This window comes from Psittacicella melopsittaci (assembly GCF_003585925.1).
In the GTDB taxonomy this organism is placed as follows: Bacteria; Pseudomonadota; Gammaproteobacteria; order Enterobacterales; family Psittacicellaceae; genus Psittacicella; species Psittacicella melopsittaci.
The window spans coordinates 1-43,362 of sequence record NZ_NRJH01000032.1; the positions used below are offsets into that span (position 1 = coordinate 1).

Consider the following 43,362-nt stretch of genomic DNA (forward strand, 5'->3'; position numbering starts at 1 on the left):
TTTTACTATCTAGGCTAGTTAAATGCCCACACAGATTGTCTGTTAAATTGTTAAAGAACTTTAAGCCATTCTTATGGCACTTGGGATATTATATATTATTTTTATCCCACTTGTCAAACCTTATTTATTCTTTATCCTGTTTAGCTTTTTGTTGTTTTCTACAACGCGGTCTATTATATGCATTTAAATAATTTAAGTCAACAGTTCTTTGAAAAGAATTTACAGGATTCATCCTAAGCTCTTGAAAAATCATACAAATAATTTTCACCTAAATGATAGATTAAATTTTGATGTGTCGCATGAAGTATATAATTTTTTATTTTTCCCTTTATTTTCTAAGATTCTATAAAAACCTATATTAGGCTAATAATTTTAATAATTACACACATCAACTTAATTTTTTTCTATGTGTGTAATCCTCTTATTTACTCTATTTATTTTTATTTCCCCTCTACCTCTTTCTGATTATATCTATGACCTCTATTATTATGTTTGAATCTTTATAGAAAATTATTTGCTTAAGTACTTTTATTAATTTGGTTATTGGCAAGATTACGAAATAAATAAAACCCCTTCTAATCAGAAGAGGTTTTATTTATGCTAATCATATTATATTATTTATGATCGTGACCACAACCACAGCTTGAGTTACCCCAGTATTTTAATTTAGTTGTTTTACCAACACCTGGGTTGAATGAGTTAGTTGGGTCAATATTTTTATAGTGGTTAACAAGAGGATCTTGAGCGTGATATAGGTGACCTACGTTGTGCTCAGCTGGATATTGAGCTCCTCTTGCTTTTAGAGTTTCAAGAATTTCTTCTTCAACTGCTAAAGGATCAAGTGGTTTTTTGATAATGTAATCTTGGTGGAATACGTGACATAAGAAGTGTCCGTAATATAATTTACCTGCTAATTTAGCTTCAATTTCAGCTGGTAAATGCTCGAACCATTGATCATCATTTCTTCTTAAAGCAACGTCAATCGCACAGATTCCAACTTCTTTAGGGTGACATTCACGGTAACGAATTGCTGCACCAGCAATTGAGAAACGGTGTAATCCAGCAATTTTCGCTTCATGTGGAGTACATTTGAAGTAGTTGCCGTCTTTTTTATCACCTGTTGTGAAGTAGTTAGTTAACCATTTTTCCATATCATCAATCATATCATCACCAACAACTAGTAGTAAGTGGTGTTCATATAATTTGTGATACTCTTCCATGTTTTTAGTAAGAAGATTTGGTAATAGAGCTGATAAACCTTGTAATAAACGATCTGAATTTGGAATACCAGGGATTTTACCAATTGTTCTATCATAGAATGCTTTTAAAGCATATAGTTTTGGAATATATTTAGTACCAAATTTATCGATTACAAATAAAGTATCTTTACCATATTTTTTACCGATATCATATGCTTCACGGTGAATGTACTCACCAGAAATTGGTAATCTACCATCAAATTCAGTTAATGCAGCACGACGAACGTCTGTTAATACATTAATATCATTTGCCCCAATATAGAACATTTGAGTTTTCTTAGGTTTAGCAAATGTATCTAAACGTACCGCAAATACAGCTAAGTGACCTGCAGAACCTGATGCTTCTTTTAAACGCTCAGGGTCGTTGTTATAACGTGCAGGTGTGTCTTCGTCAACTAGAACAACTTTTTCTTTATAGTCAGTAGAAGAAGCACGTTTGCTATTATCAACAATGTTTGAATCAGAGTAGTCACCGTTTTGTAATTTTTCTAGAATTACTTCTGGATCATTTGAACCAAAATCGATACCTAGGTTATTTACAAATTCGAACTCACCTTTTTCATTGATACGAGCATAACATGCATATTCAGTAAATGAAGGACCACGTTGTACTAATGAACCACCAGAGTTATTACATACCCCACCAATTACTGATGCACCAATACATGATGAACCAATTACTGAGTGTGGCTCTCTACCAATTTTAGCTAACTCGTCTTCTAGTTTATATAAAGTAGCACCTGATAAACATACTACTTGAGTTTGGTTATTAATAATTTTGAAATTATCAATTCTTAAAGTATTAATAACAATGTTTGGACGATCATAGTCGTCACCAAATGGAGTTGAACCACCAGTTAAACCAGTATTAGCTGCTTGTGAAATAACAATTACATTATTTTCAGCCGCTAGTTTTACAACTTTGTAGTATTCAACTAATGTTTTAGGACGAACTACAGCTAGGGTATCACCTTCACCGTAACGAATACCTTTACGGAAACGAGCGTTTTCTGCTGCGTCAGTAATACAATGGCTTTTACCTACTACATCTTCGACTTTTCTTAAAAAGTCAGCATAATCTTTTTTATCAAAGTTCATAGTTTTACTTTTCTTAGATAAGTTACTTTTAATAAACTACTGTATCAAGGTAACACTTAAATAACTTAATTAATTATTTTAATGTTTTTGAAGTAATTAAGTTCTCTGAGGAAATAAAAACTAAATTAACTCTTTTAAAATAATTAATCTAGTTATTTACAAATTTCAATACAAACATTCCTTTACATTCTACGCCTTTCTTTAAAAATTGTCAGAAAAATATTTTCTTTAGCTAATCTAACCCTTTGAATTACAATGATTTTATTTTCACCGTTATCTTAAATCACACATTAAATGTGAAAGAATATAACCTTATTTTTAAAAAAAATAAAAAAAGACTAAGTATTCCTACTCAGTCTTTTATTCACAGTCATTTTTTTCTTTATTAAAGGTGTAATATTCAACCCCAATTTTTATCTTATCTTTACCTACTCTTTCACGGTAAGCATTAGTATCTCTGAGGCTATATACACACCCACAATATTCTTGCTTATAGAATTCTTCTCGCTTAGAAATTTGAATCATTCTTGATGATCCACCACCTTTACGCCAGTTAAAATCCCAATAATCCACATCATCGTATGGAGCTGCAGCACGAATACCAGATCCTGTAACCTGTTCAAAGTCTTTCCAACGACTTATACCTAAACAACTTGTAAATAAGTCAAAACCATGATCATGAGCATATTTAGCAGTTACCTCAAAACGCATATCAAAGCATTCGGTACAACGACGCCCTCTTTCTGGATCCCATTCCATGCCTTCGGTACGTTCAAACCAGTCTTTACGGTTGTAATCTCCGTCTACAAAAGGGATGCCTAGTTTTTCAGCATAACGAATATTTTCTTCTTTACGAATAAGATACTCTTTTAAAGGATGAATATTTGGATTATAGAAAAAGATAGTAAAAGGTATTCCTGAAGCCATTAAAGCTTCCATAACTTCACCAGAGCAAGGAGCACAGCACGAATGCAGTAACAGTCTCTTTTTACCTTCAGGAAGAGTTAATTGTTTTCTCCCTGTCATGGTATCTAGTAAAGTTTTTACATTAACTGAATTTGTATTTGAATCTGTCATATTAATTTTATGCATATCTATGAACGCTAAGATCCACTAGAGTCTCTAATGCTTCTTTAGCATCACTTTCAGGAAAATCTGCAATTAGTTCTTTTGCTTTGGCTGCTTCTTGGAATGCACGTTCCATACAATAATTAAAACAGTCATGAGCTTGCATTCTTTCAACAACTAGATCTAGCACTTCTAGACCTTTACGTTGCATAATAATATCTTCAACTAATTGTTTATCTTCACTTGTTCCTACTTCTCTAAGTCTAATTAGAGGTAGAGTTGGTTTACCTTCAGCTAAATCATCACCACGTGATTTACCTGACTCTTCTTTTGAGCTAAGATAATCGATTACATCATCTACTATTTGGAAGCCTGTACCAAGGTAAGAGCCAAATTTAGCTAATTTTTGCTGTAACTCGATGTCTTGAGGATATTTGAGCATAGCTACAGCGTGACAACAAACCTCAAATAATCTTGCGGTTTTACTATAAATTACATCAAAATATTTTTTCTCATTTATAGTAAGGTCACCTAAATTAATTAATTGTCTAACCTCTCCTTCTGCTATCACATTTACAGCATCGGTATACAATGACATTAAAGAAGGATTTTCAAAGTGAGCAATTAACTGAAAGGCACGAGTATAGACAAAATCACCTACTAAAACTGCTGCTGGGTTATTATAACGTTTATTAGCTGTAGGTATACCACGACGCATTGATGAATCATCAACTACATCATCGTGCAGAATTGTCGCTGTATGAATTAACTCGGTTATAGCTGCTATTTTCACTCCTTGCTCTCTATCTATATCTAGAAGTCTAGCAAAAAGTAACGTAAGGATAACGCGAATTCGCTTACCACCAGAATTAATAATATAAGATGACACATCATTAATTAAATCTATGTCACTTCTTGTATATTCTATTAGCTGCTCATTTACTTCGTTTAAGCCTTCTTCAACTATTGATATAATGTTGTTTAAACTCATATTATTTCATTTTGTGATTAGCGTAAAGTTTTAATTAGTCCTTATTTGTTGATAAGGTTTTCCAAGCTTCCATTATATAAGAAATTTTAAGTTTTTTATATATTTAAAATTTTATTGCACTTTTTGCAATCTTGTTATATAATAATTGCGATTTTTTAAAAAACACAATTCTGCATCGCATAAGGATTGTAAATAAGAAGATCTAGAGATCTTCTATTTTTTCTGTTTAAGATAAAACAATATCCTTATATACATTAATTAAATTGAGTGCATAGCTAGACAAAGATCAACTATTAGATACTCAGAAAATGTAGATGCAAATCATTTTGGAGCATTATTTAAATGTACGCTGTAATCAGAACAGGCGGTAAACAATACCGTGTAACTGAAGGACAAGTTCTTTCAGTAGAAAAATTAGATGCTAATGGTCAAGTTACTTTTGACGAAGTTTTATTAGTTGCTAATGGTGACAATGTTACTATCGGTACTCCTGTAGTAGCTGGTGCTAAAGTAACGGCTGAAGTAGTTGAACAATACCGTGGTGAAAAAGTACGTATTGTTAAATTCCGTCGTCGTAAACACTCTTTAAAACAAGCTGGTCATCGTCAATATTTAACTAAAGTAAAAATTACTGGTATCGAAGCTTAATTTTTAATTATATAATCGATACAAACATTGGAGAAAGAAACTTATGGCACACAAAAAAGCCGGTGGTTCTACTAAGAACGGACGCGAGTCACATAGTAAACGTCTAGGTGTTAAACGTTTTGGTGGTGAGCAAGTATTAGCAGGTAACATTTTAGTTCGTCAACGTGGTACAGCATTCCACGCTGGTGCTAACGTTGGTGTTGGTCGTGACCACACGTTATTTGCTTTAGAATCAGGTAAAGTTGTTTTCGAAACACGTGGTAAAAATAACCGTCGTGTAGTAAGCGTTTTACCAGAAGCTTAATATTAACTACAAAAGAACCGCTTCGCTGCGGTTCTTTTTCGTATTTAGAAAGTTTTTTTATGAAATTTATAGATGAAGCTATAATTACAATTGAAGCTGGTGACGGCGGGAATGGTATTGCAAGTTTCAGACGTGAAAAATACGTTCCTGACGGTGGACCAGACGGTGGTGATGGTGGTGACGGTGGAAATGTTTACCTTGTAGCAGACAATAACACTAATACCCTAATTGACTATCGTTATATCCGAGCATATCGCGCCGAAAGAGGTGAAAACGGTCAAAGCTCTAACTGTACAGGTAAAAAAGGTAAAGATCTAATTCTTACTGTACCTATAGGTACAAGAGCTACCGATATTCACACAGGTGAAGTTTTAGGTGAACTTCTTATTCCAGGCAAAAAGCTCCTTGTTGCTAAAGGTGGATACCATGGTCTAGGAAATGCTCGTTTTAAAACTTCAACTAACCGTGCTCCAAGAGAAAGAACTCTAGGTACACCTGGAGAAAAACGTGAGTTAATGTTAGAGTTAATGCTCATGGCTGACGTTGGTCTACTTGGTATGCCAAATGCAGGTAAGTCAACTTTTATTAGTGCTGTTTCTAAAGCTCGTCCAAAAATTGCTGACTATCCATTTACTACCCTAGCTCCAAGCTTAGGAGTATGTAGTGTTAGTCCAATGCAAAGCTTTGTAGTTGCAGATATTCCTGGATTAATTGAAGGGGCTGCCGAAGGTGTTGGTTTAGGTATTCGTTTCTTAAAACATTTAGAGCGTTGCCGTATTCTTCTTCACCTTGTGGATATTAATCCGATTGACGGCTCTGATCCTGTAGAAAATGTAAAAATTATTTACAACGAATTATGTAAATATTCTGAAAAGCTAGCTGCAAAAGAAAGATGGTTAGTATTTAATAAATGTGATACTCTCCTTCCTGAAGAAGCAGAAGAACTCGCAAAACAATATGTTGAAGCTCTAGGCTGGACAGATAAGTATTACTTAATTTCAGCTGCAGCTAAACAAGGTGTAGAAGAGCTTACTCATGACTTAATGTCTTATATCGAAGCTAACCCTCGTAACCTAGAACAAACTGCAATTAATACTGAGTTTAACTGGGATAGTGAACCTGAACCTCAATTAGACAGTTGGGATGACTGGGATGATGAGGATTGGGACGACGAAGATTGGGATGACGATTCTGAAAGTTTTGAAGATGATCAACTTCTAGAAGAAGATGAACAAGACTTTGATGACGAGTATCTCGATGTATCAGATGATTTTGATGACGAGTCAGATGATGACTTTGACGATTCTGACGAAGACTTTGACGATTCTGACGAAGACTTTGACGATTCTGACGAAGACTTTGAAGATTCTGACGAAGACTTTGAAGATTCTGACGAAGACTTTGAAGATTCTGACGAAGACTTTGAAGATTACGATGAGGACTTTGAAGATTTAGATAAAAAAGAGTCTAAATAATCTTTGTTTCTCAGATAAATAATTTAATTAATATTTGCCCAATAATGCAGTTACATTATTGGGCATTCTTGTGAGGACTATATGATCCAAGAATATGAAAAAATATTTAATCACTTAAAAGAGATTACTCAGAGCTCTAGTCCACTTAAAACGGCTTATAACTATAATGCTTACAAAAATAATTCCGATTATCAGCTAGTAAATCAAGCGGTAATTGCCCGTGATAAAAATTTTGTTATAGGTACAGGTGAGACTATCTACTGGAATTTACCTAAAGACATGGAAAACTTTAAAAATGACACCCTTAATAGCATAGTTATTATGGGACGTGTTACTTTTAATTCCTTTCCTAAAGACAAGTCGGGTTGTTATCTTACCTTAAAAGATCGATTAAATATTGTAATTAGTCGTAACGCGCAAGAATATTACAAAGAAAACTTAAATAATACTAAATTTAAGCAGAATTTATTCTTTGTTGAAAGCCTAGAACAAGCTCATTTGCTCTCGCTACTGATTTTTACTCAAGATCAAAGTGTAAAAGCTTTAGAACAAAGCTTTGCACTAAAACCAGGATTAATCTCTACTATAGGTGGAGAAAGAGTCTATTTAGAGTCTTTAGATAAGGAAAATGTCCTAATCCCTTTAACTGACTTAATCCTTACTGAAGTAGATTTAGTTCTTGATACTAATGCCGAATGTAAAAAGTTTATCTTCAATGAAAAGGATTATCAAGAGAATTATAATTTACAACAAACATTTAATGGAGCAGGAGAAAATAGTGCTTACGTTAAATGCATTAAAAGACATCTAAAACTTGTGTAAATTATCAAAAATCAGGGTATAATACACACATACTTTTTTTACTTTAACCCTTAGTAACTATCAATACTACCTATTTTTATAGGGCAACGAATTAAGTGGTGATTTTGGCATACTCCTTAATTCGTTGTAGCCATTGGTAGTTACTATAATATTTAGGTTACAAATAAATGCTAAATACATATGTAAAGCAAGTTAAATATGGTAAACATACTTTAACTTTAGAAACTGGATCTTTCGCACGTCAAGCAACTGGTGCTGTATTAGCTACGATGGATGATACATCGGTTTTAGTAACAGTAGTTGCAAAAGCAAAAGTAAACGAAGGTCAAGATTTCTTCCCTCTTACAGTTAACTATATTGAAAAACAATATGCTGCAGGTAAAATCCCTGGTGGTTTTTTAAAGCGTGAAGGTCGTCCTTCAGAGAATGAAACTCTTGTAGCTCGTCTTATTGACCGTCCTATTCGTCCTTTATTCCCAGAAGGCTTTTTCAATGACGTTCAAGTAGTTGCTCAAGTAGTTTCATCAAATACTGAAGTTCCTGCAGATATAGTTGCAATGATCGGTTCATCAGCGGCTTTAGCTTTAGCTGGTATTCCTTTCAATGGACCAATTGGGGCTGCACGTGTAGGTTACATTAATGGCGAATATGTATTAAACCCTACAACTTCTGAAATCAAACAATCAGATCTTGACTTAGTTGTTGCTGGTACAGAAAGTGCTGTATTAATGGTTGAATCAGAAGCAAAAGTACTTACCGAAGAACAAATGTTAGGTGCTGTTGTTTTTGGTCACGAACAACAACAAGTTGTAATTAACGCAATTAAAGAGTTTGCTGCTGAACATGGTAAAGAAAAATGGGATTGGCAAGCTCCTGCAAAAAACGAAGAATTAATTGCAAAACTAGAACAATTAGCTAAAGCTGATATTGAACAAGCTTATACAATTGTTGAGAAACAAGTTCGTTATAACGAAATTGATCAAATTAAAGAAAGAGTATTAGCTACTTTAAAAGAAGAGTTAGCTGAAGGTGAAGAACTAAACGAAACTGAAGTTCTTAACCTACTCCACGAAATCGAATATCACGTAGTTCGTAAAAATATTCTTGATGGTAAACCTCGTATTGACGGTCGTGACTTTACTACAGTACGTCCACTAGATATTAAAGTTGGCGTTTTAGCAAGAACGCACGGTTCTGCGATCTTTACTCGTGGTGAAACTCAATCTTTAGGCGTTGTTACTTTAGGTACTAAACGTGACGCGCAATTAATCGAAGATCTTACAGGATCTTTTGAAGACCAATTCTTATTCCACTATAACTTCCCTCCATTCTCAGTTGGGGAAACAGGAATGATTGGTTCTCCTAAACGTCGTGAAATCGGTCATGGTCGTTTAGCTAAACGTGGGGTATTAGCAGTTCTTCCTTCACAAGAAGAATTCCCTTACACTATTCGTGTAGTATCAGAAATCACAGAGTCTAACGGTTCTTCTTCAATGGCTTCGGTATGTTCAGCTTCATTATCATTAATGGACGCTGGGGTACCATTAAAAGCTCCTGTGGCAGGTATTGCTATGGGTCTAGTTAAAGAAGGTGATCGTTTCCAAGTACTTTCAGATATCCTAGGTGATGAAGACCATTTAGGTGATATGGACTTCAAAGTAGCAGGTACAGATAATGGTGTTACTGCTCTACAAATGGATATTAAAATTGAAGGTATTACCAAAGAAATTATGGAAATTGCTTTAGCACAAGCGAAACAAGCAAGATTACATATTCTTTCTTCAATGAAAGAAGCTATTACAGCTCCACGTGAAGATATTAGTAAATTTGCGCCAAGACTAACAACCTTTAGCATTAATAAAGATAAGATTAAAGATGTTATTGGTAAATCAGGTGTTACTATTAGATCTATTATCGAACAAACAGGTGCTGAAATCGATATTAATGATGAAGGTTTAATTACTGTTGCTTCACCAGATAAAGATAAATCTGATCTAGCTATCAAACTTATTAAAGGTATTGTAGCTGATGTAGAAGCTAATAAAGTTTATCTTGGTAAAGTTTCTCGTATTATCGACTGCGGTGCAATCGTTTCAATCTTAAATGGTAAAGAAGGTCTACTTCACATTTCAGAAATCTCTAAAGAACGCTTAAAACACCCTTCAGATGTATTAAGTGAAGGTCAAGAAGTTAAAGTTTTAGTTACTGATGTAGATGAGAAATCAGGTAAGTTTAAACTTTCACTGAAAAAAGCAGTTAATTTAGAAGTTAGCGAGTAATTAGCTTATAGAAAGAGACACTAACAATGGTTAGTGTCTCTGATTTTTTTCACAAAAATAAAAAATCTTCTGAACTTTTTTAAAAAAAAGAGTAAAATATAGCAGAGTTGTGAATATCCACAGCTATTTTTTTAGGAGAAAACTCTCCTTAGGGGAACGACTACAGCTTTTTACTGTAAGTCTTAATTATTAATTAGTACCAATAACTTTAGTAATATACTAATTTAATTATTTAATGTTTGGTTGTACTTATATTTAGCTACTCGTTGCGTCTATTTTCTTTGCAGTACAATTATATGGGGAATAGTCCAACCGAACATATATTGGGAATCAATTTTTATAATTGGTAAAAAATGACGGATAAAACACCTTCAAACAATAATAATGAAGTAAGTTTCGAAGAACTAGGTTTACCTACTGCAATCGTTGATGCAGTTCATGATTTAGGTTTCAAATACGCTACTCCAATTCAGTCTCAAGCAATTCCTTACCTCTTACAAGGACGTGATATTTTAGGTTTAGCACAAACAGGATCAGGTAAAACAGCTTCTTTTATGTTACCACTGCTTTCTAATTTAGATCCTAAATTGAGAGCAGTACAAATCCTTGTGTTAACACCTACTCGCGAACTTGCTAATCAAGTTACACAAGCTACCACAGATTTTAGTAAATACTTACCAAAAGTAAACCCTCTTGCTATCTATGGTGGTCAATCATATGGTCAACAAATAAGATCTCTTAAAGCTGGAGCTCAAGTAGTTATCGCTACTCCAGGTCGTCTAGTAGATCATATTACACGTGAAACAATCAACTTAAACCACATCAAAGCAGTAGTTTTAGATGAAGCTGATGAGATGCTAAGCATGGGTTTTGCTGATGCATTAGAAACAATTCTATCGCAAATCCCAGAAACGGCACAAACTGCCCTTTTCAGTGCAACCATGCCTAAAACTATTGAATCTATTACCGCAAAACATTTAAAAGACCCAGCTCAAGTAAAAATTCATAAAGTAAAAGGTAATGAGCCAAAAATCGATCAATACTACTGGCTTCAATACCAATATTCACGTGACCAAGCTTTAATTCGCTTTTTAGAAGTTGAGAGCTATGACGCTGCAATCATTTTCGTAAAAACCAAACAAGGTTGTAATGAAGTTTGCGAATTCTTGTTAAAAAACGGTGTAGCTGCAGCTTGTTTACACGGTGATATGAGTCAAGAAGTTCGTGAATCAACTTTAAATGGTTTAAGAAATGAAAGCATTAATGTGCTTGTAGCTACTGACGTGGCAGCACGTGGTTTAGACATCGACCGTATTGATCTTGTGATTAACTACGAATTACCTAATGAAAAGGAAAACTATGTGCACCGTGTTGGCCGTACAGGTCGTGCAGGTCGTGAAGGACGTTCTATTTCATTTGTTGGTGAGCGTGAAAGAGCAAATTTATATGCGATTGAAAAAGCATGTAATAAAGAATTACGTGAAATTAAAGCTCCAACAAACCACGAGCTAGAATTATTCCGTAGAGCAAAATTCAAAAAAGAATTAGAATCTAAAATTAACGATTCAAATTTAGAAAACTATACTAAATTAATCGATGAGCTAATTCCTACGGACTATGAACCTAATCAAGTTCTAGCTGCTTTATTAAACTTAGCTACTGCAGATCGTAAATTAGTTTTACCATCAGAAAGACCACCACGTAATAAATTTACTTATGATCGTGAATACTATTCACGTGCAAGAATTAATGTACGTAATGGTCGCTATGATAACAACCGCTACAATGGTTCGCCAAATAAAGATCTTTATGTTTTAAATTTAGGTCGTAACGATAATATTAATGTAAAAGATATCATTAAGATTATTAATAAACACTCAGATGGTATTACCATTGGTAATATCCGTATTAACAATACTAATACTTTAATTGAGTTACCTAAAAATGTTAGTCCAGAAGTACTAGCAAATGTGTCTAAAGATAAAGGTATTAATGGTAAACCACTAAATCTTCGTCGTTTTGAGCAAAATAATAGATATCAAAACAACTATCGTCGCAATAACGATGGTGAGTACGGCAATAGAGGTGGTCGCAACCAAACGCAACGTTATTACAACAATGATCGTCGTAATAACAACGAGAGAAATAATTTTAGAAGTGAAAATAGAAGTAACTTCAAGAAAAGATACAACTAAAATTAAAAAGAGGGCTTTCGAGCCTTCTTTTTTTTGTTTTAAGAAAATTCATTTGAAAAAAGTGCCTGAACCTCGCAAAGCAATAGCGAACTAAACGTCTATATATAAATTTTTTGTTAGAATTTACGTCTAAACACTTGACAAAATAATATTAATCGTTTATAATATATCCAGAAAAAAAATTAACATTAGCAACTAAGTTAAAGCTGAGAAAAAGCAAGAATATTTACCTATAAAAATTCATGAAATTCTATAGGTAATTGACTTATATACGTAAATATAAAAAAAATATCATTAAAATTGCATTTTTCTCTTGAAAAATTCTCTGAAAGCGTTATAATTTAGTTGTCAAAAAAATAAAATAAAAATAAAAAATAAGGAAGTAAATAAATGTCAAAAATTATTGGTATTGACTTAGGTACTACTAACTCATGTGTTGCTATCATGGATGGTAACAACCTAAAAGTTATCGAAAATACTGAGGGTCATCGTACAACTCCGTCTATTGTTGCTTACACTAAAAACGGTGAAGTTTTAGTAGGTCAAGCTGCAAAACGTCAAGCTGTAACTAACCCTAAAAACACATTATTCGGTATCAAACGTTTAATCGGTCGTCGTTATGATGATCCAGAAGTACAAAAAGATATCAAAATCATGCCTTTTGATATTATCCGTGCTGATAATGGTGATGCTTGGGTAACTGCATTAGATCAGAAAAAAGCACCTCAACAAATTTCTGCAGAAGTTCTGAAAAAAATGAAAGAAGCTGCAGAAAGCTACTTAGGTGAAAAAGTAACTGAAGCGGTAATTACAGTTCCTGCATACTTTAACGATGCTCAACGTAAAGCTACTAAAGATGCTGGTGAAATTGCAGGCTTAAACGTACAACGTATTATCAACGAACCAACAGCTGCAGCTATGGCATTTGGTCTTGATAAAGTTGACGGTACTTCAAACGTATTAGTATACGACTTAGGTGGTGGTACATTTGACGTTTCAGTGATTGAAATTGATTCTTCAGATGATAACAAAACTATCGAAGTTTTAGCAACTAACGGTAACACTCACTTAGGTGGTGAAGACTTCGATAACCTAATTATCAACCACCTTATCGCTGAATTCAAAAAAGAACACGGCAACATCGATCTATCAAGAGATCCTGTAGCTATGCAACGTGTTAAAGAAGCTGCTGAAAAAGCGAAAATTGAGCTTTCTTCAACAACTTCAACAGAAATCAACCTTCCATTCATTACAATGGATATGTCAACTCAAGCACCTATCCACTTAGTAACAACTCTTACTCGTGCGAAATTAGAAAGCTTAGTTGAAGATTTAGTTAAATCTACATTCGAACCAGTAGAACAAGCTCTTAAAGATTCTGGTTTATCTAAAGGTGATATCAACGACGTTTTACTAGTTGGTGGTCAAACTCGTATGCCATTAGTACAAAAAATGGTAAAAGACTTCTTTGGTGGTAAAGAACCTCGTAAAGATATCAACCCAGATGAAGCTGTTGCATTAGGTGCTGCGGTTCAAGGTGCGGTATTAAGCAAAAATGATAATGTTAAAGGTCTATTACTATTAGACGTAACTCCATTATCATTAGGTATTGCAACTATGAACGATGTGTTCTCAGTTCTAATTGAGAAAAACACATTAATCCCTAATAAAAAATCTCAAGTATACTCAACAGCTGAAGATAACCAACCAGCAGTACAAATCGAAGTATACCAAGGTGAACGTTCACGTGCTTCAGACAACAAACTTCTAGGTAAATTCGTTCTAGAAGGTATCCGTCCAGCTCCACGTGGTGTTCCACAAATCGAAGTTACTTTTGATATTGATGCTAACGGTATCATTAAAGTATCTGCTAAAGATAAAGATACAGGTAAAGAACAAAACATCACAATTAAATCTGACTCAGGTTTAACTCAAGATGAAATCGAGAAAATGAAACGTGATGCTGAGTTAAATAAAGCGAAAGATGAAGAGTTCAAAGAATTAGCAGAAGCTAAAAACTTAGGTGATCAAATCGCTTCACAAACTCGTAAACTTCTAGAAAAAGAAGGTAGCTCATTATCATCTTCTGATAAAGCTGAAGTAGAAAGTGCAATTGAAGCAGTAGAAAAAGCTGTTAAAGGTGACGATAAACAAGCAATTCAAGATGCTGTTCAACGTCTAGAAAAAGGCTTACAACTTTTAAATGAAGCTGCAGCTAAAAACAACAGCAACAACAACGATGACGGTGTAGTTGACGTTGATGTTAATAAAGATAATAAATAATCTTTACCATTTATTGTTCGAAAGCCCATGTCACAAGCGTGGGCTTTTGTTACGTTAAACATGTATTAACCGTCGGAATCTTATGGCACAAACATATTATGAAATTTTAGGCGTAAGCCAAAGCGCTGACGAGAAAGAAATTAAACGCGCTTACCGTAAATTATCATTAAAGTATCACCCTGATAAAAACCCTTCTGAAGAAGCTGCGGAAAAATTCAAAGAAATCAATACCGCATATGAAGTTTTAAGTAGTCCAGAAAAGCGTCAAATGTATGATAGCTTAGGCCATGATACCTATATCCAAACTAATGGACAAGGATTTGGTGCAGGTGGCGGCTTCCATGGATTTGGCGGTGGCTTTGGTGGTGGCTTTGAAGATATCTTCAATATGTTCACCCAAGGTGGTCGTGGCGGAGAAGGACGCGGCAATACCGTTATTCAAGGCTCTGATATTAACCTAGCAATAACTCTTACATTTGAAGATTTATTCTTTGGTAAAACTGTAAACATTAAATACACTCGTCAAAAAGACTGTGATGAATGTAAAGGTAAAGGAACAACAGACGAGTCAGACGTAAAAACCTGTGATCACTGTCATGGTACAGGTACGATACAAAACTTTATTTTTAGTCAAACTTGTCCAACTTGTAAAGGTACAGGTAAAATTGTTCGTAACCCATGTAAAAAATGTCATGGTAATGCAACAGTATCAACTACAGAGAACTTCTCTTACGAATTCAAACACATTCGCCCAGATACGCGCTTAAGATTTAGAGGCATGGGTAATGAAGCTGGAGCAGGAACTCTACCTGGTAACCTAGTTATCCAAATTAACTTAGCTCAACATGATATTTTTGAGTTAACCAATAACTACGATTTACTTGTTACTTACCCAATTGATGCCTTTACTGCTTCTATTGGTGGTACGGTTAAAGTTCCTACTCTTGATGGAGTAGTAGATGTAGAAGTTCAACCTGGTATCCAAAACAATGATCATACTGTTATTGCCGAGAAAGGTATTTATATTGGCGACAGACGTACTAATCTTGTAGTAGTTTTCCAAGTAAGAACTTTAACTAACCTTACTAAAGAACAAAAAGAATTAATCAATAAATTGATAGAAACTATCAATCCTGAAAAACAATACGATGCGGGGAAAGCCAAAAGTAGAGAATTCAGTTTTGGTAAACATCTATCAAAAATTAAAGACTATATTAAAAAAATTCTTAAATAGTTAGAAAAAAATGTAGTAAATGCAGGCAAAAAGCTTGCATTTACTCTTTTAATTCAGTATAATAGCTAGGTATTTTTGAAGAATTAATATTCGCTTTATCTGTTATAGCATGTTAATAATGGAAGCGAACAAATAGACTCGATTAACAATGTATACTCTTCTATTAGTTATTTATGTACTTGTTGCTCTATTTTTAATCGCATTAATCATGCTGCAACAAGGTAAAGGTGCTGATGCAGGTGCGTTAGGTGGTACTGGCGCTTCAAACACTGTATTCGGTTCATCTGGTTCTGCGACCTTCCTAAGTCGCCTTACAGCAATCTTTGCTACAATTTTTATGTTAGGTGCGTTAGTAATTGCTAATATCAATACTCACCGCACTGATACACAAAGTGATGATTTACTAAGACGTATTAGCGAGACTCCAGCTCAAACGGCTCCAGTAACTCCTTCACTTCCAACTTCTGTTCCAACAGAAAATCCAACAGTTCCTACAACTCCGGCTGATAATAATAACAACGGCGGGAACTAATAAAGTTTTAATGCAGGTATGGTGGAATTGGTAGACACGCTATCTTGAGGGGGTAGTGCACATTGTGCGTGTGAGTTCAAATCTCACTATCTGCACCATTTTAAAGACTCTAGCAAAGCTAGAGTCTATTTTTTTGCCCATAAAAAATGGACTCCTAAATGGAGTCCCTTTTTTTACTCGATTATTTCACGTTTAGTGGCTATGTAAGCAACAAATGGTAAGATTATACATCCTAAGATAGTGACGCCTATTCCTGCTGTATATGAGCCTGTTAAATCAAATAGCCAACCAAAACCAAAGAGGTAAATAGCTGCTAGTAAAAAGCCAACAGAGTTTACTAAAGAAGATAATCTCGAAGTAGCTCCTGCAGTTTTAGTTTTATAAGAAAGAAGTAAAAGTAATACTGCAAGAATAAAACCAGCTAAAGCACCAAAAAGAATAAAGTCTACAACTAAAATAATGTAGTTAGTCACAAAGAACATAAGCACAGTTGTAAAAGAAAAGATAATACAACTTAGCACGAGAATACTCGTTAAATGCTTAGTGTAGCGCATTACAATTACTGGCGTTACTAATGAAGCTAATAACGAAGTAACCTGGAATATATTTACCAGAAGCGAAAACTGTCCATTGCTAATTGCCTGCCCTATATAAGGTTTAAACCAACTTAAGGCAAAATAGAAGTTAATACTTTCTATTCCTAAAGTAATAGCAATACACCAAGGAGCTAATTGCTTCCACATGGAAACTCTTACTTTATCACTATCAGCCATGAAGTTTACGGCACGATTTTCTGCCACTATTTCTTGCATTCTTGCTTTGGTAAACTTAAAGGTTGGCAAGTAGATAACAATTATTACGAGCGTAATAATTAACCAAAAAGTACCCACTTGTTGCCATGAATAGCCCATGCCTATCATGGTTAAGGCAGAAAATGTCCCTAATAAACTTGAGACAGAAATATTAGCTCCATTTATAGCATTTAAAATACCTAAATGCTGTGGGAAAAAGCCATTAATAAAAGAAGGGTAAAGAACACTTATTATCGTAACCCCTACTGAGAGGATTAAAGTACCTAAGTATAAATAAGTTATAGCACTATTAGCAAAATAGCTACTTAAATAGTCACGAATAATTATCCCTAAAACTATGGCAAACATCCCATATAAGATTGTAACTACCAGACCTAGCTTTTGATCAACTTTAGCCACTAGAGCTGCAAAGAAAGCCATTACAAAAGTGGGTAAACTTAAAAGTATGCCTTGTTGAGTTTTAGTTAAATTTAAATCATCACCCACGAGATCAACTATAGGAGATAATTCAGTAAAAGGTGCCCGCGACAATAAAGTAACAAGACACAAAGCTATTGCCGTATACCAAAAGGCAAATTTTGTTTTAAAATACATACCTAAAATTCAAATACTATTAAAAAAAGATTACTTGCCTAAGCCAAGTAATCTTTTTTTCTCAATTAACGTTTTGCAAGATAATTTAAAGGATCAACTGGATTACCATTTACACGTACTTGGTAAAAGAGCATGGTTCCATTATTGCCACAAGTATTACCCATTAAAGCAATTACATCACCCTTTTTAACTGTTTGATTTGCTTTAACACGTAAGCTTGAGTTACATGCATAAACTGTTAACATACTGTTGTTATGGTTAATGATCACGGTATTGCCGTATTTATTATAAACACCCGCAAAAATCACGTGTCCATCTTGCGAAGCAAAAATTCTGTCGCCGATAGTACCCGCAATATGGATTGAGTGATCACTACCATCTCTATTTGAATAGGTTTGAATTACACGTCCATTAGCAGGCCAAAGTAAAGCATTTGCCCCTGTCGCACGTCCTTGTGCTGCTACTGTAGGCTTACTATCTGCAGCCGAAGCTGTGCTTGTAGTAGTTGTTTGTGTCGGAGCAGTTGTAGTTTGCGTTGGTGTAGTTGCAGTTTGTGTCGGAGCAGGTGTTGGTGCAGTTGCTGTTGGCGTAGTTGTCGGCGCAGTTGCAGCTTGCGTTGGTGCAGTTGTCGTTGCAGTCGGAGCTGTTACTGTTGCTGTCGCTGTCGGAGCAGGAGTTGTTGTTCCTGCTGCAACTGGAGCTTGGCTTGAAGTTGCACAAGCATTTGGATTTAACACCACTACCGTACCTGGACTTAATACATCATTTACATTCATACGGTTAATACGAGCAACCTCTTCTGCCGAAGTTCCTGATAAGTAACCTAAGAGGTAAAAGGTATCACCTTGTTGCACAACATAGTTTTTCGCTTTATAAGAACCTTTTGTAATACGACTATAAATAGGTTTATTATCAGTTCCACGTGGAATTACAAATGGTTGTGTTGCTTCACATTGTTGCACCTGTTGCGTAACAGGAGCATTGTACGTAGTATCTGAGCTATTATCTTCCGCAGGTCTTACGGTAAAGCTTGGATTAATACTTGAAGTATCTGTCTGCTGTTGTTGAGGAACAGAGTTTTGGTTCGTAGTAGTATTATTCGAAGAACCAGCATAAGTACCACTGTTAGTGATATTGTAAATAGGAGCACTGCTCTGTGGAGCAGAACATGCGGCTAAAATACCAGCCACTAGTGCGGTTAAAGAAAGTTTAAAAACCTTAGGGTTCATTGTCTATTCCTCTAAATTATTTATATAAATAGTAAATAACTAAACCTAAAATAGCAACAATTAGTATAATCCAACTTGACTTAGTAATTATACTTTCAATTTGTTTGCGATATTTTTGTCCAAAGTAAGCAAAAAGATAAGAAACAATTAAAAATCTTACCCAACGCGAAATAAAACTAAAGAAAAAGAAAATCGCAAAGTTATATTCAAAGAAACCAAATGCGATAGAGAAAACTTTAAATGGAAGCGGAGTAAAACCAACTAAGACTACAGATAAAATCCCATGTTGATTTAAAAAGGCTTCTATTTGTTGAAATGTAGGGTTCTCATTTATGTTTTCTGCCGTTGTACTTGAGCCTGAAATTAAAGAAAACACCTGTGCCGCTATATCGTGGAAAAAGTACCCTAGAGTATAGCCCACACAACCACCAAGTAAAGAGTAAAAGGCAGCGTAAAAGGCTAACCTAAAAGCTTGGTGAGGTTTTTGCATGGCAATAGGACCAAGTAAAACATCAATTGGCACGGGTAAAATAATTGCTTCAAGAAAGCTATATACACAAAGAAAAAGATTTGCCTTTTTATGTCCAGCATAATAGGTTACGCGGTCATAAAACCTTTGCATTAATTTCATATCTATTCTTGATCCTTTTTAATTAAAACAACGGCTTCTACAGCAATTCCTTCTTTTCTTCCTGTAAATCCTAGCTTTTCACTAGTAGTTGCTTTTACTGAAACATTGCTTACTTGCGTATTTAAGCAGGCAGCAATACTTTCTCGCATTTGCACAATATAATTAGCAAATTTAGGAGCTTGAGCAATAATTGTCGCATCCAAATTTACTAAGCTATAACCATGCTCTTGAATTAATTGGTAAGTTTTTCTTAGCAAAATCTTACTATCGATTTTATAAAATTCCTGTGCCGTATCAGGAAAGTGCTTGCCTATATCACCTAAAGCTAAAGCACCTAATAACGCGTCACAAATGGCATGTAAAAGTACATCACCATCACTATGCGCTAAAAAATCATGATCATAAGGGATAGAAACACCCCCCATTTTTATAGGACCAGTTGACTCTTGATCAAATGCATGAACATCAAATCCATGTCCAATTCTTAGCATACTTATTTTCCTAAATTAAGATAAAATTGAGCTAAATCTAAATCTTCGGGAACTGTGACTTTTAGGTTATGTCTTCCTAAAAGAACAACTTTAACTAAGTCATTAAAGTAAACAACCACCGAACAATCATCGGTTAAAGAAGCAAAAATTTGTTGTTTAGACTGCTTATTTAAAGCTTTATTATACCTTAACTTTAATTCGGCTAATTTACTATTTTCAAGTTTTTCTAAACTTGGAAATACTTGTAAATATTTAGTATATTCTGCATGATATTTATCCTGCTTAATATCTTGCTCGGCATATAAAAAGAGCTTAGTTACTAAATAGTACAAGTAGAGCAAATTAAACGTTTGCGGGGTCTGAGCCAAGACTAACTTGTCGCGATCTAAGTTGTCTTGGGCATAGCTCCCAGAAATTTGCTTTACCGAATCCACTACACTAGCAGCAGGAAGAATTCCTCCTTGCACAGGTTCACCTTGTTCACTTTTAGCAAGAATTTGTTCAAGCGAATCTAATTGCTCTATATGCTTTACAATTAGATCTATATCCTCGCTTCTAATACAAGGTCTAGCTGCATCATGGATTAATACATAAGTCTGTTCAGGTTGCCAGCTCTTTTGTAAGCACAATTCCATGGCATTAGCAAGCAAAGAATATACCGTATGAATTCTTTGCCCATAGCCTAAACAGGCATATAAGTTATTTGCCTGTAAAGCTTGGAGATGATCATTTGTCTGAGAACTAAAATTTGCAAACTCAGGCAAGGCATTACAGTAAGTGTCATTTTCATTAAGAGCAACAAGAGTAGCATCTATACATTGGTGTTGGCTAAATTTCTTTATTGCTATTTCTAAAATTGACTGCTTTTTCCCTTGATAGTCTAGACTTAAGTATTGCTTAGGTACTTGAGCTTGCATCCTTGAGCCCACGCCCGCAGCACATAAAAGAGCAATATGTTTTGCCATTTATCGTTCCTAATTACGTCTATTAAAGTTTGGATTTAGAACTGGTGCATTTGGTGCAGGAACATATTTGTCAGCATTTTCTTTAGAGTAGTAAGTCGGAATAATCCGATTGTCAATAATTCTAAAGAATACTTCATCACTCTTTATATAATTCATTTGTCGACGCACAAAAGATTCATAGGTAAAGAGATTACCAGTTTTTAAAGCTTCAACTCTTTGTTGCAAATAAGCATTTTCTTGTTGGAGCTTAGTATTTACTAGCAATTGCTCTTCTACTTTTGCTTTCATATCATTTAAATAGATATAGCCATTTCTCCCAGCAATAATGCCGTAAACTAGATAGCATATAACGCAAACTAGTAGTAAATTAAAAACTCTAAGCCCCATATGTTACATCCTAAAGTAATTTAAATGCTTGCTCGGCAAGATCTAAAACATAGTCTAAGTCTTCTTTAGTATGAGCTAAAGACATAAAACTAGCTTCAAATGGTGAAGGAGCAAGGTATACTCCATGCTCGAGCATAAATTGGTGGAATTTTTTAAACTGACTAATATTAGCTTGTGACGCTGAAGCTAAGTCGGTTACTGGACCTTGACTAAAGAAGAAACCAAACATAGCCCCTACTTGGGTAACAAAAAATGGAATATTATATTTTTGTGCCCTTTCTTTTAGACCTTGCACTAAATATTTAGTGCTTTCTTCTAATTTAGCATAATTTTCTTCTTCATTTAATAATTTTAAAGTAGTTAAGCCAGCGGTCATAGATAAAGGGTTGCCCGATAAAGTACCAGCTTGGTAAACTGGACCTAATGGAGCTATTTGTGCCATAATTTCTTTTTTACCCCCAAAAGCACCAACAGGCATGCCCCCACCAATTATTTTGCCAAGAGTAATTAAGTCAGCATCAACTTGATAAACTTTTTGACTTCCTTGGAAAGCTACTCTAAAGCCAGTCATAACTTCATCAAAAATTAAAACTGCGCGGTATTGATCACATAATTTTCTTAGCCCTTCAAGAAAACCAGGTACTGGAGGAACACAGTTCATATTTCCTGCCACAGGTTCAACTATAACACAAGCTATTTGCTCTGGATTAGCTACAAATAGAGCTTCAACCGAAGCTAAATCATTATAGTTTGCCACTAAAGTATCTTGAGCTGCTCCTTTAGTTACCCCTGCCGAACTAGGAGTTCCTTGCGTTAAAGCCCCAGAGCCTGCATTTACAAGTAATGAGTCGCTATGACCATGATAGCAACCTGCAAACTTAATTAATTTATCACGCTGAGTATAACCGCGAGCTAAACGAATTGCACTCATAGTTGCTTCGGTTCCAGAAGAAACCATGCGTACCATTTCTAAGTTAGGAATATTTTGGCAAAGGTAATCCGCCATTTGCTCTTCAATAGCCGTTGGAGCTCCAAAGCTCAAGCCACGGTCAACTGCTTGTTTTACCGCTTGAGCCACTTCTGGATGATTATGCCCTAAAATTGCAGGACCCCATGAGCCAACAAAATCTATATAACGCTTACCATCTACGTCATAGAGATAGGCCTTATCTGCATGATCAATAAATACAGGATCACCATCCACACTTAAAAATGCTCTTACTGGGCTATTTACCCCACCTGGAATATGTTTTTTACTTTCTGCAAAAAGTTCTGTTGACTTATTCATGATTATTTACCAAAGCTTCTTCCTAAACGTCGCCCTAACCAAGCTTGTCCCATATCAATTAAAACATAGAGCCAAGCCCAAATAATGGTTGAAGTTAAAATAGGTAAGAAAAAGTTTTTATCAAATTGGATAAAATTATATGAAAATAACTCTAAGATAAAAATAATAATAGAGTAAAGGAAGATTAAAAAGACCGTACTAAGGGTTTGAAAAACAAAACCTATATTTTGATATAACTTAACTAGACGCTTATTAAGAAAAGTTACAATTATAAAAGCTATACTATGTTCCCCTAGATGGGATCCGCTAATACTATCGGCAAATATCCCTAGCACGAGAGCGGTAATGTATCCCACTTTACTTGGGTCTTTAATTGACCAAATTAACAGTAAAACGAGAATCCAATAAGGTCTTAAGCTCACATATTCACTTGCCCAAGGAATTGTAGTTACAACAAAACCGAGGAAAAAAGTTAAATAAATAAAAATAATGCGAATAAGATTATTCATCATTACCTCCTCGATTTAAATTTGGTCGTGTTGGATTGATCGTGTAACAGTGTTGTCTACCTAGGTTAGTATCAGCTTGATAATTTGTGTCTACTACTTGCGAAACGCCTTTGAGACGCGTTAAATACTGCGCAAAACTTAAACTCTCAGGACTTACGCCACGATATTGATAATATAAAAAGTTCGTAGTACGACTTTTACGATTTTGCTCTAAACGTTGCAAGAGCGAGTTGTGATTATACTCGCGATTATAAACTAGATTAGGTGACTGTTGCGTTGGCATAATATTACAATAAGGCCATACTGCCACCATATATCTTAAACTAGTTAAATGGGCTAAAGGTTGAGCATAAGCTCGAATAACATTATTATTGCTATCGGTAACTACACGTGTTACTTGAGCTACTGGGTAATTAGATAAAAATCTTTGTGCTAAACCTGAAGTATAAAGTCTATCTCCTACCTTTATCTCTGATTTAGGTTTAATAAACTCTACTTCTAACTCTTGAGTGTTGCTTCCTTTAAGAAGATACTGCTCTTGGTTAGACAGATTATAAACTGGCACATAGGAATTAACATCGGTAATCATTAATACACGACTTTGATTATCAGAAACCGAAATAATTTGCCCTATTAAACCATAGGCATCAAAAATATTTTGCCCGTAAAAAAGCCCGTCTTGTGCCCCTTTATCGATAAAAATAATATTATTTTTTACACCTTGCTCGGTATTAATAAGATTTACAGCCTGCATATAGGCTACATCTACGTCATTGATACCAAGAATAGCCTTGAGGCGTTTATTTTCTTCTTCGAGAGCTCTAACTCGAGATAACTCAGATTGCAGTGCTGTTACCTGACGTTGTAATTGTTCGTTAGCAGAAGTTAAAGAGCCAACATCTTTAAAATTCGGGGTAATATGGTTAACTATTTGATTAGTACCATAGTTAAATATAAAAATACGATTTGTAAAATTATCTAAATAAACTCTAAAAGGTTCTATTGTTTTAAAAACAGATAAACAAAATAGAGCTAACGCTATACACATGCAAATTAACGCACGCCATAAATGTTTAGGTTTATAGAAAATAGCATTATTCACTATGAGATATTCCGTTAATGATAAATAATAAACCACTAATAGGCTTATTAGTGGCTTATTATTTGTTAGTTAAAGATTAAGATACTTTACCAGGTGATTTTTTATCCTTGGTGGTAATTACACTTAATCCACTGTCTGTTTCAGCAGATAAAATCATCCCTTCAGAAACACCAAATTTCATTTTTCTCGGAGCTAAGTTAGCTACAACCACTACATTTGTCCCTACAAGCTCTTCAGGATTAGGGTAATGTTCTTTAATACCCGAGAAAATATTTCTTACATCACCATTACCTAAATCAACTTTAAAGCGTAAAAGTTTATTTGATTCTTTTACCGCTGAGCACTCAAGAACCACGCCTAAACGTAGATCAACTTTAGAGAAGTCATCAATAGTAATGTATTCAACTTCTTCTGGCTCTTGTTGATTTAGATTATGTTTAGCATCAAAATCTTTTTGTAATTTGTCATTTAATGCTTGTTCTTCGGCCGCTTCCTTTTTCGACTCTTCGATTAAAGTTTCAATCATTGAGTTTTCTAGACGCGTGAAAATTGGCGTAAATTGGTTAATTTGTTTACCAAATGGTAATTTATTTAAGCTTGCCCAATTTAAAGTTTCACCTAAGAACTCTTCTGCTTTTTCTACAATACCAGGAATTACTGGTTTTAATAGCGTCATAATCGCTCTAAAGTAGAAAATAGTTTGCGTACAAACTTGATGTAACTCTTTTACGCGTTCAGGATCTTTAGCAATTACCCATGGAGCACGCTCAGTAAAGTAACGGTTAGCTTCGTCAGCTAAAGCAGAAATTTCACGAATAGCTTTAGCAAAGTTTAACTCTTTATAAGCTTGACCAATTTCTTCAAACTTAGTTGTAAATGCTTGATAATTTAATGGTTCATCAAGATCTACAGCTAAACGATTGTTAAATTGTTTAGATAAGAATGAAGAAGCACGTGAAGCTATATTAACGTATTTGTTTACAATATCAGCGTTTACACGTGAAACAAAGTCTTCTAAATTTAAATCCACATCAGAAATAGATAGATTTAATTTAGCTGCATAATAGTAACGTAAAGCATCTGCACTTACATATTTAATCCATGTTTTTGCTTTGATAAAAGTACCACGTGATTTTGACATTTTCACGCCGTTTACGGTTACATAACCATGAGCAAAAACATTAGAAGGTAAGCGGTAGTTTACCCCCATTAACATTGCAGGCCAGAATAAAGAGTGGAAATAGATAATGTCTTTACCTACAAAGTGATACATTTCCATGCTGTCGTTATCAGGACGGATAAATTTATCATAATCTAGGCCTTTTTCAAGACAGTACTCTTTAAAGCTAGAAATATAACCAATTGGCGCATCTAGCCATACATAGAAGAATTTATCTTTTTTCCCTGGAACAGGAATACCAAAATAAGGAGCATCACGCGAGATATCCCATTTTTGTAAACCTTGTTTAAACCAGTCTTGCATTTTGTTTGCTACTTCAGATTGGATATCACTGTTAGCAAACCATGCTTGTAATTTAGCGTCAAATTTAGGTAAATCAAAGAAAAGGTGAGCTGATTTACGTAATTCTGGACGTGATTTAGTTAATACCGAATATGGATTAATTAATTCTGTTGGCGAATAAATAGATGAACAAACTTCACAGTTATCACCATATTGATCAGGAGCATGACAGTTTGGACACTCTCCTTTAATATATCTATCTGGTAAGAACATTTGTTCAACAGTATCGTAGAACTGTTCAATTTCTTCTTCTACTATATAGCCATTGTTATCTAATAAGTTGTAAACGTGCTCAACGTTTTCATACTGTACAGGAGATTCGGTAGAACTGAAATTATTAAAACTAATATTATATTGTTTAAATAATTCAATATAGTTAGCACGGAAATCCTCAACAAGCTTATTTGGTGTAATACCTAATAAACGAGAACGTAACATAATTGGTGTCCCATGAGCATCAGCTCCGCCAATAAATGCAACATCATTGCCCGTTAATCTTAAGTAACGTACCCAAATATCTGCTTGAGTATACTCTAACATATGACCTAAATGCAGGTCATTGTTTGCATAAGGTAAAGCACAGGTTACGAACGTTATTTTTGACATGTGAAGAAAATCCTATGTAGCAAATCTTGATAAAGATTTACTTATTTAATTAATAATTTAAGGTTGAAATATCTGCAACTAAACTAAATAGTAGCTGTAATTTGTTTAATAGAGCATATCTATTAGCTTTAACAAGTTCATTTTCGGCATTTACTACTACATTGTCGAAAAAGGCATTGATATCCTCACGTACACTTGCTAATTCTGAAAGAATTTTCATATATTCTTGGGCACGATATAGAGGTAAGCAACGTTCTTCTAAAACTAATAGGTCTTGGAAAAGATTAACTTCTTCATCTGTTTCGAATAAAGTTTCATCAACTTTAGCGTTATTATCAAAATCAGATTTAGATAAGAAGTTATTTACACGTTTATTAGCTGCGGCTAAATCTTCACAAGCTAAATTAGATTTAAAGTCATGTACGGCTTTTAAGCGTAAGAAGAAGTCATAAGGATTATCAATATTTAGATTTTGTACTGATTGAATTTCATCAATCGCATAGCCTTGTTCTTCATATAGAGCTTTAACACGACCATTTACAAAAGATAAGATATCTTCTTTAAGTTTATCAGCTGGAACAGTTAGTTTATCACCATAAACTTCAATAGTTGCCTGTACTAAACTGCCTAAACTTAAGTTAAAGCCATTTTCGGTTAGAATACGTAAAATAGAAATTGCAGCTCTACGTAAAGCAAATGGGTCTTTTGCACCTTTAGGAGGTTGGTTGATACCAAAAATACCTACTAAAGTATCTAATTTATCAGCTAAAGATAAAATAGAACCTGTTAAGGTTGTTGGTAATTGATCACCTGAAAAACGTGGTAAGTATTGCTCAAATAAAGCACGAGCTACTTCTTTCTCTTCGCCTGCAGCTTGAGCATAGTACATTCCCATAATACCTTGGGTATCAGTAAACTCAAATACCATGTTGGTCATTAAGTCACATTTTGCTAGGCGGGCTGCACGTTGTGCAAAAGTAGTATTACCTTTTAGTTTTTCTGCTAAAACTAACGCTAATTTTTCTAAGCGTAAAGTTTTATTATAAACCGTACCTAATTGGTTTTGGAATACTACCATTTTTAAACGCGGTAATAAATCTTCTAAAGGTTTTTTCAGATCTTGTTCGTAGAAGAATTTTGCATCTGATAAACGTGGACGTATTACTTTTTCGTTACCTGCAATAATTAAGCTCGGATCTTTTGGCGTTACATTAGATACGAAAATAAAGTGCGGTAATAATTGCGTAAATTTGTTATCGGCAAATAATGGGAAGTAACGTTGGTCACCTTCCATAGTATGAATTAACGCTTCTTTTGGAACTTTTAAGAATTCTTTTTCAAAGTTAGCAATTAATACATTTGGATACTCAACTAAAGAGGTAATTTCATCTACTAAATCATCTTCTAGGTTTACATAACCATTGTATTGTGAAGCTAGTTTTTTCACATTGTTCACAATCATTTTACGACGTTCAGCAAAAGAAGCTACTACCGAACCTTCAGCTAATAAGCGACTTTGATACTCGTCGGCATGATTTAAGGTAAATTCTTTTGTTCCTAAAAAGCGGTGACCATAAATTTTACGATCTGATTTAACCCCAAAAGCTGTACCTTCGAGTACTTTATCATCAAGTAACATAGTAAATGTATGTACAGGACGAATGAACGTAAAGTCATGGTTACCCCAACGCATGCCTTTAGAAATTGGAATACCTGCTAAGGCTTCGGCAACAGCTTGCGGTAAAATCTCTTCTGAACTTGCACCTGGCTGTTCAAAAGAATAATAGAGCCATGCTCCTTTATCAGTTTCTAAGAAACTAACTTGAGAAAATTCTAGGTTGTTTGCTTTTAACCAACCTTGCGCAGCTTTAGAAAGAGAACCATCTTCATTAAAACATGCAGCCTTAGCTGGACCTCTTTTTTCAACTAACTGGCTATTAGCAACACTGTTTAAGCCTTTAATGTAAACCGCAATTCTTCTTGGCGTCGCAAAAGATTCAATTTCATCGTAAGCTACATTTGCTTTGTGTAACGCTAAAACTAAAGCGTCGGTAAAACCAGCACTAATATTTTTTAAATCTGATGGTGGTAATTCTTCTGTACCTAACTCAACCAGAAAACTATGTTTATTAAGTTCTGTCATCTTGCACTATACCTTATATTAATCTAGAGTTTGCATGCGATTACACATAGGGAAACCTAAAGCTTCACGACTTGCATAATAAGCTTCAGCAACTAGTTTAGTTAATGTACGAATTCGTAAAATATATCTTTGTCTTTCGGTAACAGAAACTGCTTTACGTGCATCTAAAAGGTTAAAGCAGTGAGCTGCTTTAAGAATTTGCTCATATGCAGGTAAAGGTAATGGTTTTTCTAATTCAAGAAGACGTCTAGCTTCTTTTTCGTAATGTTCAAAGCTAGAACTTAAAAACTCAATATCTGCTTGTTCAAAGTTATATGCCGATTGTTCAACTTCATTTTGTTTGAAAATATCAGCATAATAGGTTTTACCTAAAGGACCGTCACACCATACGAGGTCGTAAACATTGTCTACGCCTTGAATATACATAGCTAAACGCTCTAAACCATAGGTTAATTCACCTGTTACAGGTTTACACTCAAGACCACCTACTTGTTGGAAATAAGTAAATTGAGATACTTCCATCCCATTTAACCAAACTTCCCAACCTAGACCCCAAGCACCTAACGTAGGGTTTTCCCAGTTATCTTCAACAAAGCGAATATCATTTTCAACTGTATCAAAACCTAACATTTTTAAAGAGTTAATATATAACTCTTGAATATTGTCTGGTGATGGTTTTAGAATTACTTGGAATTGATAGAAGTGTTGTAAACGGTTTGGGTTTTCTCCATAACGTCCATCTGTAGGTCTACGTGATGGCTGAACATATGCACAACAAATAGGCTCGGGACCTAAAGCACGTAAAACTGTCATAGGGTGAGAAGTACCTGCACCAACTTCTAAATCTAATGGTTGTACAATTGTACAACCTACATTACCCCAATACTCTTGGAGAGCAAGAATTAACCCTTGGAAGGTTTTAATATCAAAATGAGTTTTAAAATTATTTTCCATGAATAATGTCTCTTAAAAAAGAGTTAATATTACGCTATACCTAAACTTTCTTTTTGTAGTCTAATAATTTCTTTAACACTTGCTAAGCCACTGTTATAAACTTGATCAAGTGATTCTTTATTGAAGCTTTGTTTTTCTGCACTTAATTGGAATTCAATAACTTGTTCCGACTCACTCATTACTACATTACAGTCAGCCCCAATGTTTGAATCCTCTTCATAATCAAGATCAACGAGAATCTCATCTTCATTAATCCCAATTGAAATGGCTGCAACAAATTCTTTAAATGGGTTCTCTGCTACTAACCCTTTTTGCACAAGATATTGACAAGCATCATATAAAGCAATACATGCACCATTTATTGAGGTAGTACGTGTACCACCATCTGCTTGTAGAACATCACAGTCAATAGTGATAGATACATCTGGCATTTTTTCTAGATCTACTGCATTACGTAAAGCACGTCCAATTAAACGCTGAATTTCCATGGTTCGACCAGAAATACTTCCTTTACGACCTTCACGAGAATTACGCGTATTTGTTGCGCGTGGAAGCATATTATATTCAGCAGTTAACCAACCATGATTAAGCTTTTGATCTTTAATAAAAGGTGGTAATTTATTACTTACTGAAGCTGTACATAGCACTTTGGTGCGACCAAACTCAATTAATACTGAACCTTCTGCCCAAATATTACAATTACGTGTGATTTTTACAGGACGAAATTCTAAATTACTACGATTAAATGATCTTGTCTTAGTCATAAATTCTTTTCTCTAAGCAAAAAAATAATTGCTCTTTTTATTAAATAAACGAAATTTACGCAATAAAAATTGCAATCTCTCACGTGTTATATTTTATCACAAACCCAAGTATTTGGAGAGACTAACTCTAGAAAAAGTAGGGGATTTAAATACAAAAAAGACGCTACGATTTGTAGCGTCATTTTTCTTAGTCTTGTAAACCTAATTTTTTCTCTAAATAATGGATATTTGTGCCACCTTTGTTAAAGTTTTCATCATTAATAATATCCATTTGTAGAGGTAGGTTAGTTTTGATTCCTTCTACTACTAATTCAAGTAGAGCACGATTCATGCGTTTAATTGCAATTTCACGTGTATCACCATAAGCAATTAGTTTACCAATCATTGAGTCATATGTTGGTGGTACTGAATAGCCTGCATAAATGTGAGAATCCCAACGAATACCAAAACCGCCTGGAGCGTGGAAAGAAACAATTTTACCTGGAGAAGGTAAGAAATTGTCTGGGTTTTCTGCATTGATACGACATTCAATTGCGTGACCACGTACTTGAATATCTTCTTGTTTAATTGAAAGAGGTAAACCAGAAGCAACAAGAATTTGCTCACGAATTAAATCTACACCTGTAATCATTTCTGTAACAGGGTGTTCTACTTGGATACGAGTGTTCATTTCAATGAAGTAGAACTCACCATTTTCATAAAGGAACTCAAATGTACCTGCACCGCGATAACCAATACGTTTACATGCTTCAGCACAAACTGTACCAATTTTTTCACGTTGCTCTGGAGTTATACCAGGTGCTGGTGCTTCTTCAACTACCTTTTGGTGTCTACGTTGCATTGAACAATCACGTTCAGCTAAGTATACAGCATTACCAAAGTTATCAGCAATTACTTGAATCTCAATATGACGTGGGTTTTCTAGGTATTTTTCCATATAAACCATGTCATTATTGAATGCTGATTTAGCTTCAGCTTTAGTCATAGAGATAGCTTCTTCTAAGCTTTCTTCATTACGAACTACGCGCATACCACGACCGCCGCCACCACCAGAAGCTTTAATAATAATTGGGTAGCCAATACGACGGGCAATTTCTTTGTTTAATTTAATATCATTTGAAAGCGGACCATCTGAACCAGGTACGCAAGGAACACCAGCAGCTTTCATCGTATTAATTGCGGCAACCTTGTCACCCATAACACGAATTACTTCAGCAGGAGCACCAATAAAAGTAAAACCTGAGCTTTCAACAGCTTCAGCAAATTCTGCATTTTCACTTAAAAAACCATAACCAGGGTGAATAGCATCACAACCTGTAGCTTCGGCTGCCGAAATTAAGGCAGGAATATTTAAGTATGATTTAGCTGAAGGAGCAGGACCAATACAAATACTTTGATCAGCTAATGCTACATGCATTAAAGAATTATCAATAGTACTGTGAGCTGCAACTGTCTCAATTCCTAACTCTCTACATGCACGTTGTACACGTAATGCGATTTCACCACGGTTAGCAATTAGAATTCTTTTTAACATATCTTGCTCGATTAATTGTTAAGAAAATTATTCAATGATAAATAATGGTTGATCGTATTCAACAACGTTTGCATCTTCAACAAGAATTGCTTTAACCACGCCTTCTTTGTCTGAATCAATTTTGTTCATCATCTTCATTGCTTCAACAATACATAAAGTGTCACCCACTTTTACTTTACTACCAACTTCTACAAATGGTTTAGCATCTGGGCTAGAACGACGATAGAAAGTACCTACCATTGGTGATAAAACTTTATGACCTTTAATTTCAGGTTCAGCTGGTGCTGCAGGAGCGGCTGCTGGTGCAGCTGCAGGTGCTACTGCCACTGGAGCTGCTGGAGCAAAGGCATTAACACCAGTTGTTACTTGAATATTTTGCTGACGATTTAAAACGATTGAGTTTTTATCTTCAACAATTGTAATCTCAGTTAGCGAAGATTCTTCAAAAACTTTAATTAAAGCTTCAATTTTTTTGATATCAAAATTCATTGACAATCCTATTAAGAAGTTACATCATGTAAGCAAATACATAACAATGTATTTAGTCAGTTAATTATTTACAATTCGGTTTGCAAAGAAACTTTTTTAGTTAAAATTACATCCTATTAAAATCACTTCAATAGAACGCCTTTTATCCTTAAATAACATTGACTTAGCTAGCCAACTCCGAGGAGCTAAAAGTCCTTTCAACTAAATTTCAAAGTTGCAATCTTGCTTATTTTATCACAAAAACTAAATTATTTACTATTTATATACAAATCTTTTATCTTTATAAGGCGTCTAACCAATAGTTTAAAGCTAAAATATAACCCTTAGCACCTAAGCCACAAATTACGCCTTGAGCAATATCTTGTAAATAAGTGTGATGTCTAAAAGCTTCACGTTTGTGAATATTTGAAAGATGTACTTCTACAAAACGAGCTTCTACGCCTAATAAGGCATCTCTTAACGCCACCGAAGTATGCCCAAAAGCAGCAGGATTAATAATAAAGTAATCTTCTACTTCTGGATCTTCTAAACGATCAAAAAATGACTTGTGTAAAGTCGTAATTAATTCATGTTCATTGTTTGTTTGGTGAAAGTGAAGTTGCACATTATAACTTTGTTCGCTTTCAACTACCTCAAATTCAAAACTAGTGTGCACTTTAAAATTCACGCTTATATCAGCAAACTCTTGGGCATTTTTTTCTAAACTACGCTCAAGGATAAACTTAATCTCTTCACTGTTTTTTGCTTTAGCAATAAAATGCTCAGCCAGAGTTGTTTTTAACTCTTTATTAATTTGTTCTAGAGTAACTGTACCGTATTTTTCTGGCTCTCTATAACCTAAAAGATTTAGATTAGGACCGTTTAAAACAAAAAAGCGTAATGTTTTCATAATTTCCTCAAATTTAACTTAAGCAGTTATCTTCTCTCTAATTATAGTTAAACTTATACTGGTGTGCAATAAATTAGCCCTTTTAACCTAAGTTAAAAGGGCTAAGCTGTTATCTATTATTTACTACACAAGGTGGTAATTTTGGAATAGCAGCTAGAAGACGTTTAGTGTATTCATGTTGTGGATTATTAAAAATATCTTCCACATTACCATATTCTACCACTTCACCATGGTACATAACTATTACTCTATGAGAAATATGACGTACTACTGATAAGTCATGGCTAATAAAGAGGAATGAGGTATTGTACAGTTTTTGGATTTCTAACATTAAGTTTAAAATCTGAGCCTGTACAGATACATCTAGAGCACTAACCGCTTCATCGGCAACTACAATTGAAGGGTTTAAAATTAAGCCTCGAGCTATGGCAATACGTTGCTTTTGTCCCCCAGAAAACATATGTGGGTAACGTTTTAAATGCTCTACTTGTAAACCTACAAGTTGAATCATTTTTTCAATCGCTTGACGACGCTCTTGAGAATTAAGTTTAGTATTGTAGATTAAAGGTTCTTCTAAAATACTGTAAATTGTTTTACGAGGATTTAGCGATGAATGTGGGTTTTGGAATACCACTTGAATTTCTTTACGCATTAATTCTCGATCTTCAGCTTTACTAAAGTCTATTGGCTTACCTTTGAAAAGTACTTCCCCTTGGCTCGCTTTTAAAATACCTATAATCATTTTTGCTAAAGTAGACTTACCAGAACCTGACTCACCTACAATAGATACAGTTTCACCTGCATGTAATAGGAAAGATACATCCTTAACTGCTTGTAAAGTTGTACTGCTAAATAATCCCTTACGAATTTTGAAATCTTTGCTTAAACCTTTACTTTCCAGTAACACTGGAGCATCTTTCATTAAGTCATCTATATCAAATTCGTACTCAGGATAATATTTCGAAAGCTTAACTTGACGTTTGCTCCCATCAAAGAAAGTATATTCTTTGCTTGTTGGGGTTGCTTGGCTTTCTTGTTCAGCAAGGTTTTGATTTTCTTGTTCAGCCACAGTTTGACTTGTTGGTTCAACTTCACTTGCCTCAGCTGTTTCTGGAGCAGTAGCACTTGCTTCAGATGCTTCTGGAGCAGTAGTACTTGTGTCAGCTACTTCTGGAGCAGTAACACTTGTATCAGTTGCTTGCTCAGCACTTGCTGATTGTTCTTGCACCACTGTAGCTACAACATTAGCATTTTCAACTTTAGGAAAAGAAATATCCTCTTTTACTTCAGGGATATCAATTTCAGTCGGTTGAGTTGCTTGCTCGCTCACCTTTTCTTTAAGCGTATAGCCTTGCTCATTAAAGTTAACTTCTAACTCTTTCTTTTGTGTAACCTTAAGAGCACTTTGCGAGTACAAGTCAGAAAAATCACTTACTTGTGATTTAGCTTCACGTACAACTTCAGTTAGTTTTTCAGGTTTTTCTGGGTTACTTGCTTTAACATCTAAAGCTTGCTCACTATCATCAACAGAAGCAGGATCTTGAGCTAAATTATCATAAAATCCTTGCTCACTAGTGTGATGAACTTGTTCAGCTTCACTAGTTGCAGATTCTTTAGCAAAACTCACAATTAAAGGGACTTCTTGTGGCAAGAAAAAATCTGCATTTTCTTTATTACTTTTATTAACCATTATCAATTCCTTTAATTATCGATCGGTTGTAAATTGCGGGCAAATTGAGGCAATGAGCTAATTAATGCTCGGGTATAGTCTTGTTTTGGATGAAGGAAAATATCATCTACACTTCCTTCTTCAACAATTTCCCCTTTACGCATTACAATAATCTTATCTGAGATTTCAGAAATTAATGCTAAATTGTGGCTAATAAAGATCATAGTCATATTATTGTCACGCTGGATTTTTAACAGCAGATCAACAATTTGCTTTTGAATAATCACATCTAAGGCTGTAGTAGGTTCATCAGCAATTAGGATTTTTGGTTTACTTGAAATAGCTATACCTATCATAATTCTCTGAAGTTGACCTCCAGAAAGCTGATGCGGATAAGAGCTTAAACGTGATTCAGGATCTTTAATTCCCACCTCTTCTAACAATTTAATTGCTTGTTGGTGATACTCTTTGCTTGACTTACCTGGTTCATGCACTTGTAGAGTTTCAATAATTTGTTGCCCTATAGTGTAAGTAGGATCTAAAGCATTTAAAGCATCTTGGAAAATGTAAGAAATTACTTTACCTAAATAAGGTCTTTTTTGCTTAACGCTAAGATTTAAAAAGTCAATGCCGTCTACTTCAATAGTATCAGCTTCAATATGAGCTACTTTGCCCAGTAAATCTAAAACTGCTAGAGAGGTTACAGATTTCCCTGAACCTGATTCTCCCACTACCCCCAGAACCTTACCTGCTGGAGCTGTAAAAGAAACACCTTTTAAAGTTGGTTTATTTGTCTTTTTCCCAAACGTAACTTTTAAGTTTTTAACTGTTAATGCGTTGTTTGACATAATAATCCTTAACTCACCTGTCTTAATTTAGGATCAAGAGCATCACGTACACCATCACCCATAAAGTTGAAAGCTAGTACGGTTAATAGAATTGCAAGACCTGGGAAAGTAATTGTCCACCAAGCAGATAAAAAGTATCTGGTTGATTCAGATAACATAGTTCCCCACTCAGGTGCAGGAGGTTGAGCTCCCATACCTAAGAAACCAAGTGCCGACATGGTTAAAATCGCACTAGAAAAGCCCAGGGTTGCTTGTACTGCTACTGGCGTTAAAGTATTAGGTAAAATAGTGCTAAACATAAGCTTTAAATTACCTACCCCTACTAGACGTGAAGCAGTTACATAGTCTTTAGATTTTTCTACCCGTACCCCAATACGCATTAAACGTACGTAAGAAGGAATGGAAATCACCCCAATAGCAAGAGCTGCGTTTTCTAATGAAGGTCCTAAAACCGCAACTACAGCTATAGCTACTAAAAGGGAAGGAAGAGACATAATAATATCTACAATACGTGAAATTACTATGTCAATTATGCCACCACAATAACCAGCTAATACACCAAGGGTAACCCCGATTATTGAGGAAATAACAACAATAACTAAGCCGTTTAAAATAGATACACGAGCACCGTAAATAATACGCGATAAAATATCACGTCCTAGGTCATCGGTACCTAATAAAAATTGCACACTACCACCTTCCATCCATGCTGGAGGCTGTAAGGCAAATTCACGAAATTGCTCTACAGGATCATGAGGCGCTACATAAGGAGCAAAAATACCTGCTAAAGCTAGGATAATAATAAAAATGAATCCAAGCACTGCCCCTTTATTTTGCACAAACGCTTCAATAAACAATCTTGTAGAAGATTTATCGGAAATAAGATCTTTGTTACTATCTACTGAAGTTGTCATATTATTTTGCTCTTGGATTAATTAAGGTGTAGATAATATCTACCACAAAATTGATTAAAATTACAAAAAATGCAATAAAGAGAATTGCTGATTGAATTACAGGGAAGTCTCTAGAATTAATTGCATCAATTAACCACTTACCTACGCCAGGCCATGCGAAAATTGTTTCGGTTAAAATAGCTCCAGAAACAAGACCGCCCACAATTAGCCCTAAAGTTGTAACTATTGGAATTAAGGCATTACGTAAAGCGTGACTAACTATTACGCGATAACCACTAAAACCACGTGCTCTTAAAGATTGAATAAATCCTTCATTTAACACTTCTAACATAGATGAACGTGTCATACGAGCAATAATTGCAGTTGGAATGGTACCTAAAGCAATAGTAGGTAAAACAATATGAGCAAGAGCTGATTTTAAAGCTCCAACATCTTTAGATAGAATAGCATCTATAATCGAAAAACCAGTTACTTGCGGAATAAAGTATTCTACGCCAATGTAACCAGAAACAGGGAGCCACTTTAAGGTAATTGAAAAGAACATTACTAAGATTAAACCCCACCAGAATACAGGCATAGAGTATCCTACTAAGGAAATCGACATGAGTAAATTATCTAACCAACGTCCACGATTTAGAGCAGCCATAATCCCTATAGGTAAACCAATAACACAAGCAAAAAGCATTGCCGTAATGGTTAGCTCTAAAGTAGCTGGAAAACGTGCGAAGAACTCCTGGAGTACAGGTAACCCTGTGTTAAAACTTACCCCAAAATCTCCATGGAAAATATTTTTAATATAAATTAAGTATTGCGTAACGTAAGACTGATCTAAGCCTAGAGCTGCACGCATAGCGTCATAATCTTCTTGAGAAGGAGCCTTATCACCTAACATGGCTAATACAGGATCACCAGGAAGAGAGTGAACTAAAATAAAAGTTAATAATGTAATACCAAAAAAAGTAGGAATTAACATTAATACTTTTTTCAAAATAATGTTAAACATAGCTTCTATATCTGTCTAATTATTTAGAAGAATTTTCAGGAGTTTCTAATTTAACGCCATAGAATTCCACAAAACCAAATGGAGTATATTTATAATCAACAACCTCTGGGCGCATAATTGCTAAAAGCATTGAGTGACCTATAACAATAAATGGTTGATGCTCAACAAACACTTGTTCTGCTTGAGCATAAATTTTTGCACGCTCTTGGGTATCAGCTGTTGTACGTCCTAAATATAAAAGTTCATCAAACTCTGCGTTAGAAAAGCGAGAGTAATTAGATTTTTCTATAGACTGTGTCGATAGCAGAGGGGTTAAAAAGTTATCTGAGTCCCCATTATCTCCCGACCAACCATAGGTTCCTGCATCAAAGTCACCTTCACGAGTACGTTTAATAAAGTTATTATACTCATCGGTTACTAAGGTTGCATTTACGCCAATTTGTTTCCAGTCTTGCTGAATTAATTCAGCTGTACGGGTTGGGTTAGGGTTAGAAGAACGAGATACAGGTTGCACAAATAATTTAATCTCAAAACCATTTGGATAGCCAGCTTCTGCTAGTAATTGTTTTCCTTTTTCTGGATCATAAGTATCAACTTTTAGATTTGGATCATAACCTAACATAGTTGAAGTAAGAACATGTCCGTCAGTTACAACTTGATCGTTATAAACTAGTCTAGCTATAGCTCTTTTATCAATTGCCATATCTAAAGCTTTACGCACACGCACATCTTTAAGAAACTCACGATCGTTATTTAAACCTATATAAGCTACATTTAACCCAGTTTGTAGGCTTGTTTTTAGATTATACTTTTTAATAACTTCAGCTTGATCGGCTGAGTTAGGAGCTTCCATGAAGTGACACTGACCTGTAATAACTTTTGCTAAACGTGATGTTGGATCTGGGGTAATACTATAAATTAGCGTACCTATATCCGCAGGCCCTCTAAAGTAATTTGGATTAATTACATAACGAATGGCTGTATCTTTAACATATTGATCTAGTTTCCAAGGTCCAGTACCTATAGGTTTTTGGTCAATATATTCTGGATGACCTTGCTCCAGTAATTGATCTGCGTATTCTTTAGAGTAAATAGAGAGTACATCCATAGCTAAGTCTGAAACAAAAGTCACATTTGGCTGATTAAGATATACTTTTACTGTGTAATCATCTACTTTTTCTAAGTGATTAATTAAACTCCCAAAGCCCATCATTCTCCAGTAAGGGTAATTACCACCACTTACTTTGTTATATGGGTTGTCTGCGTTTAACATGCGGTCAAAAGTAAAAATTACATCATCGGCATTAAAATCACGCGTCGGGGTAAAAATATCGTTATCATTAAACTTAACCCCTTTACGTAAATGTAAAGTTACTACTTTAGAATCAGGACTTACTTCCCATGATTCGGCTAGGGCAGGAACTAAACTTGTACTTCCACGTTCATTTTCTACTAGACGATTAAAAATTACTCGTGAAGAAGAGTTATATGATGTACCGTCAGCGACAATGGCAGGACTAAGGGCACGTGGTGATCTCCCGATACAAAATACTAGGGTTTTATCTTCGTTGAGGTAACCGTGTAGAGCTTCACCTGCTACAACAGTTTTAGGTGAGTTCATGTAAGCAGCAACTCCCCCAACTACCACTCCTAGAGTAACTAAACTAAATAAAGTTTTTTTAAATCTCATGCTCTATATTTGTTTGAATTTTAAAAAATTGTTTTTTGTAGAATATAACTTACTAAATTATACAATACATATGCCCTATGAAAAAATAAAAGTCTAATTTTCAGAAATTTCCCTTACTTTTCCTGTGGCTATTTTTCTTTGGCTTTTTCCCATATTAGTGTTTTTTGTCCTTAGAAAGCCTGATTTTCCTGTAAAAATCTAAGCAGCCGTAATTTAATTAGTTGTATAATTTAGCTGTTAAGAAATTCTCATTTTATATTTACCCTAGATATGAACACAAAACTAACTAATTGGCGTGTTATTTCCTTTATTGGACCAGACGCGCAAAAATTTCTTCAAGGCCAGATACCCGCAAACCTTGAAACTCTGCCAGAGCAAACTGCTACTTATACTTCGGTTTCTTTACCAACTGGTAAAGTAATTGGTACTATCCGTTTATACAAATTCAACCTAGAGCAATTTTTAATTCTTGTTTATGGTTTAGAAAATGCTCAACGTCTAGAAAAGCATTTTAAAAAGTTTGCGATTTTTAGTAAACTCGAAATCAAACTCCAAGATCAACTTGGCGTTTATGTAAGCAATGATCCTAGTGATACAGCTACAATCGAGACTTTCGATAATAATGAATATAAAGAGATTACTCCATATAATCTGCAATTTATTATCGCTAATGCTCAGGCTAGTGAAGAACAAATCAAAGCAAAGTTTGCCGTGCAATCTCAATTACTAACTAATGCACAAGCTTTAGCTTTAACTTCGCTTCAAGGTTTTGTTTATGACCTAAAAGAAGCTGATCAAGATAGATATTTACCACAAGCTTTAGGCATAGACCAAATGGAACAAGCGGTTAGCTACCGTAAAGGATGTTACCAAGGTCAAGAAGGTATTGCTCGTGCTAAATTCCGTGGCGCAAATAATCAACTTCATGCTATTTTTAGCTTTACTGGAAGTGCACCTAGTGAACAAGCTATTTTACAAGCTCACATTAGTGAAAGTGCTAGCAAAGCAACTGGAAATATTTTAGCTTTCCATAATTTAGAAAATCTAAACATTCAAGAAAACAACATTATTGTCGATACAGTTTTGAGTGCTAAATTATCTCCAAGCGAGTATAGCTACTCTTTAAATGATAATGGAACTATTATCCCTTTAACCCTAGTAAAATTATATTCTTTAGAATAAAAAAAGCGATGCACGCAAATGCATCGCTTTTTTCTATTTCTTCCTTTCCAAGTATAAACCATAAAGGTAAAAAAGTAGCGAAGGAATTAAAGAAGCTATAAGTGGCGTTAAACCGTAAGTAACTAATAACGGACCTACTGTATTGTTTAACACATAGAAAATTAAACCTAAGATTACGGCAAAGAATATTTTTAGCATTATCGAAACATTACGCATATTCCCAAAAATACTCGAAGTAGCCACAAACATCATGACAAAAAAGCTCAAGCCTGCAAATATTTTTGCCCAAAACTGATATCTGTAAGTATCTGAGTTTTGCTTGGTTTCATCAAGATACTTTATATAACTCCATAATGAAGTTAAGGTAAAGTTATTGCTATCTTGGTTCACTAAGACTAGCTTATCTGGGGTTAAACTAGAGCTCCAGTTATATTCACTATAAAGCTTTATATCAAAATTTTGTTTAGTGATTAACTCTTTTTGTAATAACTGTAAAATCTCTTGTTCATTTCCCTCTTGAGCAAGATTTTCTTTTACTTTATTTTCTTGGCTTGGTGTTAAACCACCTTCTCCTTGCGTGTTAAAAGTAAAAACTTGCACATTAGCCATATTCCATAGTTTAGCCTGATCATTCCAAACTGCCTGTCTACCTAAAATAACTTGGCTTATTTCAAAGTTATTCTCATCATACTGTAAAATAAGAATATCCTGTAAATTAGAGTTATTTCCTACTTGGGCATAGACAAACTCGCCACTTGCTTTTGACCAAAGGCTTTGATTGCTTGTATAGAAATTACCATTATTTAGCTTATTGTTTTTCATGGCATAGCCATAAGAAGCCGCGTGAGGTGCTACCCACTGTTGCACAGCTAAATTTAACAGCGAAAATGGAATAATAAACCAAAGTAAGCCTAAAAAGATTCGCACGCGAGAAATTCCAACCGACTGGATAATAACTAATTCTCTATTGGCTGCCAATTGCCCTAAAGCAATCATAGCTCCTAATAAGCCTGCCATAGGGAAAAAAGTATTTATATCCGGAGCGGCTAACATTACTGAATAAAGTAAAGCATCAGTTAAAGTATAGGCACCTTTACCTACGTTTGATATTTCTTCGGTTATACGAATAATTAGACTAAAGAGAACCAGACCTATAAGCGTAAAGGATACAGTAACGCTTATTTTTTTTACTAGGTATCTATCTAAAATACGAAATAAAACCATGGATTACTGTCCTCCAAAGAATTTACGAATTCTAGCAAAAATAAAATTATTCTTAATATAAGGTCGGTCTGAAATTAAGATAAATACCAAGAAGACGTAAATTATATTTGTGGCAATAAAAACATACAAGGTAGTATCTATAACCTTTCCTTTATTAATTACCGAACTTAAAGAATTTAAAATGAGTAAATAAACAAAGTAAAGTGAAGTAGAAACTATCACATTAGAGTATTTACCTTGACGTGGATTTACCTTACCAAATACAAATGCAAGAAGAGCAAAAAGATATACCGATAAAGCATTTACAATACGAACAAATAAATCCAAGTATGCCATTTTATCTATATCTGGATCACTAATTATTTGCACTACAGTTTTAAATTTATATGCTTCTAAATTACTCTCTTGTTGCACTAAACCTATGCGTAAAGTTAAAGTGGTAAAGTTAATCTTGTTAATATCGGCAAGATTGCTATTTAACACTTGCTTTAATTGATCATAAGTATAGTCATTGGAATTGAAAATTAAAGTTCCTTTTTCATCGCTCTTAGGCGTTAAAAGCTTTTTAATTTCTTCTTGTTGCTCGGCAGTTAGCTCTTGAGTTGTATTATCTTGTTTTACCTTTCCTTGAGCTATAGCAGGTAAGTTTTGCGAAACTACATTATAAAAATTATCAGATAGATCGCGAGAAAATAGCGAACCATTTTCTAATACTATTAGACGCTGTCCATCCTCAACTCTAACCTGACCTTGCGAACTCATAATAAAGTTAATGTTATTTTCATTAAACTCAAAAACGTAAATACCTTTGGCAAGGTTACCATCTATTTGATTGACAAAGAGAATGTAATTGGTATTAGGGATAGAGTTAAAACTTCCTGGTGAAATTAATGAAAAAGTCGGATTTGTCCGAAAATACTGAATTTGATTACGACTTTCAGTTTGAAGACTTGGAGCTATATAGAGTGAATTTACTAAACATAGGGCAAACACTATGGTTGTCGGAAGCATTAAACTTTTAATAACTCTTCCATAAGATAAACCACAGGCATACATTACTGTCATCTCTTGATTGTTATACATGCGGATGAAAGTAAATAATACTCCTAAAAAGAAAGCAAAAGGTAAAAAATACTGGAGCATTGTTGGCATATTCAAAAGAATATACTTAAAGACAAATGCTACAGGGATATTCCCTCTACTTACTTGAGTAAAAGCCACTATTAGCTGTTGAGCAAAAAATATTGAAAATAAAATTAAAAACGTAATAATAAACGTCTTTAAAATGTTTTTCTTTAAATACTTAAGAATAATCATTCTGCGTGCAGTAATTTAAAGTTAAAAAAAATATACCTAATTTATTGTACTAGATAATGATTATATCATTATCTCATTTTCTCTCAAAAGTTTAATATTACTTATTTTTATGCAAATATGCGAAAAAAACTTGGTAAAGAGTACAAATTTATAGCTAGATTTGATAAACTATAAAAAGCTAATTAAGTACTATTAAAATAAAGTCCTACTTTCTAAAAGTATATGGGCTAAAAGAGGCTTATCAATAAGCTAACCCTTTTATATAAGGATTTTTATATGAGTAAAACTGCTTTATGCACTAAAGTATTGGACTTTGTAAAGAATAACAAACAATTACTCTTAGGTTTTTCCCTCTTTAGTTTGTTATTTTTCAAACTATATGTAGTTGTTTTCTTTCTTCCATTAGTATACTTTCATC

Annotated in this window: 35 protein-coding genes, 1 tRNA gene and 2 pseudogenes; 11 read left to right on the top strand and 27 right to left on the bottom strand. The window is 34.5% G+C overall.

The genetic code is table 11. The annotated features are described in order from the left end of the window. Positions 1-614 precede the first annotated feature (614 nt). The 3 genes from dld to CJP74_RS04100 all read right to left on the bottom strand — a co-directional run bounded on the left by dld (position 615) and on the right by CJP74_RS04100 (position 4,416). Entirely contained in the window at positions 615-2,357 is a 1,743-nt protein-coding gene (gene dld, locus CJP74_RS04090; RefSeq protein WP_119496994.1) for a D-lactate dehydrogenase, read from the bottom strand. Between the two features lie 360 nt (positions 2,358-2,717). Continuing rightward, positions 2,718-3,434 carry an epoxyqueuosine reductase QueH gene (locus CJP74_RS04095; protein WP_427909966.1) on the bottom strand — a complete coding sequence of 239 codons (717 nt, stop codon included), beginning with the start codon at positions 3,432-3,434 and terminating at the stop codon, positions 2,718-2,720. Between the two features lie 7 nt (positions 3,435-3,441). Then, complete coding sequence (locus tag CJP74_RS04100) at positions 3,442-4,416, bottom strand: polyprenyl synthetase family protein (RefSeq protein WP_119496996.1); 975 nt, start codon at positions 4,414-4,416, stop codon at positions 3,442-3,444. 342 nt (positions 4,417-4,758) lie between these two features. Between CJP74_RS04100 and rplU the strand changes: the two genes are divergently transcribed. From rplU to CJP74_RS04150, 10 genes and pseudogenes are all read left to right on the top strand, one after another. Then, positions 4,759-5,064 carry a 50S ribosomal protein L21 gene (gene rplU / locus CJP74_RS04105; RefSeq protein WP_119496997.1) on the top strand — a complete coding sequence of 102 codons (306 nt, stop codon included), beginning with the start codon at positions 4,759-4,761 and terminating at the stop codon, positions 5,062-5,064. 43 nt (positions 5,065-5,107) lie between these two features. After that, complete coding sequence (rpmA, locus tag CJP74_RS04110) at positions 5,108-5,368, top strand: 50S ribosomal protein L27 (protein WP_119496998.1); 261 nt, start codon at positions 5,108-5,110, stop codon at positions 5,366-5,368. 59 nt (positions 5,369-5,427) lie between these two features. Then, a pseudogene (cgtA, locus tag CJP74_RS04115) lies at positions 5,428-6,573 on the top strand (Obg family GTPase CgtA); the annotation flags it as partial. A gap of 351 nt (positions 6,574-6,924) precedes the next feature. Continuing rightward, positions 6,925-7,665, top strand: coding sequence for a dihydrofolate reductase (locus tag CJP74_RS04120; RefSeq protein ID WP_119497000.1), 741 nt, complete (start codon positions 6,925-6,927; stop codon positions 7,663-7,665). Positions 7,666-7,832: 167 nt separating this feature from the next. Continuing rightward, on the top strand, positions 7,833-9,944 hold the full coding sequence (gene pnp, locus CJP74_RS04125) for a polyribonucleotide nucleotidyltransferase (protein WP_119497001.1): 2,112 nt from the start codon (positions 7,833-7,835) through the stop codon (positions 9,942-9,944). 353 nt (positions 9,945-10,297) lie between these two features. Then, entirely contained in the window at positions 10,298-12,139 is a 1,842-nt protein-coding gene (locus CJP74_RS04130; protein WP_119497002.1) for a DEAD/DEAH box helicase, read from the top strand. Between the two features lie 390 nt (positions 12,140-12,529). Then, complete coding sequence (gene dnaK / locus CJP74_RS04135) at positions 12,530-14,422, top strand: molecular chaperone DnaK (RefSeq protein WP_119497004.1); 1,893 nt, start codon at positions 12,530-12,532, stop codon at positions 14,420-14,422. 82 nt (positions 14,423-14,504) lie between these two features. Continuing rightward, positions 14,505-15,656 carry a DnaJ domain-containing protein gene (locus CJP74_RS04140; protein ID WP_119497005.1) on the top strand — a complete coding sequence of 384 codons (1,152 nt, stop codon included), beginning with the start codon at positions 14,505-14,507 and terminating at the stop codon, positions 15,654-15,656. 148 nt (positions 15,657-15,804) lie between these two features. Next, positions 15,805-16,188 carry a preprotein translocase subunit SecG gene (gene secG / locus CJP74_RS04145; protein WP_119497007.1) on the top strand — a complete coding sequence of 128 codons (384 nt, stop codon included), beginning with the start codon at positions 15,805-15,807 and terminating at the stop codon, positions 16,186-16,188. Positions 16,189-16,200: 12 nt separating this feature from the next. Continuing rightward, positions 16,201-16,286 (top strand) — tRNA-Leu (locus CJP74_RS04150). 75 nt (positions 16,287-16,361) lie between these two features. Here the strand turns inward: CJP74_RS04150 and CJP74_RS04155 are convergent. The 22 genes and pseudogenes from CJP74_RS04155 to CJP74_RS04255 all read right to left on the bottom strand — a co-directional run bounded on the left by CJP74_RS04155 (position 16,362) and on the right by CJP74_RS04255 (position 39,221). Continuing rightward, entirely contained in the window at positions 16,362-17,594 is a 1,233-nt protein-coding gene (locus CJP74_RS04155; protein ID WP_119497008.1) for an MFS transporter, read from the bottom strand. Positions 17,595-17,659: 65 nt separating this feature from the next. Beyond that, entirely contained in the window at positions 17,660-18,823 is a 1,164-nt protein-coding gene (locus CJP74_RS04160) for a M23 family metallopeptidase (protein ID WP_119497009.1), read from the bottom strand. A 16-nt stretch (positions 18,824-18,839) separates the two neighbouring features. Beyond that, entirely contained in the window at positions 18,840-19,454 is a 615-nt protein-coding gene (locus tag CJP74_RS04165; protein ID WP_119497010.1) for a YqaA family protein, read from the bottom strand. 2 nt (positions 19,455-19,456) lie between these two features. Continuing rightward, complete coding sequence (gene ispF / locus CJP74_RS04170) at positions 19,457-19,945, bottom strand: 2-C-methyl-D-erythritol 2,4-cyclodiphosphate synthase (RefSeq protein WP_119497012.1); 489 nt, start codon at positions 19,943-19,945, stop codon at positions 19,457-19,459. Positions 19,946-19,947: 2 nt separating this feature from the next. Further along, positions 19,948-20,910 carry an IspD/TarI family cytidylyltransferase gene (locus CJP74_RS04175; RefSeq protein WP_119497014.1) on the bottom strand — a complete coding sequence of 321 codons (963 nt, stop codon included), beginning with the start codon at positions 20,908-20,910 and terminating at the stop codon, positions 19,948-19,950. 9 nt (positions 20,911-20,919) lie between these two features. Continuing rightward, entirely contained in the window at positions 20,920-21,297 is a 378-nt protein-coding gene (locus CJP74_RS04180) for an FtsB family cell division protein (RefSeq protein ID WP_119497016.1), read from the bottom strand. Positions 21,298-21,307: 10 nt separating this feature from the next. Beyond that, positions 21,308-22,585 (bottom strand): glutamate-1-semialdehyde 2,1-aminomutase, encoded by a 1,278-nt coding sequence (gene hemL, locus CJP74_RS04185; protein ID WP_119497018.1) that lies wholly within the window; start codon positions 22,583-22,585, stop codon positions 21,308-21,310. A 2-nt stretch (positions 22,586-22,587) separates the two neighbouring features. Further along, a complete protein-coding gene (gene mreD / locus CJP74_RS04190) occupies positions 22,588-23,094 on the bottom strand; it encodes a rod shape-determining protein MreD (protein WP_222986910.1) in 507 nt (168 codons plus the stop codon). Next, positions 23,087-24,196 carry a rod shape-determining protein MreC gene (gene mreC, locus CJP74_RS04195; protein WP_119497021.1) on the bottom strand — a complete coding sequence of 370 codons (1,110 nt, stop codon included), beginning with the start codon at positions 24,194-24,196 and terminating at the stop codon, positions 23,087-23,089. Before mreC ends, mreD begins: the two co-directional genes overlap by 8 nt. Positions 24,197-24,272: 76 nt before the next feature. Continuing rightward, positions 24,273-26,324 carry a methionine--tRNA ligase gene (metG, locus tag CJP74_RS04200; protein ID WP_119497022.1) on the bottom strand — a complete coding sequence of 684 codons (2,052 nt, stop codon included), beginning with the start codon at positions 26,322-26,324 and terminating at the stop codon, positions 24,273-24,275. A 49-nt stretch (positions 26,325-26,373) separates the two neighbouring features. Then, on the bottom strand, positions 26,374-28,467 hold the full coding sequence (gene glyS, locus CJP74_RS04205) for a glycine--tRNA ligase subunit beta (RefSeq protein ID WP_119497023.1): 2,094 nt from the start codon (positions 28,465-28,467) through the stop codon (positions 26,374-26,376). An 18-nt stretch (positions 28,468-28,485) separates the two neighbouring features. Beyond that, entirely contained in the window at positions 28,486-29,421 is a 936-nt protein-coding gene (glyQ, locus tag CJP74_RS04210; protein ID WP_119497024.1) for a glycine--tRNA ligase subunit alpha, read from the bottom strand. Positions 29,422-29,450: 29 nt separating this feature from the next. Further along, a complete protein-coding gene (rph, locus tag CJP74_RS04215; protein ID WP_119497025.1) occupies positions 29,451-30,185 on the bottom strand; it encodes a ribonuclease PH in 735 nt (244 codons plus the stop codon). A 187-nt stretch (positions 30,186-30,372) separates the two neighbouring features. After that, a complete protein-coding gene (gene accC, locus CJP74_RS04220) occupies positions 30,373-31,719 on the bottom strand; it encodes an acetyl-CoA carboxylase biotin carboxylase subunit (RefSeq protein WP_119497027.1) in 1,347 nt (448 codons plus the stop codon). Positions 31,720-31,746: 27 nt separating this feature from the next. After that, positions 31,747-32,208, bottom strand: coding sequence for an acetyl-CoA carboxylase biotin carboxyl carrier protein (accB, locus tag CJP74_RS04225; protein WP_119497028.1), 462 nt, complete (start codon positions 32,206-32,208; stop codon positions 31,747-31,749). A 280-nt stretch (positions 32,209-32,488) separates the two neighbouring features. Next, positions 32,489-32,875: a type II 3-dehydroquinate dehydratase gene (locus CJP74_RS08245; protein WP_282432512.1), complete on the bottom strand. Its 387-nt coding sequence runs from the start codon at positions 32,873-32,875 to the stop codon at positions 32,489-32,491. Between the two features lie 72 nt (positions 32,876-32,947). Further along, a pseudogene (locus tag CJP74_RS08250) lies at positions 32,948-33,097 on the bottom strand (type II 3-dehydroquinate dehydratase); the annotation flags it as partial. A gap of 109 nt (positions 33,098-33,206) precedes the next feature. Further along, entirely contained in the window at positions 33,207-34,787 is a 1,581-nt protein-coding gene (locus CJP74_RS08100; RefSeq protein WP_222986914.1) for an ATP-binding cassette domain-containing protein, read from the bottom strand. 11 nt (positions 34,788-34,798) lie between these two features. Beyond that, positions 34,799-35,614, bottom strand: coding sequence for an ABC transporter ATP-binding protein (locus CJP74_RS04240; RefSeq protein ID WP_119497031.1), 816 nt, complete (start codon positions 35,612-35,614; stop codon positions 34,799-34,801). Between the two features lie 8 nt (positions 35,615-35,622). Next, positions 35,623-36,528, bottom strand: a complete 906-nt coding sequence (locus CJP74_RS04245; RefSeq protein ID WP_119497032.1) for an ABC transporter permease subunit — start codon at positions 36,526-36,528, stop codon at positions 35,623-35,625. A 1-nt stretch (position 36,529) separates the two neighbouring features. Further along, on the bottom strand, positions 36,530-37,531 hold the full coding sequence (locus CJP74_RS04250; protein WP_119497034.1) for an ABC transporter permease: 1,002 nt from the start codon (positions 37,529-37,531) through the stop codon (positions 36,530-36,532). Positions 37,532-37,550: 19 nt separating this feature from the next. Then, a complete protein-coding gene (locus CJP74_RS04255; RefSeq protein ID WP_245958040.1) occupies positions 37,551-39,221 on the bottom strand; it encodes an ABC transporter substrate-binding protein in 1,671 nt (556 codons plus the stop codon). A gap of 270 nt (positions 39,222-39,491) precedes the next feature. Between CJP74_RS04255 and ygfZ the strand changes: the two genes are divergently transcribed. Continuing rightward, positions 39,492-40,403: a CAF17-like 4Fe-4S cluster assembly/insertion protein YgfZ gene (gene ygfZ / locus CJP74_RS04260; RefSeq protein ID WP_119497036.1), complete on the top strand. Its 912-nt coding sequence runs from the start codon at positions 39,492-39,494 to the stop codon at positions 40,401-40,403. Positions 40,404-40,436: 33 nt separating this feature from the next. Here ygfZ and CJP74_RS04265 read toward each other — a convergent pair whose 3' ends face one another. Then, positions 40,437-41,627: an LptF/LptG family permease gene (locus CJP74_RS04265; RefSeq protein ID WP_119497037.1), complete on the bottom strand. Its 1,191-nt coding sequence runs from the start codon at positions 41,625-41,627 to the stop codon at positions 40,437-40,439. A 3-nt stretch (positions 41,628-41,630) separates the two neighbouring features. Then, a complete protein-coding gene (locus CJP74_RS04270) occupies positions 41,631-42,944 on the bottom strand; it encodes an LptF/LptG family permease (RefSeq protein WP_119497038.1) in 1,314 nt (437 codons plus the stop codon). Between the last annotated feature and the right edge of the window lie 418 nt (positions 42,945-43,362).

Coding starts and splice junctions, on each gene's coding strand:
- dld (WP_119496994.1), bottom strand. CDS start 2,357: ATGAACTTTGATAAAAAAGATTATGCTGACTTTTTAAGAAAAGTCGAA.
- accB (WP_119497028.1), bottom strand. CDS start 32,208: ATGAATTTTGATATCAAAAAAATTGAAGCTTTAATTAAAGTTTTTGAA.
- CJP74_RS04095 (WP_427909966.1), bottom strand. CDS start 3,434: ATGACAGATTCAAATACAAATTCAGTTAATGTAAAAACTTTACTAGAT.
- accC (WP_119497027.1), bottom strand. CDS start 31,719: ATGTTAAAAAGAATTCTAATTGCTAACCGTGGTGAAATCGCATTACGT.
- ygfZ (WP_119497036.1), top strand. CDS start 39,492: ATGAACACAAAACTAACTAATTGGCGTGTTATTTCCTTTATTGGACCA.
- CJP74_RS04240 (WP_119497031.1), bottom strand. CDS start 35,614: ATGTCAAACAACGCATTAACAGTTAAAAACTTAAAAGTTACGTTTGGG.
- secG (WP_119497007.1), top strand. CDS start 15,805: ATGTATACTCTTCTATTAGTTATTTATGTACTTGTTGCTCTATTTTTA.
- CJP74_RS04250 (WP_119497034.1), bottom strand. CDS start 37,531: ATGTTTAACATTATTTTGAAAAAAGTATTAATGTTAATTCCTACTTTT.
- CJP74_RS04180 (WP_119497016.1), bottom strand. CDS start 21,297: ATGGGGCTTAGAGTTTTTAATTTACTACTAGTTTGCGTTATATGCTAT.
- hemL (WP_119497018.1), bottom strand. CDS start 22,585: ATGAATAAGTCAACAGAACTTTTTGCAGAAAGTAAAAAACATATTCCA.
- glyS (WP_119497023.1), bottom strand. CDS start 28,467: ATGACAGAACTTAATAAACATAGTTTTCTGGTTGAGTTAGGTACAGAA.
- CJP74_RS04160 (WP_119497009.1), bottom strand. CDS start 18,823: ATGAACCCTAAGGTTTTTAAACTTTCTTTAACCGCACTAGTGGCTGGT.
- CJP74_RS04140 (WP_119497005.1), top strand. CDS start 14,505: ATGGCACAAACATATTATGAAATTTTAGGCGTAAGCCAAAGCGCTGAC.
- CJP74_RS04175 (WP_119497014.1), bottom strand. CDS start 20,910: ATGGCAAAACATATTGCTCTTTTATGTGCTGCGGGCGTGGGCTCAAGG.
- pnp (WP_119497001.1), top strand. CDS start 7,833: ATGCTAAATACATATGTAAAGCAAGTTAAATATGGTAAACATACTTTA.
- rpmA (WP_119496998.1), top strand. CDS start 5,108: ATGGCACACAAAAAAGCCGGTGGTTCTACTAAGAACGGACGCGAGTCA.
- ispF (WP_119497012.1), bottom strand. CDS start 19,945: ATGCTAAGAATTGGACATGGATTTGATGTTCATGCATTTGATCAAGAG.
- CJP74_RS04265 (WP_119497037.1), bottom strand. CDS start 41,627: ATGGTTTTATTTCGTATTTTAGATAGATACCTAGTAAAAAAAATAAGC.
- CJP74_RS04165 (WP_119497010.1), bottom strand. CDS start 19,454: ATGAAATTAATGCAAAGGTTTTATGACCGCGTAACCTATTATGCTGGA.
- CJP74_RS04245 (WP_119497032.1), bottom strand. CDS start 36,528: ATGACAACTTCAGTAGATAGTAACAAAGATCTTATTTCCGATAAATCT.
- dnaK (WP_119497004.1), top strand. CDS start 12,530: ATGTCAAAAATTATTGGTATTGACTTAGGTACTACTAACTCATGTGTT.
- mreD (WP_222986910.1), bottom strand. CDS start 23,094: ATGAATAATCTTATTCGCATTATTTTTATTTATTTAACTTTTTTCCTC.
- CJP74_RS04255 (WP_245958040.1), bottom strand. CDS start 39,221: ATGAGATTTAAAAAAACTTTATTTAGTTTAGTTACTCTAGGAGTGGTA.
- rph (WP_119497025.1), bottom strand. CDS start 30,185: ATGACTAAGACAAGATCATTTAATCGTAGTAATTTAGAATTTCGTCCT.
- CJP74_RS08100 (WP_222986914.1), bottom strand. CDS start 34,787: ATGGTTAATAAAAGTAATAAAGAAAATGCAGATTTTTTCTTGCCACAA.
- CJP74_RS04155 (WP_119497008.1), bottom strand. CDS start 17,594: ATGTATTTTAAAACAAAATTTGCCTTTTGGTATACGGCAATAGCTTTG.
- metG (WP_119497022.1), bottom strand. CDS start 26,324: ATGTCAAAAATAACGTTCGTAACCTGTGCTTTACCTTATGCAAACAAT.
- CJP74_RS04120 (WP_119497000.1), top strand. CDS start 6,925: ATGATCCAAGAATATGAAAAAATATTTAATCACTTAAAAGAGATTACT.
- glyQ (WP_119497024.1), bottom strand. CDS start 29,421: ATGGAAAATAATTTTAAAACTCATTTTGATATTAAAACCTTCCAAGGG.
- CJP74_RS04130 (WP_119497002.1), top strand. CDS start 10,298: ATGACGGATAAAACACCTTCAAACAATAATAATGAAGTAAGTTTCGAA.
- CJP74_RS04270 (WP_119497038.1), bottom strand. CDS start 42,944: ATGATTATTCTTAAGTATTTAAAGAAAAACATTTTAAAGACGTTTATT.
- rplU (WP_119496997.1), top strand. CDS start 4,759: ATGTACGCTGTAATCAGAACAGGCGGTAAACAATACCGTGTAACTGAA.
- CJP74_RS04100 (WP_119496996.1), bottom strand. CDS start 4,416: ATGAGTTTAAACAACATTATATCAATAGTTGAAGAAGGCTTAAACGAA.